Origin of the sequence: Thiocapsa sp. (genome assembly GCF_022340925.1) — a bacterium.
GTDB lineage: Bacteria > Pseudomonadota > Gammaproteobacteria > Chromatiales > Chromatiaceae > Thiocapsa.
Genome location: NZ_JAJDNA010000079.1, coordinates 1 through 47,971, shown reverse-complemented (window position 1 = coordinate 47,971; position 47,971 = coordinate 1). Strand labels below are relative to the sequence as shown.

At 66.4% G+C, this 47,971-nt stretch carries 39 protein-coding genes, 2 tRNA genes and 1 riboswitch; of the genes, 16 read left to right on the top strand and 25 right to left on the bottom strand.

What is annotated here, in order from left to right; genetic code table 11:
* The 3 genes from LJE61_RS09880 to LJE61_RS09870 form a co-directional block, all read left to right on the top strand.
* The coding region (locus LJE61_RS09880) for a (Fe-S)-binding protein (RefSeq protein WP_296918288.1) at nt 1-633 on the top strand (633 nt) is incomplete at its 5' end.
* 47 nt (nt 634-680) lie between these two features.
* Nucleotides 681-1,262 (top strand): DUF3501 family protein, encoded by a 582-nt coding sequence (locus LJE61_RS09875; protein WP_296914790.1) that lies wholly within the window; start codon nt 681-683, stop codon nt 1,260-1,262.
* A gap of 200 nt (nt 1,263-1,462) precedes the next feature.
* Nucleotides 1,463-2,338, top strand: a complete 876-nt coding sequence (locus LJE61_RS09870; RefSeq protein ID WP_296914793.1) for an HAD-IIA family hydrolase — start codon at nt 1,463-1,465, stop codon at nt 2,336-2,338.
* Nucleotides 2,339-2,354: 16 nt separating this feature from the next.
* Here the strand turns inward: LJE61_RS09870 and LJE61_RS09865 are convergent, their stop codons facing one another.
* Together LJE61_RS09865 and htpX are read right to left on the bottom strand one after the other, a co-directional pair.
* On the bottom strand, nt 2,355-2,954 hold the full coding sequence (locus LJE61_RS09865; protein ID WP_296914796.1) for a YceI family protein: 600 nt from the start codon (nt 2,952-2,954) through the stop codon (nt 2,355-2,357).
* A gap of 240 nt (nt 2,955-3,194) precedes the next feature.
* A complete protein-coding gene (gene htpX, locus LJE61_RS09860) occupies nt 3,195-4,082 on the bottom strand; it encodes a protease HtpX (RefSeq protein ID WP_296914799.1) in 888 nt (295 codons plus the stop codon).
* 193 nt (nt 4,083-4,275) lie between these two features.
* Between htpX and LJE61_RS09855 the strand changes: the two genes are divergently transcribed.
* The 3 genes from LJE61_RS09855 (at nt 4,276) to LJE61_RS09845 (ending at nt 5,845) form a co-directional block, all read left to right on the top strand.
* Nucleotides 4,276-4,351, top strand: a tRNA-Ala gene (locus tag LJE61_RS09855).
* 58 nt (nt 4,352-4,409) lie between these two features.
* A tRNA-Glu gene (locus LJE61_RS09850) sits at nt 4,410-4,485 on the top strand.
* A gap of 517 nt (nt 4,486-5,002) precedes the next feature.
* Complete coding sequence (locus tag LJE61_RS09845) at nt 5,003-5,845, top strand: metal-dependent hydrolase (protein WP_296918286.1); 843 nt, start codon at nt 5,003-5,005, stop codon at nt 5,843-5,845.
* Between the two features lie 122 nt (nt 5,846-5,967).
* Here LJE61_RS09845 and LJE61_RS09840 read toward each other — a convergent pair whose 3' ends face one another.
* The gene (locus LJE61_RS09840; RefSeq protein WP_296918284.1) at nt 5,968-6,591 is read right to left on the bottom strand and encodes a hypothetical protein; all 624 of its coding nucleotides are present in this window, start codon (nt 6,589-6,591) and stop codon (nt 5,968-5,970) included.
* A 595-nt stretch (nt 6,592-7,186) separates the two neighbouring features.
* Between LJE61_RS09840 and LJE61_RS09835 the strand changes: the two genes are divergently transcribed.
* On the top strand, nt 7,187-7,897 hold the full coding sequence (locus tag LJE61_RS09835) for a class I SAM-dependent methyltransferase (RefSeq protein ID WP_296918282.1): 711 nt from the start codon (nt 7,187-7,189) through the stop codon (nt 7,895-7,897).
* Nucleotides 7,898-8,163: 266 nt separating this feature from the next.
* On the opposite strand, the gene LJE61_RS09830 is transcribed toward LJE61_RS09835, so the two are convergent.
* From LJE61_RS09830 to LJE61_RS09780, 11 genes are all read right to left on the bottom strand, one after another.
* Nucleotides 8,164-8,913 (bottom strand): adenosylcobinamide-GDP ribazoletransferase, encoded by a 750-nt coding sequence (locus tag LJE61_RS09830; protein WP_296918280.1) that lies wholly within the window; start codon nt 8,911-8,913, stop codon nt 8,164-8,166.
* Nucleotides 8,914-9,495: a histidine phosphatase family protein gene (locus tag LJE61_RS09825; RefSeq protein ID WP_296913032.1), complete on the bottom strand. Its 582-nt coding sequence runs from the start codon at nt 9,493-9,495 to the stop codon at nt 8,914-8,916.
* Nucleotides 9,495-10,550 (bottom strand): nicotinate-nucleotide--dimethylbenzimidazole phosphoribosyltransferase, encoded by a 1,056-nt coding sequence (gene cobT / locus LJE61_RS09820; RefSeq protein WP_296913035.1) that lies wholly within the window; start codon nt 10,548-10,550, stop codon nt 9,495-9,497. The genes LJE61_RS09825 and cobT overlap by 1 nt, the downstream gene beginning before the upstream one ends.
* On the bottom strand, nt 10,547-11,083 hold the full coding sequence (gene cobU / locus LJE61_RS09815) for a bifunctional adenosylcobinamide kinase/adenosylcobinamide-phosphate guanylyltransferase (protein ID WP_296913037.1): 537 nt from the start codon (nt 11,081-11,083) through the stop codon (nt 10,547-10,549). Before cobU ends, cobT begins: the two co-directional genes overlap by 4 nt.
* A gap of 17 nt (nt 11,084-11,100) precedes the next feature.
* Nucleotides 11,101-11,706: a cob(I)yrinic acid a,c-diamide adenosyltransferase gene (cobO, locus tag LJE61_RS09810; RefSeq protein WP_296913040.1), complete on the bottom strand. Its 606-nt coding sequence runs from the start codon at nt 11,704-11,706 to the stop codon at nt 11,101-11,103.
* Nucleotides 11,703-12,290, bottom strand: coding sequence for a hypothetical protein (locus LJE61_RS09805; protein ID WP_296913043.1), 588 nt, complete (start codon nt 12,288-12,290; stop codon nt 11,703-11,705). Before LJE61_RS09805 ends, cobO begins: the two co-directional genes overlap by 4 nt.
* A 199-nt stretch (nt 12,291-12,489) precedes the next feature.
* On the bottom strand, nt 12,490-13,032 hold the full coding sequence (locus tag LJE61_RS09800; RefSeq protein WP_296913045.1) for a hypothetical protein: 543 nt from the start codon (nt 13,030-13,032) through the stop codon (nt 12,490-12,492).
* Nucleotides 13,033-13,319: 287 nt separating this feature from the next.
* The gene (gene btuB / locus LJE61_RS09795; protein WP_296913048.1) at nt 13,320-15,167 is read right to left on the bottom strand and encodes a TonB-dependent vitamin B12 receptor; all 1,848 of its coding nucleotides are present in this window, start codon (nt 15,165-15,167) and stop codon (nt 13,320-13,322) included.
* A gap of 218 nt (nt 15,168-15,385) precedes the next feature.
* Nucleotides 15,386-15,609, bottom strand: a riboswitch (cobalamin riboswitch).
* A gap of 100 nt (nt 15,610-15,709) precedes the next feature.
* The gene (locus tag LJE61_RS09790) at nt 15,710-16,681 is read right to left on the bottom strand and encodes a calcium/sodium antiporter (protein WP_296913051.1); all 972 of its coding nucleotides are present in this window, start codon (nt 16,679-16,681) and stop codon (nt 15,710-15,712) included.
* A gap of 524 nt (nt 16,682-17,205) precedes the next feature.
* On the bottom strand, nt 17,206-17,529 hold the full coding sequence (locus LJE61_RS09785; RefSeq protein ID WP_296913054.1) for a P-II family nitrogen regulator: 324 nt from the start codon (nt 17,527-17,529) through the stop codon (nt 17,206-17,208).
* 73 nt (nt 17,530-17,602) lie between these two features.
* Nucleotides 17,603-18,613 (bottom strand): sodium-dependent bicarbonate transport family permease, encoded by a 1,011-nt coding sequence (locus LJE61_RS09780; protein WP_296913057.1) that lies wholly within the window; start codon nt 18,611-18,613, stop codon nt 17,603-17,605.
* Nucleotides 18,614-18,894: 281 nt separating this feature from the next.
* On the opposite strand from LJE61_RS09780, the gene LJE61_RS09775 reads away from it, so the two are divergent.
* Nucleotides 18,895-19,494, top strand: a complete 600-nt coding sequence (locus LJE61_RS09775) for a MarC family protein (RefSeq protein WP_296913060.1) — start codon at nt 18,895-18,897, stop codon at nt 19,492-19,494.
* Nucleotides 19,495-19,605: 111 nt separating this feature from the next.
* Here the strand turns inward: LJE61_RS09775 and LJE61_RS09770 are convergent, their stop codons facing one another.
* From LJE61_RS09770 to amrS, 3 genes are all read right to left on the bottom strand, one after another.
* The gene (locus LJE61_RS09770; protein WP_296913063.1) at nt 19,606-20,982 is read right to left on the bottom strand and encodes an NAD(P)/FAD-dependent oxidoreductase; all 1,377 of its coding nucleotides are present in this window, start codon (nt 20,980-20,982) and stop codon (nt 19,606-19,608) included.
* 24 nt (nt 20,983-21,006) lie between these two features.
* The gene (locus LJE61_RS09765) at nt 21,007-22,206 is read right to left on the bottom strand and encodes a hypothetical protein (RefSeq protein ID WP_296918278.1); all 1,200 of its coding nucleotides are present in this window, start codon (nt 22,204-22,206) and stop codon (nt 21,007-21,009) included.
* 129 nt (nt 22,207-22,335) lie between these two features.
* Nucleotides 22,336-23,433, bottom strand: coding sequence for an AmmeMemoRadiSam system radical SAM enzyme (gene amrS / locus LJE61_RS09760; RefSeq protein WP_296913069.1), 1,098 nt, complete (start codon nt 23,431-23,433; stop codon nt 22,336-22,338).
* A gap of 216 nt (nt 23,434-23,649) precedes the next feature.
* Here amrS and amrB point away from each other — a divergent pair, with 216 nt between their 5' ends.
* From amrB to LJE61_RS09740, 4 genes are read left to right on the top strand one after another with little or no spacing between them, the layout of a single operon-like run.
* The gene (amrB, locus tag LJE61_RS09755; RefSeq protein ID WP_296913072.1) at nt 23,650-24,435 is read left to right on the top strand and encodes an AmmeMemoRadiSam system protein B; all 786 of its coding nucleotides are present in this window, start codon (nt 23,650-23,652) and stop codon (nt 24,433-24,435) included.
* A complete protein-coding gene (amrA, locus tag LJE61_RS09750) occupies nt 24,413-25,045 on the top strand; it encodes an AmmeMemoRadiSam system protein A (protein WP_296913075.1) in 633 nt (210 codons plus the stop codon). Before amrB ends, amrA begins: the two co-directional genes overlap by 23 nt.
* Nucleotides 25,046-25,083: 38 nt before the next feature.
* On the top strand, nt 25,084-27,519 hold the full coding sequence (locus tag LJE61_RS09745) for a Lon protease family protein (RefSeq protein WP_296918276.1): 2,436 nt from the start codon (nt 25,084-25,086) through the stop codon (nt 27,517-27,519).
* Nucleotides 27,516-28,319, top strand: coding sequence for a universal stress protein (locus LJE61_RS09740; RefSeq protein ID WP_296913080.1), 804 nt, complete (start codon nt 27,516-27,518; stop codon nt 28,317-28,319). The genes LJE61_RS09745 and LJE61_RS09740 overlap by 4 nt, the downstream gene beginning before the upstream one ends.
* 3 nt (nt 28,320-28,322) lie before the next feature.
* Here the strand turns inward: LJE61_RS09740 and LJE61_RS09735 are convergent, their stop codons facing one another.
* A complete protein-coding gene (locus tag LJE61_RS09735) occupies nt 28,323-31,103 on the bottom strand; it encodes an AMP-binding protein (protein ID WP_296913083.1) in 2,781 nt (926 codons plus the stop codon).
* Nucleotides 31,104-31,331: 228 nt separating this feature from the next.
* Here LJE61_RS09735 and LJE61_RS09730 point away from each other — a divergent pair, with 228 nt between their 5' ends.
* From LJE61_RS09730 to LJE61_RS09720, 3 genes are all read left to right on the top strand, one after another.
* On the top strand, nt 31,332-33,815 hold the full coding sequence (locus tag LJE61_RS09730; protein ID WP_296918274.1) for an EAL domain-containing protein: 2,484 nt from the start codon (nt 31,332-31,334) through the stop codon (nt 33,813-33,815).
* Nucleotides 33,816-34,075: 260 nt separating this feature from the next.
* Entirely contained in the window at nt 34,076-36,664 is a 2,589-nt protein-coding gene (locus LJE61_RS09725) for a circularly permuted type 2 ATP-grasp protein (protein WP_296913089.1), read from the top strand.
* Complete coding sequence (locus LJE61_RS09720; RefSeq protein WP_296913092.1) at nt 36,661-37,626, top strand: transglutaminase-like domain-containing protein; 966 nt, start codon at nt 36,661-36,663, stop codon at nt 37,624-37,626. Before LJE61_RS09725 ends, LJE61_RS09720 begins: the two co-directional genes overlap by 4 nt.
* A 245-nt stretch (nt 37,627-37,871) precedes the next feature.
* Here LJE61_RS09720 and LJE61_RS09715 read toward each other — a convergent pair whose 3' ends face one another.
* The 6 genes from LJE61_RS09715 to lexA form a co-directional block, all read right to left on the bottom strand.
* Entirely contained in the window at nt 37,872-38,420 is a 549-nt protein-coding gene (locus LJE61_RS09715) for a gamma carbonic anhydrase family protein (RefSeq protein WP_296913096.1), read from the bottom strand.
* 257 nt (nt 38,421-38,677) lie between these two features.
* Complete coding sequence (locus tag LJE61_RS09710; protein WP_363306677.1) at nt 38,678-39,271, bottom strand: transglycosylase SLT domain-containing protein; 594 nt, start codon at nt 39,269-39,271, stop codon at nt 38,678-38,680.
* A gap of 217 nt (nt 39,272-39,488) precedes the next feature.
* Nucleotides 39,489-40,607, bottom strand: a complete 1,119-nt coding sequence (locus LJE61_RS09705) for a glycosyltransferase family protein (RefSeq protein ID WP_296913102.1) — start codon at nt 40,605-40,607, stop codon at nt 39,489-39,491.
* Between the two features lie 109 nt (nt 40,608-40,716).
* A complete protein-coding gene (locus tag LJE61_RS09700) occupies nt 40,717-42,168 on the bottom strand; it encodes a Y-family DNA polymerase (protein ID WP_296913105.1) in 1,452 nt (483 codons plus the stop codon).
* Between the two features lie 24 nt (nt 42,169-42,192).
* Nucleotides 42,193-42,885 carry a translesion DNA synthesis-associated protein ImuA gene (imuA, locus tag LJE61_RS09695; protein WP_296913108.1) on the bottom strand — a complete coding sequence of 231 codons (693 nt, stop codon included), beginning with the start codon at nt 42,883-42,885 and terminating at the stop codon, nt 42,193-42,195.
* A gap of 31 nt (nt 42,886-42,916) precedes the next feature.
* Nucleotides 42,917-43,564, bottom strand: coding sequence for a transcriptional repressor LexA (lexA, locus tag LJE61_RS09690; RefSeq protein ID WP_296913110.1), 648 nt, complete (start codon nt 43,562-43,564; stop codon nt 42,917-42,919).
* A gap of 466 nt (nt 43,565-44,030) precedes the next feature.
* On the opposite strand from lexA, the gene nth reads away from it, so the two are divergent.
* Nucleotides 44,031-44,726 (top strand): endonuclease III, encoded by a 696-nt coding sequence (nth, locus tag LJE61_RS09685; RefSeq protein ID WP_296918272.1) that lies wholly within the window; start codon nt 44,031-44,033, stop codon nt 44,724-44,726.
* A gap of 100 nt (nt 44,727-44,826) precedes the next feature.
* Here the strand turns inward: nth and LJE61_RS09680 are convergent.
* On the bottom strand, nt 44,827-47,971 hold a 3,145-nt coding region (locus LJE61_RS09680), incomplete at its 5' end, for an ATP-binding protein (protein ID WP_296918270.1).

Sequence of the window (47,971 nt, the reverse complement as noted above, 5' to 3'; positions counted from 1 at the left end):
ATTCCGGTCACACTCCCGGACAAGGAGCAGTGCTGCGGAATGCCCAAGCTGGAGTTGGGTGATCTCGATGCTGTCAAGGCTGCGAAAGATGCCAACATCCCGGTGCTCAAACGACTCGTCGACGAGGGTTGGGACATCGTCGCCATGATCCCGTCCTGTGTCCTCATGTTCAAGCAGGAGCTTCCCTTGATGTTCCCCGAGGACGCCGACGTGCAGGCCGTGAAGGCGCACGTCTTCGACCCCTTCGAGTACCTGATGCTCCGACACAAGCACGGGAAGCTGAACACGGAGTTCCAAAAACCGCTTGGCAGCGTCATCTATCAGGCGTCCTGCCACCAGCGCGTGCAAAACATCGGGCAGAAGACCCGGGAGGTGCTGGCCCTGGTGCCCGACACGACAGTGGAGATCATCGAGCGCTGCTCTGGCCACGACGGAACCTATGCGGTGAAGAAGGAGTTCTACGACGCCGCCATGAAGATTGTGCGGCCGGTCGCGGGCCGAGTCGAGAAGGCCGCTCCGGATCATTTCGGAAGCGACTGCCCGATGGCCGGCGCCCACATCGCGCACGCCTTGGGCCGGGACGGCAAGCAGCAACACCCCTTGACCCTCTTGCGCATCGCCTACGGCATCTGAGCCGCAGGGCAACCGCGACGTCGCGACACCGCTATCCGGAGACAAGCATGCATCTGACACGAGACGACCTTTACAGCCTCGAGCAGTACGCCCAGGTGCGCGGCGACTTCCGTGCCCGGGTGATGGACCACAAGAAGCATCGCCAGGTCCAGATCGGGGCGCATGTCACACTCTATTTCGAAGACCGCCTGACCATGCAGTACCAGATTCAGGAGATGCTGCGTGTCGAGCGGATCTTTGAGGCCGAGGGCATCCAGGACGAGTTGGACGCCTACAATCCGCTGATCCCCGACGGGACCAACTGGAAGGCGACCTTCATGATCGAGTACGAGGACGTGGACGAGCGGCGCGATGCCTTGGCGCGTCTGCGGGGTATCGAGGACCAGGTGTGGGTCCAGGTGTCCGACTTCGAGCGGGTCTATGCAATTGCCGATGAGGACATGGAGCGCGAGGACGAAGCCAAGACATCCTCGGTGCATTTTCTGCGCTTCGAGATCGCGGCCCCGATGGCCGCGGCATTGAAACAGGGTGCGAAGCTCGCGATCGGGATCGATCACCCGGAGTATCGGTATCAGGTCGATGCGCCGCCTGCGGTGCGCGACTCGCTTACGCAAGACCTGGCGGACTGAAGCAACCGACCGGCTCGGGTGGCGGCAGGTCACCGGAGCATAGACTCTGTGGTGGCTGCCAACGTAAACGGCGAGGAGGCAGCGAAACCGGGTGGGCCTCTCCTGCTGGGTCGCGACGCGCCGGCGGAAACTCACCGTGCAATAAAATGCGGCGCAATCCGCGTCGCTCGTCTCGTCTTTGCGGTATGGATACCTTTAAGATGCCCTTCAAATGGAACAGTCTAGCGATTCGCCTTGACGCAAGATCCGATGACCTCTCGATGAAGGCACGCCGCCCCCGGGCCCTGCTGATCGACATGGACGGTCTTCTGTTCCACGGCGACCGGCCTTTGCCCGGGGCGCAGCGTCTGCTGACACGGGTAGCGGCGACTCCCCATGCCTTCGTCACCAACAACCCCGTTCGTGCGCCGGAGGAAGCCGCGGATGCACTCCTGGCGATGGGTCTACCGCGGCCCGACCCGGCTCGCATCCTCACGTCGGCCCTGGCCACGGCACGCTGGCTGGCCAAGGTTCGGCCCGGATTTCGCTATTTCGCGGTGGGCGCGCCCGGTCTGGACGCGGCCCTTCGGACCGTTGGTCGACCAGATCAGGAGCATGCCGACGTCGTCGTCGTCGGCGAAGGACCCGGGCTGGATTTCGATCACCTGACGACCGGCATCAATCTGATTCTGAGTCGAGGCGCCCGTCTGGTCGCCACCAATCCGGACCCGACCGTGGATGGGGTGCGCGACGGGCGACACCTGTTGCTGCCGGGCGGTGGCGCCCTGGTCGCGCCCTTTGCCGCCGCCACGGGGGTCACGCCGACGATCGTGGGCAAGCCCGAGCCCTTGCTCTACGAGATCGCCTTGGAGATTCTCGGCTGCGGCGCGGGCGAATGCATGATGATCGGTGATCGCCCGGACACCGACATCGTGGGTGCAGAGCGCCTCGGCATGTGGACCGCGCTGGTTCGCACCGGGCGGTTCGCGCCCGGGCGGCGATGGGTTGAAGGCATCCTGCCGCCGGACTATGACCTGACCAGCCTCGACGAGCTGATGGCCGCCCTGGACCGCGACTTCCCCGGGCTCCTCGGCTGAGAACGGCAAGATCGCACTACTGCCGGATCCCTTCGATGGAGAGGATCATCTCCACCTCTCGGGCCGCCGGGCCCAGGTCGTAGTCGATCCCGAAATCCTTCAGCGCGAGACGGGCCGACCCCTCGAAGCCGCGACGATATCCGCCCCAGGGATCAGGTCCGTGGCCGATCCGCTGGACCTCGATCCGCACCGGCTTGGTGATCCCCTTGAGCGTCAGCTCGCCCTCGAGCACCGATTTGTTGAAACCGGTTTCCTCGTAGGAGGTCGACCTGAAAGACGCCCGTGGGTAGTTATCGACGTCGAGGAAATCCCGCCCCCGCAGGTGCTTGTCCCGCTCGGCATGGTTTGAATCCAGGCTTGCCGTGTCGATGGTCAACTCGACCTGGGAATTGCTCGGGTCTTCCGGGTCGTAGGTGAAGGTCCCCGAGAAGTCGTTGAAGCGCCCATACAGCCAGCTGTAGGCGAGGTGCTTGATGCGGAACTGCACGAACGCATGCCCGCCCTCGGTGTCGATCACATAGCGCTCGACACCGGCGCTCGCGACGGCGGGAAATACGGAGGCCGCGGCGAGACACCAGACGAGGATCGGCACGGCCTTGATTCGCTTCGTTCTCATGCTCCCCTCCCGGGCGGTTTCGTTGACATTGACAGACGCGGGCGACGCCCAAGCATCCGCACCAGCGTGCGGTCGTGATCGATGAAATGATGCTTCAAGGCGGCGAGCGCATGGACCCCTGCCAGGGCGATGGCCAGCGCGAGAGGTGCACATCGCCGGCGATGTCGGCCTGGCCAGGCGCTCCGTCGGGCGGAAGGAGGGCCGGCTGCCCGCTCGATGCGGGCAACCGGCGAGGCCGGATCAGACGCGGGCTTGCTCGAGCGCCGCGATCCGTTTCTCCAGTGGCGGGTGGCTCGCGAACAGCGCCTTGAGCCCATCCCCGATCTTTCCGGAGATCCCGAACGCCGCGAACTCGCCGGCCGGGAGGTCATGTGGCTGATGGACGCGCTGCAGCGCGCGCAGGGCATTGGCCATCTGGGCGCGGCTGGTCAGGCGTGCACCCCCTGCGTCCGCGCGAAACTCGCGGAAGCGCGAGAACCACATGACGATCATGCTGGCAAGGATGGAGAGCATGATCTCGGCGATGATCGAAACGACGAAATAGGCCACGCCATAACCCTCTTCGGTCTTGAAGACGACCCGGTCGATGGTGTGACCGATGATCCTCGCCAGAAAGACGACGAAGGTGTTGACGACACCCTGGATCAAGGCGAGGGTCACCATATCGCCGTTCGCAACGTGGCTGATCTCGTGTCCGACAACCGCTTCGACCTCGTCCTTGGTCATGTTCTGCAGAAGCCCGGTGCTGACCGCGACCAAGGCGTCGTTGCGGTTCCAGCCTGTCGCGAAGGCGTTCGGCTCGGGCGAGTCGAAGATGCCCACCTCGGGCATGCTGATCCCGGCCTCCTGCGATTGGCGGGCGACCGTATCCACCAGCCAACGCTCGAACGGGGTCGCGGGCTGCTCGATGACCTGCACACCCATCGCCCGCTTGGCCATCATCTTGGAAAGGAACAGCGAGATCAGCGACCCGCTGAAGCCGATCACGGCGGCCATGACCAGCAAGGCCCCCATGTCGATCCCGCCGGATTCCAGCAACAGACTGTCGATCCCCAGGAGTCGGAAGACGACGCTGATGACGACGAGGACGGCGACATTGGTCGCGAGAAACAAGAAGATGCGCATCATGGATCAAAAGCTCCTCAAGTGTGAATCCGAAGGCGCTTGTAACATGCACCGGGCGGAGCACGCCGCACAAGTCCGCGTCAATGACGCGGTTGACTGGGAGGGGATATTGGGACGGATCGGCCGCAACAAAGCGGGAAATCCAGTCTGGACAAACGAAAATGCCGCCGGTAGACTTCCGCGTCTCGATCACACTGGGGCCATAGCTCAGCTGGGAGAGCGCAACACTGGCAGTGTTGAGGTCGGCGGTTCGATCCCGCCTGGCTCCACCAAAACCCCGGAGAATCCGGAACCGGCCATCAGAGCCGGATTTTTTTGGTAACGGTTTCCGTCCCCATCGTCTAGTGGCCTAGGACACCGCCCTTTCACGGCGGTAACCGGGGTTCGAACCCCCGTGGGGACGCCATTACAGACAGCGGGTCAGCCCCGCGACCGTTAGCGTTCACTGCCGTTCGACCAGCCCGCGACCGGTTCGTCCCAGCTACGGTCAGTCTGCTTAGCAGACGCGGCCGTCCGGAGTCGGCCACTCCCGCCGGCCGATCGTTCAAGGCCTTCCTCCGCTTAGGTTTCCATAGCGGACATTCCGATGCGGCCAGAGTCTCCATGCGTCAGTCGGCGTATCTCCGACTAATTTTATATACTTCCAACGTGCCCGGCCTGATGAAGGCCTGATCAGCGAAATGATGGCGCCGGCCTGGACGCCCCGTCCACCCCGGGTCCTGGCAGGCCCCGATTTGCGCTGGGGCGGCAATCGTCCATGACGACGGGCGTTGGCGGTGCAGGCCGCCGACAAGGGCACTCCGGCAGTTGCCGCAAGCACTGTCAGCACGGACCAAGGAACCGAGGACGAAAACTCTTTGGTCAGGCGAGCGGTCGATCATCGCTCCTGACACCAATCGTTCGTCAACCGCGAGGAGAAGACGATGGCGCGAATCATGCGGTGGGCCCTGAGGGCCACTCTGCTGGCGGTTGTCCTGGCGAGCCAGTCGACGCGCGCAGCCGAGGGAGAGACGAGGATCCACTGGTACGGGCAGTCCGCGTGGAAGATCGAAACGCCCTCGGGCGGCGTCATCCTGATCGACCCCTGGCTCACCGTGCCGACCAATCCCGACAAGCGCTCGATCACCGCGCTGCGCCGGGTGGACTACATCATGGTGACGCATGGGCACTCTGACCACGTCGGTGACGCGGTGGAAATCGCGAAGCAGACCGGGGCGGTGCTGGTCGCGCCCTATGGGCTGCAGCTCACCATGAAGTCGATGCTGGGCTACCCCGAGGAGCAGGCGACTCTGGCGACCGGCGGGAACGTCGGCGGCACCATCGAGCTGCCCAGGGCCGGCGCGCGGGTGACGATCGTGAACGCCGTCCACGGCTCGGAGCTGACACCACCCCACATCCCGGATCCCGGTTCGGGCCAGCCCGGATCCGTCGCCAGCGGCAATCCCGTCGGCTATGTGCTGCACATCGACGGCGGCCCGACGATCTACCACACGGGCGACACCGATGTGTTCGAGGACATGAAGCTGATTCCGATGTTCCAGCACATTGACCTGATGCTGGCCTGCATCGGCGGGCACTTCACCATGGACCCGGCGCGCGCCGCGCTGGCCGTGGACTGGGTCGAGCCAACGCACGTGATCCCGATGCACTTCGGCACTTTCGGGTTGCTGGCCGGCACGCCTGACCAGTTCCGCGCGGCGCTGGCCAAATACAATCGGGCCGACCGGCTCGTCGTGATGAAACCGGGCGAAGACCGCGCCTTCTGATGGAGCCAAAGGAAAGGATGGGGAAGAACGTGTTGGATCTCCTGGCTCAGAAAGGCTCCTAGGCGATCGCGCCTCCACCCATCACCGGGGACCGGCGCCGCAGGGACGCCCGTGCCCGGGACCTATTCCGCTTTCAGCACGCAGATCGAGCCACCGTCGATCTTGAACTGCTCCATCACCGGGTACGCGCAGCCGTCCCGTTCGCCGACGACCGTGAACCACGAGCCTCGCAGGATGGTGAATACGCCATCGTGCCGAGTGAACAGGGACTCCGGGGCGAGCTCCACGTCGATCCGTAACTGCTGTGAGCAGGCCGCTTTCTCCGACTCCCACCGCCCCTCGAGGTCCGGCGCAGGCAGAGACACAGACCCCACCGCCTCGATCACCGCCGGCGCCTGGCGATCGGTCGCACTGTAATAGATCTCGTATGGTATGGGGAAACCCATCGGGTCGAAGATCATCTCCCCATACTGACCTGTCTGGAAGCTTATCACCTGCCCGTGGATCGATCCCCGCAGCGTGTCGAACAATCGAGTGCCGTCCAGGAGATTGAGATGGTATTCCCCCAGGGACTGGCTGGGCCTGCCCTTGGGATCATTGGTTTCTTGGACCTTCACCACGCCTCGGGGCCATAGGCACACGGCCCCGTCCGGGAGCGCACCCACGCTACTACTCTCGGCGCTCAGTGCTGCGAACGGAACCAGAAGTCCGACCAGGCCAGTCGCAAGCGCTACCCTTCTTCTCATGGCCACCCCTCCTCGCCAGACACGCACCGAGCCAAAGGATAGGGGATCCAACCGAGGGACAAAAAACCCCCACCGGAGGGATAGGACATCCCGTCGGCCCACGGTGACTTGGATCGGCACCCTAGACGCGGGCCGGGCACCAGTCAAGGCTCGTTGCCGGGGCACTGCGAGGGTTCGTCAGGGGTCACTCGCGCTCGGGCAGCCGGTGCCAAAAGGCAGCGTTCCATGTTGCGCGAAATACCAGCAACAACCGCGGCGCCCTGATTGTGTCAGACGCGGCATGACGCGACCGCACCGAGCTCGGCCGAAACAGTGTCGTACGGCGCCTCGTGCGGGCTGCCAACCGGCGAGCAGGGGTCGGGGGCGAAGACGCCCTTGAACACTGCTTTCTCTTGCAGACGATCTCATGAACGGGCGGTTCGGATGGCTTGGGGGCGGCGTCCTAAGGCAAGATCTCGAAACAATGACGGGACGGACGTTGGTGCCCAACCATGATCCCAGTTCGCCGGCCGGCCGCACGCCCGCATCCGTCCGGGGCGGCATAACTGGCATTCGACACGATCGCCGAGTCTTTCAAACGGAGTCACACCGAACCATGCAGATCAACGACCCGAACGCCTACCATCGATGCGAGGAGATCGATCTCATCGCGGAGCTGGTCCAGGTTCAAGGCCGCCGTGTCCTGGAATTGGGCTGTGGCGCAGCCCACATGACCCGCGCGCTGGCCACCTGCCTCGATGCGAGCCGGATCACCGCGACCGAGGTCGACCGCGTCCAGCACCGGCGCAACCTCGAGATCCCGGACCTTCCACAGGTGTCCTTTGAATACGGCGGCGCAGAGTCGATCACGGCGCCCGATGCGAGCTACGACCTCGTCTTCATGCTCAAGTCGCTCCACCATGTTCCGGTTCCGGCGATGGATCAAGCCCTCCGGGAGATCCATCGTGTGCTGGTCCCCGGCGGTCTGCTCTATGTCTCCGAGCCAGTCTATTGGGGCGCCTTCAACGAGATCATGCGGCTGATTGAGGACGAGCAGCGGGTCCGCGCTGCCGCATTCGACGCACTGCGCCGTGCGATCGACGCGGGGCGGTTCGAGCTAGTGGACGAGGTCTTTTTCGAGTCCGAGGGCATCTACCCCGACTGGCGGAGCTTCGCAGCACGGTTCATCGACGTGACCCACAGCGACCGTCGCCTCGACGAGGCCCGCCTGGCGGATATCCGCGCGGCCTTCGAGCGAAATCGAACGCCCGAAGGCGTGCGCCTGTGGAAACCGCATCGGATCGATTTGCTGCGTCGTGTCGATTGAGCTGATCAATGTGAGTATCCGGACCAGCATCAGATTAGGCAGGAACATGCGCTCGACGCCACGTGGGTCGCGGCGTTGGAAGGGCATCGAAAACGTCTTTAGAGGAGACGGTTCCGGGCCATCTGCATGAGAGACGCGGTGACAACTCCGGTTCCGATCTTGGCCTTTCTTGAGGTACCGGCACAGACCGCGCTGCCGCACAGCGCGCGGAGATGTACCCGTCACATATGGATTTTCCGCCGTCGCAAACAGGCGATTAACGGGAGTCATGCCCTGCCGGTGAGGATGACGGCGGCGAGCAGGAGAGCTGTCTCGGTGATCTCCACCATGGCACCGGCGGTGTCCCCGGTGAAGCCGCCAAGGCGCTTGAGCACGACGCGTCTGCCCAGCCAGAACACCAAGAGCGCTGTGAGCACCAGGCAGAGCCCGGCCCAGCCGCCGATCAGGACCCCACCGAGCCAGGCCGCCGCGGTCGCCGCCCAGGCGGCGCGGCGCGGGAGGTGGGCGACCTGGTCGGACCCCATGCCGACGACGCGGGCATAGGGGGTGGTCAATAGGAGCAGAGGCAGCTGGGCGCGTGCCAGGAGGGGTGGCAGGGCCAGGAGCCAGCCGGACCCACTCCCGATCAGGGCCTGAAGCGCCGCCCATTTGCCGATCAGAACGAGCACGATCGCGGTCACGCCGGCGGGTCCGCTGCGCGGGTCCTTCATGATCTCCAGCGTGCGCTCACGACTCGCGAGCCCGCCGACCCAGGCGTCGGCGCTGTCGGCCAGACCGTCCAGATGCAGTGCCCCCGTGGACCAGACCCAGAGGATCAGCACCAGCGCGGCGCCCGCCCCAGGCTCGAGGGCCCTGAGGCCGGTCGCGGCGAGCGTGACCAGGACACCGAGGACCAGACCGATCAGCGGATACCAGGGCACTGCCCGGCCGAAGAGCGCGGGACCGATCTCGGGCGGGGGCGGAAACGGCAGTCGCGTCAGGAAGCGCCCGGCGAGCCACAGCGGGCGCAGATCCACTCAGCGGCACCCGTGGCGCATCAGGCTGGCGCGGCCGGGGGGCGCCGGCATGCGCACCCGCGTCAGACAGGCCGGCGGCACCTCGATGAGGATCGTGGCCTCGGGCGGCATGCGAAGCAGCTCGGCCAGGACGACACGGATTACACCGCCGTGGGTCAAGATCAGGGTAAAGTGCCCGGCCTCGCCGCACACCCGACCCCAGGCCGCCAGGACGCGCTGCCGGAAGGCCGGGAAAGGCTCGGCGCCGGGCGGGGTGTAGCCCACGGGGTCGTCCCAGAACCGCGTCAGCTCGCCGAGGGGGATCTGATCCACGGCCAGGCCCTCCCAGCCGCCGAAGGCACGCTCACGGAGGGCGGGGACGATCGAGACCGGCAGGTCCAGGCCCGCCGCCAGGTGCTGCGCGGGCTCGCGGCAGCGCCGCGCCGGTGAGCAGACCACCCGCGTCCAACCGGGATCCCTGGCGGTGGCGCGCCGCATCTGCTCCCAGCCATCGGCGCTGAGGGGATCATCATGCCCGCCCCGAAAGCGCGCCCCACGCTGGGCCTCGCCGTGGCGGAGGAGGTCCAGGAAGCGGTCCGACATCAGCCCCCGCTCACACCGGCCTCATCGAACGTGGCCATCTCCCGTTGCAGAGCGCAGGCCAGCCGCAACAAGGGGACGACCGCGGCGGCACCGGTCCCCTCGCCGAGGCGCAGAGCCAGATCGAGCAAGGGGTCGGCGTCCAGGGCCTCCAGCATCCGGCGATGACCCGGCTCGGCGGATTCATGTGAGAAGAGCATCCAATGGCGCACCTCAGGCTGCAGACGGACCGCCGCCAGGGCGGCAGCGGTCACGACGAAGCCGTCGACGAGAATCGGCAGACCCCGTTGAGCGGCCGTGATGAAGGCGCCGGTGAGTGCAGCGAGCTCGAAACCGCCGAGCCGACGCAGCAGCTCCAGCGGGGTCTGGTTCGGCGCGGCGTGCAGGGCCACTGCCTGCGCGATGACCTGCGCCTTATGGGCCACCCCGTCCGGCTCCAGGCCGGTCCCGGGTCCCGCCAGCTCGGTCGCCGGCACGCCCAGCAGGGCGCAGGCCAAGGCGGTCGCCACGGTGGTATTGGCGATCCCCATCTCGCCGCCGATCAGGAGCCGCGCCCCGCTGTCGACGGCACGCTCGGCGGCGGCCCGCCCAAGGTTCATGGCGGCAACGACCTGGCCATCGCGCATGGCGGGCTCGTGCAGGATATTGCCGGTGCCCGGACCGAGACGCTCGGACCGGACACCCGCCAGCGGACCCGGGTCCGCGACCGTCCCCAGATCCAGGATCTCGATGCGCGCATCCAGGGCGCGCGCCAACACCGAGATGGCGGAGCCGCCTGCGGCAATATTGCGCACCATCTGATTGGTCACTGCCTGCGGGAAGGCCGAGACGCCCTCGGCCGCGACCCCATGGTCGGCGGCGAACAGGAGGATCTGCACCGGATCGGGCGACGGACTCGCGGTCCCCTGCAGACCGGCGAGGCGGATCGCGACCTCTTCGAGCCGCCCCAGGGAGCCGGGCGGCTTGGTAAGTTGATCTTGCCGCCGCCGCGCCGTGTCAGCCGCCATGGCGTCGATGGGCAGGCAGGGATCGGCGAGCCAGCCGGGCCGGTCCGTCACGGCGCCGGCCCCTTGAGCGCGAGGGGCAGACCGGCCACGCTCAGGATGACCTGGTCGCAGCGGGCCGCCAGGTCCTGATGCAGCCCCCCGGCCAGATCGCAGAAGCGACGCGAGAGCTCACCGAGCGGCACCACACCCATGTTGGTCTCGTTGCCGACCAGGATCAGGCGTCCGGGCGCGTGCGCGGCCGCCGCGAGCAGCCCCTGCATCTGATCGTGCAGACCCGACTCATCCGTTCGCATGAGCCAGTTCGTCAACCAGAGCGTGAGACACTCGACGAGGACACAACGATCCGGGGCACACGCTTGCGCGAGGGCCTCGGCCAACTCCAGCGGCTCTTCCACCAGGTGCCAATCGGCGCGCCGACGGCGCTGATGCTCGGCGATGCGCCGACGCATCTCCGCGTCGTCTGCACGGGCGGTTGCCACATAGACCACTGGCAGGCCGCTCTCCAGGGCGAGGCGCTCGGCCAGCCGGCTCTTGCCGGATCGGACGCCGCCAACGATGAGGGTCCGCTTGGCGCCGCCGGCCACGGGAGCGGCAACGGGGGTCAGAGCTCGACCCCCTTCTGCGCCATGATGCCGGCATCGAAGGCGTGCTTGACCGGCCGCATCTCGGTGACCGTGTCGGCGATCTCGATCAGCTCGTCCGGTGCCCCGCGGCCGGTGATCACGGCGTGCTGGTGGACAGGCCGGTTCTGCAAGGCGTCCAGGACGAGGTCGAGCGGGACCAGGCGCAGCTTCAGGGCGATGTTGAGCTCATCGAGCACCACCATGTCGAAGGAGGGGTCGGCGAGAAAGGCCGCGGCCTTGTCCCAGGCCGCCATGGCCGCCCGGCGGTCGAGGTCCGCGTCCTGGGTCTCCCAGGTGAACCCCTCGCCCATGACGTGATACTCCAGCTCGGGGAAACGCCGGAAGAAGGCCTCCTCGCCGGTGGCGAAGCCGCCCTTGATGAACTGGACCACAGCGACCTTCATGCCGTGGCCCAGTGCACGTGCGACCATCCCGAAGGCGGAGGAGCTCTTCCCCTTACCGTTGCCGGTGTTGACGACCAGGACACCGCAGTCCTGAGTGGCCCGCGCGATGCGCGCGTCGACGATCTCCTTCTGACGCCGCATGCGTCGGCGATGGCGCTCCGCCGTGCCCTCCTCGGTCATTGCAGGCCTGTGCGCGCCGAGCGGGGGCTGGGCAGCAGCCGGACGAGGGTGAGATGGACGACGGCGGCCAGACCCACATAGAGCATCAGATGCAGGAGGGTCGCTGGCATATAGGTTGCGAAGCGGCCTAGTAGCTCGACGAGGGCGAGGTCGGCGAAGCGCCCGGACAGGAGATAGAAACCGCCGCTGGCGAAGACCTCCGCCAAGGCCCCGCCAATCAGCAGAACACCGACCAACAGGGGCAAGGTCGCCCTGGACTCCAGATGCCGGACCGCAAACCAGCGGCCGAGACCCCAGACGACCCCGTAGGCCGGCACCAGCATCCAATAGGCCGGGGTCAGGCAGTACCCGCTTACCCCGCCCCAACCGATGGCCATGAGGTCGATCAGGGTGGCCAGGCCGAACAGGGCCGGGAAGACCCAAAGCGAGCGCAGATAGAAGCCGGCGAGGAAGAAGACCGCCAACGAGGCATCCGGCAGGTGATGCGCCAGAGGGGCGAATTGTTGGCCGCGGGTCGCCGCCATGAGCGCGGCCAGGGCCAGGCCGATCAGGGTGCGGGAGCGAGATTCAGCGATAGGGGTCATGAGGTCAGGATCTCCTGGTCGGGTCGACAGGTCGACGGTTGTGTACTGGTCTCACACTGATCCATTCTAGGCGCTCGGGCGGAGGGCCGAAAGCGGCCGGACGGCCATGGCCGACGGGCTGCCGGCATATTCCGCGCCCAAGCCCGGGAGTGTGTAGCCGTCCGATCGCTCCCGGTTGGCCGGACTCAGGGTTAGGGCCTCATCGGCTTCCGGCCCTGCGCAGGAGCAGCGTGATTGCAATTGCCAGGATGGCGACCCCGATCAGCGTCAACAGCATCGCGTTCTGATCGAGGAAGCCGATTCCGACCGCGCTGCCGACCAGGAAGAGGCCGAATACGGCCATCCTCCAATCCAGATAGATCCCCGACAGGATCGCTGCCAGGCCCAGCATATAGGCGATGACGAAGCCGTGGCTCTCCGCGTTCAGGAATCGCTCCATCGAGGGCAGAAACAGCAGATAGATGACGGCCATCACCGCCCCCCAGTGCAGGACCTGCTCCGTCAGGTATTTCGCTTTGCTCCCGCCGGCCTTGCTCCAGCCACCAATGACCGAGACCAGGCCGACGATGGGGACGAAATACTGCCAGTAGGTCGCAGCCTTGGCCGACTCACTGTCGGTCATGGCCACGAGCCAGATGGTCGCGATGTAGATCAGGATGTAGGGAGAGCTCGCGAGCAGGACATAGAGCCAACTCGGTTTTGCGTCGGCGGTAACCTCTGTGGCCGTGGTAGCGTCGGACACTGTCTAGACTCCTCTCGGTTTTGAACTGTCATGAAAGGGAGCGCGGCTCGGCACCTCTGTTCGGCGCCTTTCGAGCAACGGCGCCGTCGGTGCGGCCGCTTACAAGCATAGCGTCTGTGCGGGTTTTGGGGCGCTGCTCAAGCTTCGGCGTGGTCGGCCTCGACGGCGTCCCGCAAGTCGGGATAGATCTGCGGGAAGGTGTAGACGACCATGCGGTGCAAGCCCTCGCCGCAACGCCTCGAGCTCAACCCCGCAGAATCTCACCCACTCTGCCGGCAACCACGCGCTCAGGGCTCGTACCGCAGGGTGAGATAGAACGCCCTGCCCGGCTCGTCATACAGATACGCGGTCTGGTACTCCTCGTCGAGGGCGTTCTGCAGCCGCCCCTGAATCCTGACCGACGGGCTGACCGCATATTCCGCGCGCAGGTCCAGGAGTGTGTAGCCGTCCAATCGCTCCTGGTTGGCCAGATCGTCGAAACTCCGCCCGGCGAGATAGAGGCTCGCCCCGGCTGACCAACGCTCGAGGTGGCGGTCGATGTCCAGCCCGACCGTCTGCTCGGGCCGCCGGGGCAGCAGGTTGCCCTGATCGGGGCCGTCCGATCTGTTCTCCGGCTCCAGGAGTGTGAGGCTCGCTCCCAGGTCCCACCCCATCACCTCGAGTACAGCCGACGCCTCGAATCCACGAATCCGGGCCGAGGCGATGTTCGCCGCCGCGAAGGTCTGCGCATCGAAGGCGATCAGGTCATCGATGTCGTTCTGATAGAGGCTCAGCTCCCAGCGGCCCATCGGCAGGGACCCGGTCAAACCCAGCTCCAGGCTGCCGGATTTCTCGGGTGACAGATCCGGGTTGCCGAAAACCGGGTAATAGAGGTCGTTGAAGGTCGGAGCCTTGAAGGCCGTCCCGTATGAGAGCGAGATCCGGACGCCCCGCTCGAACAGATAGCCCCAGGCCGCGTTGCCCGTCGCATGGCCGCCGAACTGCTCGTTGTCGTCATAACGCAGGCTGGCGGCGATCTCATTGGCCCCGAAGGAGCCGAGATACTGCCCGAAGACCCCGGTGTTGCGCCTGGAATCCTCCGTGTAGTCCACCGTGCCGCCGACCCGATCGACGAGGTAGTCGAGACCCAGGGTGGCGACCTGCCCCGGGGTCCATTCAAGGTTGCTCTGGAGTCCGAGGGTGTCACGCTCGGTGTCGAAGCGGTCGACGAACCGCGTCGGGGCGATGGCGTCATCGTAGAATGACCGGTACTTGTCCGAGCTGCGCCCGGCGGAGAGGATCAGGGTCCATGGCTCCAGTGGACGCAGGGTTCCCTCGATGCCGAGCACCTGCTGCTCCGAGCGTGAGACGTTACCCGAGAAGACCGATCCGTCGAAATCGGCGCGGTTGTCGGAGCGCAACAGATGCAGGTCAACCTTCCCGGCCTCGCTGAATTCATAGCCGGCCCGCGCGCTCAACCCCAGGTTGCGAAAACCGTCGCGATCCGGCTCATTCACGCCGCATCCCGCAAAGGGAAATACGCGACCCGCGCAGGCATCGAATCCCTCCGTCTGCTCGACGTTGCCGCCCAGGTCGAACCAGGCACGCTCGCCGCCACCGGAGATGCCGCCGGATACACTGGCGGAGTCGAAGCTCCCCGCACCCAGGCTGACGCGCGGCCGCAAGGGCCCGCCGCCGCGCCGAGTGAAGATCTGGATGACCCCGCCGATCGCCTCGGATCCATAGAGGCTCGAGCGTGGTCCGCGGACCACCTCGATACGCTCCACCTGAGCGATCGGGAGATCCTGAAAGGGGACCGTCCCGAGAGTCGCCGAGCCGACTTTAACCCCGTCGATCAGAACCAGGACCTGCCCGGCATTGGTCCCGCGCAGGAACACCGTTGTCGGCTGACCCCGCCCGCCGCTTCCCGAGACGACGACGCCGGGCAGCCCGCGCAGTGCGTCCGGCACCGAACGGAGCTGGCGGCGCTCGATCTCGGCCCGATCGACGACGGTCACCGAAGCGAGGGTCGCCTCTTCTGGCTCCGGCGTCCGCGTCGCCGTGACGACTAGGGGGTCGAGGATCAGGGTCGTCTCGGCCTGGACTGGGAGACCAAGGGGCAACAGCAAGCCCGCGGCAAACACGTGAGAGTTCATCGACACACTCCAACGGTGACCCGAGCGCACCCGCACAGGCCGACGAAAGAAGGGGTCGGGAGAGAATGATCGGACGAGAGCGAGGCAGTGGACGATCCACTCGGCAAGCATCCCGGCCAGTCGCGCCCCGCGACCCCGGCTCGGGACCCCTCCCGGGTGTTCGATCCGGCGACGGCCGAACGCCGCGACCTCCTCGCCGAGACGCACTCCCGCAGGAAAGGATCCCCGATCCTCTGGCCGGTCTCCGGGCTCACGAGCGGGGTCGAACCCCGACGCGGCGCCTTCCCATGATGACTCACAGTGGCACGGATGCCGCGTCTTGACTCGTCTACCGTTGCGGGGGCAGCGCCGGCGTTGCAGACCCGCGAGGGACCCGCGCACCGGCTTCCCGTTTAACCCCTCGGGCGAACACCCTTGAGGCACCGGAAGATCAAGCCCGAACGTTATGGTTATTTCGATGGTCCGGTCAATGCCCCGAGGGCAGGCTCGACGCAGATGCCTGACACGGATCAATCCGATGAGCGGCGCCTATGCGCCGCGTTTCACGGCCCGAAAACGGTGCTGACCAGATAACCCGTGTAACCGACATAGGCGATGGAGAGCAGCAATCCCTCGAGCCTGTTGATCCGACCCGGCCCGCGAAACCCGTACCCGAACACGAACAAGGACAGGGTGAGCAGCCCCATCACCAGCATGTCACGGGAGACCACCTCCGGGGGCACCGGCATGGGATGGATCGCCCCGGCGATGCCGACGACCGCGAGTGTGTTGAACATGTTCGACCCGATCACATTCCCGAGTGCCAGGTCGTGCTCGCCCTTGCGGGCGGCAATGATCGCCGAGGCGAGCTCAGGCAGAGAGGTGCCCACCGCGACGATCGTCAGTCCGATGATGAGATCGCTCACGCCTGCGGCATGCGCGATCTCGACCGCACCCCACACCAACAGGCGCGAGCTGAGGATCAGGAAGACCAGGCCCACGGCCAGCCAGAGTAAGGCGCGGGACAGCGGCATCCGGTGGGCCTGCAACTCCTGCGTCACCTCGACCCCAAAGGCGTCGAAGCGTTCGCGAAGGCCTTCCCAAATGCTCCAGCCGATCAGCGTGCAAAAGACCAGCAGATAGACCCAGGCGTCGAGTCTGGTGAGCTCGCCGTCCAGGAGCATGATCAGGGCGAAGGCGGTGACAGCGGTGAGGATCGGCAGCTCCTTACGGAGGACACCAGAATGCACCGCGATCGGGCTGATGATGGCCGTCAGACCCAGGATCAATGCGATGTTGGTGATGTTGGATCCATAGGCATTCCCGAGTGCGAGCCCGGGGTTGCCCTGCAGGGCCGCAAACGCGGAGACGACCATCTCGGGAGCCGAGGTCCCGAAGCCGATGATCACCATGCCGATCAGCAGGGGCGGCATGCCCAGATGCTGGGCCGTCGCGGCGGCGCCTTCGACGAAGCGATCGGCGCTCCAGACCAACAGCGCCAGACCAAAAACGACTGCGAGTGAAGGCAAGACCATCGGGAAGACAACACCAGATCGAGGTGGACAGGAAAGCGCCAGACTTGATCAGGTTCCCGTCCGGCCCCCCGCGGGGGCACCCCAGAGGCCCTCGCAACGGCGCCAAATCGCGAACGACCCGGAAAGACCTCAGGCGACGTGCCGCCCCGGCAGGCCGGCGTACCTTGTGCCGCGCTTGAGAGGCCCGACCTTTTCAGACGCTGAGCACCGCTCCCTGTTGGGACGCGTCCCTCGGCCCTCCCTAAACGGAACGCTTGTCCGCCGGGGGGGCGGCGAGCGGGGTGGCCGACACGATGATCCGGGCCGCATCCGACAGAGCGCGGAGTTTAGCAGCCCGAACAGAGCGTGTGAAAGTCTCGACCTTGCGTCTTCAAGCGCATCGGGGGGCGAGCCGGATCATCTGAGCGGCTGATCAGGCTCCCGGCAATGCCTGCGTTGCGGCCCGAAACCGCCGGGGCACCTCCCCTCACACCTGACCCGAGGATGCCGCTGCCGAAACGCTCGCCCGGACGCGAGCGTTTGTCTCACGCAAGCATCGGTCGCTCGAACTTCTCATGGCCGAGCACCGCGACATCGGCGACGAACACGGTCAGGTGGTAGCCTGTACCGATGAGCGCGTCCAGCTCATCGAGCAGGCCGGTCAGGCGCTCTGTCGGAAGGATGACCTTCAGGAGCAGATTGGTGTCGACATCCAGGTTTCCGGACTGCAGCCCCTCGGCGCCGGCACCACGGGCACGCAGCAGGGTATAGCCGCTGGCGCCGCAGCGGCGCATCAGCGCGACCAGGCGATCCTCAAGCACATCCGTGGTGATGACGGTGACGAGTTTTTGGGGGTAGAGTCGGTGCATGTTTGTTGGCTCCTACGACTCGCTCTGAACAAGGCCAATGGCAGTCTGGGCGGCGCCCAGCGGCGTCTGTTGGTCAGGTCCCGCCCGCCATCAACAGGGCCAGATGGTAATAGACCGGGATGCCGACGACGACATTGAAGGGAAAGGTCACACCAAGCGACAGGGTGAGATAGAAAGACGGATTGGCCTCGGGCACCGCGAGCCGCATCGCAGGCGGTACCGCGATGTAGGAGGCGCTGGCGCCCAGCACGGCGACCAGTGTCGTACCGCCGACCCCGAAGCCGAGGATGGAATGCCCGATCATCACGCCGATCAGACCACCGAGCAGCGGCATCACCACTCCAAACCCGCCGAGGACAAGCCCGACCCGCCGGAAGTCGCCGAATCGCCGCGCTGCCTCCATCCCCATCTCCAGCAGGAACAGGCATAACATGCCCATGAAGATGTCGGTCGTGAAGGGGTGCAGCGACTCCATTGCCTTGGGATTCGCGATAGCGCCGATCAGCATCGAGCCGACCAGGAGCACGACACTTCCGTTGGTGAACGCCTCGCGCAGGATCTCCGCCATACCGCCGTTGCCACGCTCTGTCCGCGCCGCGACGCGCTCGGGGTCCGCCGCAGCCAAGCGACCCCGGCTCCAGGTGGCGAGCAACAACCCGACGACGATGGCCGGGGACTCCATGACCGCGAGCATGATCAGCGGATAGCGCTCGTAGTCCACCCCTTGGCTGCCGAGGAAGGCGATGGCGGTGAGGAAGGTCCCGGCACTGACCGAGCCATAGTGCGCCGCGATCGCGGCAGCGTCGAGCGAGTCGACGCGCCGAGTCGCAAGCAGCAACCCATAACCGATCACCGGAAGCAGCAGACCGAGTGCGAACGCCCAGAACACCGCCGCCAAGGCCTCGCCGAGGTCCGCCCGCGCCAATTCCACGCCGCCGTGCAGGCCGATCGAGACCAGCAGATAGATGGATAGGATCTTCGCGAGATCCGGAGGGAAGCGCAGATCCGACTTGATCAGGCGTGCGATGAAGCCGAGTGCGAAGAACAATACGGCCGGGATCAACAGGTTGGAAAACGCGGACATCGAGCCTCCGTGGTCCCGAGCAAGGATGCGAATCGTCGGGACGTGACCGGAGGCTACCGCCGCGCCTCGCTCGCGACTAATCGATATTGTTGATTGCTCGGATCAGCGAAGGTCGATCGCTGCCGACGCCGACCGGCATCCAAACCCAGATGTCGGCCAAGCGCCCCGCGATGCCACAAGGACACGCCGCCGATCGCGCGACAGGCTCCTAGGAGCCTGTCGGACTTGGGGCGAGCGCGGTTTGTGCCGCGACTGGCGGGCTGCGGGGCTAGACTTATTGGATGGATCTGCTTTCCGCCGCCATCCTGCTCGCGATCATCATGGACCCGCTGGGGAACATCCCGGTGTTCCATTCGCTGCTCGGCCGTTACCCGCGCGCCCGGCGGATCCGCATCATCGGGCGGGAGCTGGTCATTGCCTACCTGGTGTTGGTGGGATTTCTGGCGGGCGGCGATGTCGTCCTGCGGTACCTGGGACTCGAGCAGCCGGCGCTCGGGGTTGCCGGTGGGGTGGTGCTCTTCATCATCGCGCTGCGGATGGTCTTCCCGGATCAGGAGGTCATCGAGCGCCGGGAGCTCCACGACGAGCCCTTCATCGTCCCGCTCGCGATCCCCATGATCGCCGGCCCCTCTGCGCTCGCGGCGGTGCTGCTGCTGGTGAGTCGTGAGCCGGCTCGCTTCTGGACCTGGCTCGCTTCCCTGACGGCCGCCTGGTGCGTCAGCGCCGCCATCTTGGTGGGCTCCGGGCTGCTGATGGAGAAGCTGGGCCCCCGCACCCTGAGGGCGCTGGTCCGGCTCACCGGGATGCTCCTGATCATGATGGCGGTGCAGATGCTGATGGACGGCGTGGCGGGGTACGTCCTTGAGCTGATGGAACGCTGAGCGCAGCCCAACGCCCGCGATCGCGCCCCCACGCGCCCTGCGCCGCGCCAGCTGGATCCGCCCCCGGGTGCAGGGGCGCGCGCCGCTGCAGAGCGGGCTGGCTCGACGCGATCATTGCGCTGCCTGTGCGCGAACCCGATCCAGGATGCCCTCCGCCGCCATCAGACCGTTGACCGCCGCTCCCACGATGCCGCGCGACTTCCCGGCCCCGTCGCCCGCGACGAAGAGGCCGGGGACGTCGGTCTCCAGATCGCGGCGGGTGGGGTAACGCACGTCGTAGAACTTGATCTCCGGCACATAGACGGCGGTCGATGGGTGGGCGACCCCGGGGATCACCCGCGCGAGCAGCTCCAGGCTCTCCTGGAGGTTGCGGACGATCCGCCCCGGGTACGCGAAGGAGATGTCACCCGGCGTGACACCCGGCCCGGGAGGCAGCGTCGGCAGCAGCTTGTCGAAACCCAGCTCAGCCGAATAGAAGGTCTGCGCCTTGGATCGCCTGCCGGCGATCAGATCACCCCAGCGCTGCACGATGAGACTGTTGCCGCCGCCCCAGAAGTTGGCGAATCGGGCCACCTGATGCCCCATCTCGGTGGTGTCCTGCACCGGCTCCGTCATACTGACCGTGTTCAGGATCGCGAAGTTCGTGTTCGCCGTCTTGGCCGCCTTGAGCGCGTCCCCGTTGACCAGACGAAAGCCGCGGTGCTCCTCGACCCGGACGTGTCCGCCGGGGTTGGTGCAGAAGGTGCGCGTGCGGTCCTGATGCGTCGGGGTGCAAAAGATGAGCTTGGGGTCATAGAGGACATCGGTGATCTCCTCGTACACGGCCGACGCAATTTCCACCCTGCAGCCGATGTCGATCGCGCCATAGCCGGTGCGCACCCCGAGCGCACGCGCCTTCTCCCTGAACCAGTAGGCACCCTCGCGGCCCGGCGAGCAGACCACGTATGGTGCGCGGAAGGCACCTCGACTGGTCTCGACCAGGAAACGGCCGTCGGGCGACCTCTGGAGGTCAGTGACCTCGGTCTCGAACAGGAAGGTCCCGCCGCGCTGTCTGACGGTGCCGGCCATGGCGCCCGTGACCCGGTGTGCGAAGTCGGTCCCCATGTGCCGCTGCACCACCGGGACCAGCTGAATGTCCCATCCCCCCTTGAGCGTGCGCCGACGGACCCAGGAGACCCGCTCCAGCCACCATTGGACGCGTGCCTCGTCCAGGCCATGGAGGGTCGGATCGGCGCCGTGATCCAGAAAGATCCGATCCACTTCCTCGATACGACGGGTCGCCTCCTCCTCGGACAGACCAAGCTCCGCCAGATCGAGGCCGATGTGCGGCGAGAGGTTGAGCTTGCCGTCGGTGGCGCCCCCGGCGCCGCCCGGCCGCGGCCTGCGGTCCAGCAGCAGAACCTCGAGGTGGCCCGCGAGCCGCAAGCCGGCGAAGAGGCCCGCCGGCCCGGCCCCGATGATGACGACGTCGACGTGCTTGGCTGACATGAAGGTGACCCCCGACGCAGGCATTCAATCCGGGTTCAGCTCGACCGATGGGAGGCGAAAGAGCGTCCGCTTGACCTCATCGAAGTAATCCGGAAGGTAGCGGTCCCAGAGCCGAACCGGCAGCCGCTCGAGACGGGCGTCGGGCGCGGCCGGAAGCGTAAAGATCAGCTCGAGCAGGAACTCGACATTCTGTGCGAGCTGACTCTGGTAGGCGTGCAGCCGTCGCTGGCGAATGATGCGGTCCTCGTGCATGCAGCGACCGATCTCGCCCTCGAGCGTCTCTTCGTAGTCCGAGTAGATGATCTCGACCCGGGCGCTGGGCTCTCCGCCAGCGATGAAGGCATCGAACCACCGGTTGGCGGTCTCGGCCCCGATGCCATGGTCCCGAAAGACCCGGAGGACCTTCGCCGGGAGCGCCTGGGCAAGGATCCGCCCCCTGTCCGGCGAATAGTCGACGAGCAGATTCACCGCCTGATAGTCGCCCCGATGGATCTCCCGCTCCACCAGTCGACATCCCAGCTCCTGCAGGACGCCGAGCAGACGCCCCTCGTCGCCCGGCTCGACGATGACCTTGATGCCGGCAACGTCGTTGACCTCGAGGTCATCGGACAAGCGGTCCGGTCCCGCCGCTCGGAGGCGACGCAGCAGCTCGCGCTCGGACCTTCGAAGCATCAACACGGGCGCTCTCTGCCCCTCACCGGTCTCATCGACCGGGCGGCCAAAACAGGCCTCCGGATCGACCGGTCCGAGCGGCGCCCGGCGCCTGATCTCCCCGTAGAGCCAGTCCACGACGCGCCGCGCCGATTTCTCGGCGAGCCGCCGGATGCGCTTGATGCGGCTGGAGCCGGCATAGATCCTCCTGCCGTCCCCCTCGACGAAATAGAGCCTGCCACAATAAGGGGTCTCTCGATAATACAGCCCCGGCTCGGCCCGATAGGCGGCAATCAGCCGATCTGCCCGCTCGGACGCACGCGGCAGGTGGGCGACCAGCTGGTCCTTGAGGTCACCCTTCGTGAATGAAGCTCGACTCGAGAGCCGGCTGCCGCGCAGCCGACGCAGGATGCCCTCGGCGAGGATCGGCAGATAGCGGCCCACGTAGACCGAGTTGAAGTGAACCAGCTGCAGCAGCTCGGTGGTGTCGGAAGGCTCGAGCTGATCGAGCATCCAGCGCCGGATCAGATCCCGGAGCGCATCGCGGTGGGTGAAGCCGGTGATGCTGATCATCGGGGTGCCGGCTCAGCTGGGAATGCCTGGCGAATGTCGCGATCCCCTGTACTCGTGTCGGAAGCCCGCCGAGGGCACCCTCACGGGGCGCCTGCACGCTCCGGGCTTTCCTTGCGGGTGTACCGCGACTCAGGCGGCGAAGTCGCGCAGACGCACCGGCTGGCGCCGATCACCCCAGTCGCCCGGCCTCTCCTCGAAGACGCCGGCACAGACCGTCCCGCAGCGATTGCAGCGGCCATCCGCCGTCAGGTTCCAATCGTAAAGCCGATACCAATTCCTCCCGATCAGCTTCTGTCCGCAGCCGTGGCAGTAAGTGCTTTCGCCGGCCTCGTCATGGACGTTGCCGGTATACGCATAGCGAACGCCGCTCCTCGACGCGATGGCACGCGCGCGCGTCAAGGTAGAGGCCGGGGTCGGCGGATGATCGAGCATCTTGTAGTCCGGGTGGAAGGCGGTGAAATGCATCGGGACCTCCGGCCCCAGGTGCTCGACAACCCATTCGGTCATGGCTTCCAGCTCCGCGTCGGAGTCGTTCTCTCCCGGGATCAGGAGGGTCGTGAGCTCCACCCACACTCGGGTCTCGTGGACCAGGTACTCAAGGGTCTCCAGAACAGGCTGCAGATGACCGCCGCAGAGCTTGTGGTAGAAGTCCTCCGTGAAGGCCTTGAGGTCGACATTGGCCGCATCCATCCAGTGAAAAAACTCGACACGCGGCTCGGGGCAGATATAGCCGGCGGTCACGGCGACGGACTTGATGCCGTGATCACGGCAGATCTTGGCCACATCGATCGCGTACTCATGGAAGATGACCGGATCGTTATAGGTGTAGGCCACGCTGCGACAACCCCAGGATTCGGCGGCCCGCGCGATGGTATCGGGGGATGCGGCGTCGGCGAGCGTGTCCATCTCACGCGACTTGCTCATGTCCCAATTCTGGCAGAACTTGCAGGCCAGGTTGCAGCCGGCCGTCCCGAACGAGAGGACGGGTGTGCCCGGCAGGAAGTGGTTGAGCGGTTTCTTCTCGATGGGATCGATACAGAATCCGGACGAGCGGCCATAGGTCGTCAGGACGATCTCGCCGCCCTCACAAGCGCGAATGAAGCACATGCCGCGCTGCCCCTCTTTGATCCGGCAGAAGCGCGGGCAGAGGTCACACTGGACCCGGCCATCGTCCAAGCGATGCCAATAGCGCGTCGGCACGACGCTGTTGGTCTGCTTGCCATTCATCGCCACCCCCCGCCCGGGCATTCCCGAGCCATGCTCATCATCGGATGCTTCGGCGAAACGCGCGTCGAGCCCGTCTCACCTTCAGTGTGGATGAGCTTGCGTCGATTGCAACTCGAACGAATGAGCCCCCTGAGGGATCTATACTTTTTGTGAAGACTGACGACCGGCGGGCGCCGGTGCTGAGCTCGCTGGCACAAGCTGAAGGAGGAACCACCCATGTTAGTGTCTCGACGACCCGCGGTGGCCGGGAGCTTCTACCCCGGCGATCCGCGCGAGCTCAAACGCATGGTGGACGGGTATCTGGCCGAGGTGAGCGCAGAGGACGCGCCCCCGAAAGCCCTGATCGCGCCCCATGCCGGCTATGTCTATTCCGGACCCATTGCCGCCAGCGCTTATGCCACGCTGGCCCCGTCTCACGCGACCATTTCGCGCGTCGTCCTGTTGGGGCCGGCGCATCGCGTACCCTTGCGCGGGCTCGCGGCGAGCAGCGCCGAACGTTTCGACACCCCACTCGGCTCGGTCGCTCTGGACCGCGCGGCGATCGACCTGGCGCTGACCCTGCCGCAGGTGAAGCTGATGGACGAGGCGCATCTGCTGGAGCATAGCCTGGAGGTCCAGCTGCCCTTCCTGCAGGAGGTGCTGGACCGGTTCCAGCTGGCGCCCTTCGTCGTGGGGGACGCCTCACCCGCAGAGGTGGCGGAGGTGCTCGAGCTACTCTGGGGCGGACCCGAGACCCTGATCGTGATCAGCTCAGACCTCAGTCACTACTATGACTACCGGACCGCGAAGCGGCTCGACGCCACCACCTCGGCGGCCATCGAGGCACTCCGCCCGGAGGATATCGGTTACGAGCAGGCCTGCGGACGCAACCCCGTGAACGGCCTCCTCGAGCTGGCGAAGCGCCGCGGCTTGCGGGCGCGGACCTTGGACCTGCGCAACTCCGGCGACACTGCGGGCCCGCGCGACCAGGTGGTGGGATATGGAGCCTATGCCTTCAACTGAGGCGCAGGGGACCTACAGCGCGGAGGAGCGGCGGATCCTCCTGGGTGTGGCGGCGCGGTCGATCGAGCATGGATTGGATCAGGGCGCGCCCCTGGCACCAGACCCGGGCGAGTATCCACCGGCCCTGCGAGCGTTGCGCGCGACCTTCGTCACGCTGGAGATCGATCACGCCCTCCGCGGCTGCATCGGCGTCTTGGAGGCCATCCGCCCACTGGTCGTCGATGTCGCCCGCAACGCGTTCGCGGCGGCCTTCGAGGACCCCCGTTTCACGCCGTTGACCCGCGAGGAGCTTCCGCGGCTGGAGATCCATCTCTCGATCCTGAGTCCGCCGGCAGCGATGCGCTTCAACTCCGAGGCCGATCTGCTCGAGCAGATCCGACCGGGGGTCGACGGCCTGATCTTGGAGGACCGCGGGCGGCGCGGGACCTTTCTGCCGTCGGTTTGGGAGCAGCTGCCGAGTCAGGCGCAATTCTTCGAGCACTTGAGGCTCAAGTCCGGCCTGCCGGCCGGCCACTGGTCGGACAGCCTGCGGGTCTCCCGCTACACCACCGAATCGTTCGGCGCCTCCATCCAAGAGGCCTTCCAAGACAGACCGGCAGAAACCGGCTAGCCTTCAATCACCCCGTCCTGTCCGCTCTGACCTCAATCATGGCCGTTGCACCCCTCAAACCGGACGATCTCTTCCGACGCTGCGATCCGGCGCAGTTCGCCTTCGAAACCACGGCCGAGTTGGAAGCGGGTGACGCCCTGATTACGCAGGACCGCGCCATGCATGCCGTTCGTTTTGGTATCGGCATCCGGCATGCGGGCTACAACCTGTTCGCTCTGGGACCTTCAGGGACCGGCAAGTACGCCTTGATCCGAAACGCGCTCGAGAAGCGCGCCAAAGGCGAGGCGGTCCCGCCCGACTGGTGCTACGTCTTCAACTTCGAAGACGCCCATCGCCCGCGCGCCATGCGTCTGCCTCCCGGCAAGGGCGCGGAGCTCAAGCGCGATATGGGGCAGCTGGTCGAGGACCTGCATCGCGCGATCCGGGGTGTGTTCGAGAGCGACGAATATCGCACCCGAACCCAGGCCGTCGAGGAAGAGCTGGAGGAGCGCCAGGAACGCACCATGGGCGAGATTCGGGAGTTGGCCAAGGAGAAGGACGTCATCCTGCTCCAGACGCCGACCGGGTTCACCCTCGCGCCGGTGCGCAACGGCAAGCCGCTCGGCCCAAATGAGTTTCAGGCCCTGCCCGAAAAGGAACGGGCACGGATCGAGGAGGACATCAACAGTCTGCAAACCGAGATGCGCAAGGCCTTGCACCAGATGCCGCTCTGGAAGAAGCATTCGGATGAGCAGATCGAGGAGTTGAATCGGGAGATGGCGGCCGCCGCGATCCAGAGCCTGGTGGAAGCACTGTGCGAGAAATACGGTGAGCTCCCGGCGGTGGTCGACTACCTGCGACAGGTTGAGCGGGACGTGGTCGACAACTTTCGCCAGTTTCTGCCTGAACAGGACAAGCGCCCACCGCTGCTCGGCATGTGGATGCCACCCAGCGGCGACGGACAACCTTGGAACCACCGCTATCGGATCAACGTGCTGCTGGGGCACGACAAGAACGGCGGCGCCCCGGTGGTCTACGCCGACCTGCCCGCCCATCATCAGCTGGTTGGGCGAATCGAGCACCGCGCGCACCTCGGAGCGTTGGAGACGGACTTCACCATGATCCGGGCCGGCGCCCTGCATCAGGCAAACGGCGGTTATCTCATCGTCGACGCCCTCAAGCTGCTGCTCCAACCCTTCGCGTGGGAGACATTGAAACGTCTCCTGCAGGCGCGCGAGATCCGCATCGAGTCGCTCGCCCAGATCACCAGCCTGATCAGCACCCTGTCCCTGGAGCCCGAGCCCATCCCGCTGGATGTCAAGGTCGTCATGCTCGGCGAGCGCCACATCTACTACCTGCTGTATCAGCTGGACCCCGAGTTCAGCGAGCTCTTCAAGGTCGCGGTTGATTTCGACGAGGAGGTCGAGCGGGGGCCCGAGAACGACCTGGTCTATGCCCGTTTCGTGGCCTCCGAGGTGCGGCGCGCTGGGCTGCGTCACTTCGATCGCGCGGCCGTCGCCCGTGTGATCGAGCAGAGCGCCCGCCTGGCTGACGACAACGAGCGCCTCACCAGCCACATGCGCTCCATCGGGGACCTGGTGCGCGAGGCGGACTACTGGGCCGGGACGGCCGGCCGAGAGACGATCACCGCCGCGGATGTCCAGCGCGCCGTCGACGCCCAGATCGAACGTGCCGATCGGATCAGCCGGCGCCTGCGCGAGGAGACGACGCGCGGGACGATCCTGATCGAGACCGCCGGGGAGCGTGTCGGTCAGGTCAATGGGCTCGCCGTCATGACGCTGGGTGGGTTTTCATTCGGACATCCCACGCGGATCACCGCGCGGGTGCGTCTCGGCGAGGGCGAGGTGATCGACATCGAGCGCGAGGTCAAGCTGGGAGGCCCCCTGCATTCCAAGGGCGTCCTGATCCTCCAGGGGTTCATCGCCGGGCGCTACGCGCTCGACTACCCACTGTCTCTCTCGGCGAGTCTGGTCTTCGAGCAGTCCTATGGCGGTATCGAGGGCGACAGCGCCTCGGCGGCAGAGCTCTTCGCCCTGCTCTCCGCGCTCGCAGATCGGCCGATCCGCCAGTCACTCGCGGTCACCGGCTCGGTGAATCAGCTTGGCGAGATCCAGGCGATCGGCGGGGTCAACGAGAAGATCGAGGGCTTCTACGACACCTGTGCGGCACGCGGACCGCTGGACGGACAAGGGGTCCTGATTCCCGCCTCGAACGTCAAGCATCTGATGCTGCGTGCCGATATCCGCGAGGCGGTCGAGCAAGGCCGCTTTGGGATCTACCCGATCGAGACCGTGGACGAGGGGATCGAGATCCTGACCGGGACACAGGCCGGCGCGCGCGGCTCGGATGGCTGCTTCCCGGATCGCAGCGTCAACCAGCGTGTCGATGACCGTCTGATCGGTTTCTCCAAGCGGCTGACCGAGCTGCAGTCGCGCGAGGGCAAGGGCGAGTCGAACGAGGGAGCCGGCGAATGAGCACCGAAGGCAGCGGAAGGCGTGTCCGCCGCATCGCCGTCGCCCTGGACGCCTCCCCGCACAGCCTGGGGGGTCTGGAGCTGGCCGCCGGGATCGCGGTTGCTCTCGATGCCGAGCTCGAGGGCGTGTTCGTGGAGGACACCGATCTGCTTCGCACGGCCGGGCTGCCCTTTTTGCGCGAGTTCCGCACGGCGACACTCTGCGAGAGCGCATTGGATGCCGAACGGCTCCAGCGCGAGCTGCGGGCGGCCGCCAGGCGCGTGCGCGAGCATCTGGAGCACTCCGCCGCCGAGTTGGGGCTCGCCTGGTCGTTTCGGGTCTGGCGCGGCGATCTCGAGGCCGAGATCCTCGGGGCGGCCCGCGGTGCCGAGCTCTTCGCCCTCGGCCGCATCGGGCGCTTCGCCCCCTTGCGACGCTCTCGGTCGCCGGCGGCGAAATCGCGCACCGATGTCCTCGTCGTGGGCGTCCTCTTCAACCGGAGCGCGGCGGCGGCGCGCGCCCTCTCGATCGCGGGGGAGGTGGGGATTCGACACCCCGTGAGCCTCGTCGTCGTCCTTCAGCCGGAGGCGCCCTCCGAGACGGCGATGCTGCGCACCAAGGCGCTCGAGCAGCTCGGCCCGATGCGCGATCAGGCGCGGATCGTCACCCTCGGCGGCGCGGACGCGGCGCGTCTCGCGGCGCTGGTCAAGGACTTCGGCATCGACATGCTCATCCTCGACGACACCAACCCCATCCTCACCCAAACCCCGCTCTGGACCAGTCTCGAGAGACTCGGGTGCCCGGTGGTGATCGGCCGTTGAGAATCAGGTCGCCGATGGCTCGTCCAACTGATCCGCGATGAAGGCACGGGCCTGATCGCGCAAACGGATCGCGGCCTCCCAGTCGCTGCCGACGGGCTGAATGGGGGGCCCGATGATCACCTCGGCGCGGCCTGGACGCGGCGAGAAGCTGTCTCCCCGCATCAGTTCGCGGGTCCCGCGCAGGGCGGCCGGCACGATCGGAGCACCGGCCGCAGCGGCAGCGGCAAAGGCGCCCATCCGGAACGGCAGCAGCCCGGGCTGCTCGCGGAAGGTCCCCTCCGGAAAGAAGCCCAGGGTTGCCCCGCCAGCGAGCACCTCGGTCAGACGTGTGGACTCGTCACTGCCGGCCTGGGGATCGAAGCGATCCACGAAATGGGCATCCATGTTGCGCAGGAATGCGGCCACGAACGGATTGGCGACCAACTCGCGTTTGGCGACGAAGCCGATCGGTCGCTCCACGGCCTCGACCAGGGCGAGCGCATCCAGGTAGCTCTCATGATTCGCGACCAGGACGAACGGGACTCCCGCAGCCGGAAGATGCTCTCGACCCTCGACGCTGAGTCCCACGAAGGCCAGCCGCCGCAGCAGGCGAATCCCCGCGCGGACCATAGGCCAACGCCAGACCGCACGTGGGCTGATCATCACCCCAATCCAAAACCAGGGTGCGATCAGCCAGAAGAGCACCCAAGCATAGCCGGCGTAGAGGACTTCAGGCAGACGCCCCAGGCGTGAACGCACTCCCGACCCCGCGACCCGAAGCAACTGCCAGAGCGGACGCCGCGGCTGCTCCGACAGCCGGCCGGCGAGATAGCGGTCGCGGGTGGCGGCGCGTCTGAGCTTGCCGCTCGAGGTCTTGAGCACCGCGCGCGGGGGCACCAACATGAGCTCGTCCGGAGGCAGGCCGAGGACGTCGGTGGCGCGCCGCCGTAACTGATGGGCCAGCGCGGTGCGACGTGCCGGGTCACGCTCCTTGCTCTCCGCCAGAATGACGAGCCGCTCGCTTCCAAGGACCGGGTCCGTGGCGGCAAAGGCGACGACACAGCCCTTACGCACCCCATCGACCTCGCCGAGTGCCTGCTCGACCTCATAGGGGTAGATATTGCGCCCGCCCCGGATGATCACGTCCTTGACCCGCCCGGTCAGATGGACATCCCCCGCGGCCAAGTAGGCGCGGTCACCGGTCGAGAGCCAACCGTCTCGGATCAGTGCCTGTGTGGCTTTCGGGTTGCGATAGTAACCCTGCGTCGCGGATGGACCTTGGAACTCGAGCAGCCCCTCATGGCGCTCCGGCCGCTCCCGCCCGGCCTCATCGACGATCCGCACCCGATAACCGGGCAGTGGACGCCCGCAGGCGACGACCTCCATGGCCTGCGGGTCGTCGCAGCTCACCGCGAGGGCATGCCCCGAGCGTGCGAACCGCTCGCGATCGATGCAGTCGATCCGCGGCCCACGGTTGGGCGGCGGAAACGCGAGTCCGACCGCCGCTTCTGCCAGGCCGTAGACCGGGGCGAGTGCTTCAGGCCGCAGACCGTAAGGGGCAAAGCGCACGGCAAAACGGCGCAAGGTCTCGGGGCTCACGGGTTCTGCGCCATTCAAGGCCCATCGCCAATGACTGAGGTCCAGGCCCTCGAGCTGAGCGTCGGCGATGCGGGTCAAGCAGAGCTCATAGCCGAAGTTCGGCGCCGCGGAGAGTGTGCCTCGATGACGGTGGATCGCTTGGAGCCACCGGATCGGACGCGCCAGGAAGGCCAAGGGCGAGATCGAAATCAGGGGCAGTCCGTAGTAGAGACTCCCGAGCCAGGCGCCGATGAGGCCCATGTCGTGATAGAGCGGCAACCAGCTCACGAAGACGTCCTCCGGTGCGACCTGCACCACCTCACCCATGGCGCGGATGTTGGCGAGGAGGTCGGCGTGGGTGAGGATGACGCCCTTCGGGTCACCCGTGCTGCCGGATGTGTACTGCAGAAAGGCGATGTCGTCGGCCCTGGGAAGAGCGGGTGTCTGGCTCGGGACCTCCTCCTCGAGCCCGTCCAGTGTCAGGATCCCGCGCAGCGAGCGGACCTGAACCCGCAGGAGTCGCCCGATGGCGCGCGCCTCCGGAACCGTGATCAGAAACGCCGCACCGGCGTTCTCCAGGATCCCCGCGTGACGGCGAAGGTGCTCTTCGATCTGCTGGGGGCGGGTCGGCGGGTAAATGGGCACGGGAATCCCGCCCGCCATGAGGGCGCCGAAGAAGCTGCAGAAATAACCGGAGCCCGTCGGAAGCATCAGCGCCACCGTGCCGCCCGGCTGCAGACCGGCGCGCTGAAGGCGGGCCGCGACCCTCGTGGCGCCGTCGGCGAGTCCTCGGTAGCTGATGGGCTGCTGCTCCCCCTCCGTGCCCTCAAGGAGGATATGCGTGCGATCCTGATGGCGATCCAAGTGCCACTGGAGGGCATCCAGGAGCGTCGTGGCGGAGGCCGGATTGCCCTCGGCGGCCTGCTGAGGCGAGATGGTGGCTTGCACAAACCGGCCACTGCTGCCGCGCCCCGCGCGCACCAACTCGAGCAGGTCCCGGACGGTGGCCGCCAGCAATGCCTGGTCCGACAAGGTGATCCCAAGCCCCCTCTCGATGCGGGAGATCAGCTCCGAGCGACTCAGGCTATCGAGTCCCAGGTCAGCCTCCATGCGGGTGTCCGGCCCGATGCCCCCCGGCGGCTCAGGAATCCGCGACTCGCGTGCGAAGCCCTCGAGGATCGACAGCACTGTCTGGGCCTGCCGGCCCTCGTCCCTCGTCGTGTTCATAGCTGATTCCGAGCAGGTGGAGCAGGATGCTGAGCGGTTTGATCAGGCCGGGCAGATGCGCTGCACCGGTCGTCGGCCAGCTGACCCGACTATGCCCCCGGCCTTCTCCGGCGGCAAGCCGAACCCTGCGGCAAAGGCGCAGCAACGCCCGCATCCTTTGCCCTTTCGAGCGCCGATCCTGTCTATAATCCGAGACCATTGCCAGTCGACGAGGAGGTTCACCGCCGCATGCGCCGGAATCAGGGCTCTCAGGAAAACGCCGCTGCCTCCAACCCTGCCGCGCAAGAGGGTGCCGATGAGGCACAGGCCGTCGTCCGGGTCGGCGATTGGGAATTGGACGTTGCCACCGGACGGATCCAAGGTTCCCGCACCTGGTATGACATCTGGGGATTCAATCCGGACGAGGACATCACCCTGGATGTCGTGCTCCGACATATCCCGCCGAAGGATCGCGAGCAGACCGCCAAGGCGCTGCAACGCGCGAGCGAGGCGGGTACTCCATTCCGTCTGCGCCATCGCATCATGCGCCCCGACGGTTCCCTGCGCTGGGCTGAGAGCGCCGGACGTCTGGACCCGGCCTGCCCTGCGTCCACCCGCACGATGTCGGGGTTCCTACTGGACATCACGCAGCGGCGCGAGGCTGAGCAGACCCTCGCCCGCTATGTCGATATCCTTTCTGCACTGCCCGATCGACTCGCCTTCCTGGATCGCAAATGCTGCCTGCAGGCCGCCAACCCGGCCTTTATGCAGGCCCTTGGCCGGACCCCGGAGCAGGCCGTTGGACGGCCTTTCCACGCGATCTGCGGGCCAGGGGCGCTCAGCGACCTCGTCTATCGCCATCTCGGGCGATGTCTGGAAGATGGCCAGCCGGTCGTCGACGACATCCAGGAGGCCGATCCGGACGGCGAAGACCTCGAGTCCGAGGTGAAACTGCTCCCGAGCCGAGATGATCAGGGCACGATCAAGGGCATCGTCGTCTATGTTCGCGACGTGACACGCGCGCGGGAATCCGAGCGCCGCCTGCGCCAGGCCGCGGCTGTCTATGCCGCGACCTCCGACGGCGTCTTGATCACCGATGCCTCGTGGCGGATCGTCGCGGCCAACGACGCATTCACCCGAATCACCGGCTATTCCGAGGCCGAGCTGCTCGGACGCAAGCCAACGTTGCTCAACTCGCAATGGCATTCCAGGGGTTTCTTCAGCAGCATGTTGCGGGTGCTGCGGGATAAGGGATCCTGGCAGGGCGAGATCTGGAATCGCCGCAAAGACGGCGAGATCGCACTGCAAAAGCTGACGGTGCATCGTCTCCCGGATGCCCGTGGGAAGGTCATGAGCTTCGTCGGCGTCTTCGCCGAGCGCGCTGCCGCCGGGACAGGTCTTCAGCGGGCCGAATACGTCGCGCATTACGATCCACTGACCAAGCTCCCGAACCGAATCCTCTTCCAATCCCGGGTGGCGCACGCTATCGATCCAGGGCGACGCAATCGGATCCCGGCCGCCTTATTTCTCTGCGACATCGACCGGTTCGCCCACATTAACGCCAGCCTGGGTCATCAGATCGGCGATGAGATCCTGCGCGCGGTGGGGTTGAGATTGCGCGAGACCATCCGCCCGGCCGATACCCTGGCAAGGCTGAGCGGAAACCAGTTCGGGCTGCTTTTCGAAGGGGTTCGCGATCCTGCCGAGGCCGAAGAGATCGCTCGGCGTCTTCGTGCGGCATTGCGCATGCCGATCTCCTTGCGCGGACATGAGTTGTTTGTCACGGTCAGCATGGGCATCGCCCTCGACGCCGGCGCGGGCAGTGACTCGGAGATCATGATCGCCAACGCGGAATCGGCATTGCACCTCGCGAAGCACGGGGGCAGAGACGGTTTCCGAATTCATGCCGGCCAACCCGGCGACCCAGCAACGGAGCGCCAACACCTCATCGGACTACTGCGTGATGCGCTCCGCAAGGGTGAGCTCCAGCTGCGTTTCCGGCCGCGGGTCAACCTCGACACCGGCCGCCTGGTCGGTGCCGAGGCACTCGTGCATTGGCATCAGCCCCGGCTCGGGAATATACCGCCCGAGCGCTTCCTGCCGCTGGCCGATGCCGGCGGCATGCGCGTCGATATCGGTCAGTGGGTCCTTGGCGAGGCCTGCCGCCAGTTCAAGGAGTGGCTGGTGCGTGGACTTCAGGTGCCGACCCTATCCGTGAGTATCTCCGAGCCTGAGCTGACGCGGATCGACCTGGTCCCCGGAGTGGCGCGCCTGCTCCGCACGACTGGCCTGGATCCGAAACACCTCGAGCTGGAGCTCGGCGAGTCGCTCCTGTTCAAGCATCGCGAGCAGGCTCGCGAGGCGTTCAACGGGTTGCATCGGCTTGGAGTGCGTCTGACCCTCAGCGAGGTCGGCACCAGCTGGCTCGCACCGGCCGTGCTCCGCCGTCTCCCTGTCAACCGGCTCAAGATCCATCGCGCGTTTGTCGAGGCCATGACCGATTCCGACGACGATCTTGCGGTCGTTCAGGCACTGATCTCGATGGCACAGGCACTGGATCTCGACATCGTGGCCGACGGCGTGCGCAACGATCAGCAGCGACTGACCCTCCTCAACATGGGCTGCCAACAAGCACAAGGCGACCTCTTCGCCCCCCTGCTCTCGCCGCCGCAGCTCGAACGCTGCTTCGTGCCGACAATCGAGCTCCAATCGTCCGATCCCGTGGAGGACTAGGCGGGGTGTGTGGGGCAATCCAGATCGCCGGAGCGCGCCTTGCGACGCACTCGCATGACGTGTCTAATCGCTGAGAAAGCGCTGAAGAGCTCAGCGCTTGCTTTTCGGGGCAGGAAGTCCCGGCGGTTTTCAATCGCGTAAGCAGCTGAACATGAAGGAAAGCTGAAACTGCGTTTTCGCTCTCCATACTGATTGTTGGCCAGGATGGCCGATCAATCAGCGTCTCTCTGAGTTGGAACTCCCGGAACGAGCGCTGCACCATGTCTGTCCCCGACCCGATACACACACTCGATCCGTCGGGTCTGGTCGATGCCTACTCGCCGTTGTCCGACTGCTACGACGAGATGCGGACCGCCGAAGGCGAGGTGCGCCCGCATTGGCAGTACGTCCTCGATGCCTTGCGTCTGCTCGGACCGAGCGGGATCGAGGCACGCTGGCGTGAGGCGTCGCGCCTGATCCGCGACAACGGAGTGACCTATAACCTCAACGGGGATCCCCAGGGCATGTCACGCCCTTGGGAGTTGGACCTGCTCCCGCTGCTGATCCGCAGCGAGGAGTGGGCCGACCTCGAGCGTGGACTGATCCAACGCGCCGAGCTGTTCAATCAGATCCTGCTCGATCTCTATGGCCGGCGCCGACTCATCCGCACCGGCCTGCTGCCGGCCGAGCTCATCGACTCCAACGCCGATTACCTTCTCGCCTGCCACGGTATCGAGGTCGCCGGACAGGTTCCCCTGATCCATTACGCGGCCGATCTGACGCGGATGCCGGACGGGCGATGGCGCGTCATCAGCGACCGCACCCAGAGTCCCCTCGGCGTCGGTTACGCCCTGGAGAACCGCGTTGTCCTGTCGCGTGTCCTGCCCAGCATGTTCAGAGACTCGCACGTGCACCGACTTGCCGGATTCTTCCGCTCGATGCGCCGAACCCTGACGGGGCTCGCGCCCAGACGGGCCGAGCATCAGCGGGTGGTCGTGCTGACGCCGGGTCCGGCGAACGAGGCCTACTTCGAGCACGCCTATCTCGCCAACTATCTCGGCTACACCTTGGTCCAGGGGGGCGACCTGTCGGTGCGAGACGGTGCGCTCTGGCTCCGCACCCTGGGCCGGCTGGAGCGGATCGACGCGGTCTTGCGGCGGGTGGATGACGGGTGGTGCGACCCCCTCGAGCTACGCGAGGATTCGATGCTCGGCGTCCCGGGCCTGGTGCAGGCCGTGCGGGCCGGCAATCTGGTCGTCGCCAACGCCCTCGGCAGCGGGATCTTGGAGCATCCAGCACTGATGGCATTCCTTCCAAACCTCTGTCGAGAGCTCCTCGGCGAGGACCTCCTGCTCCCCGACATCGAGACCTGGTGGTGCGGCGACCCGCAGTCCCGCGCTCATGTCCTGGAGCATCTCGACCGACTCATCATCAAATGTCTCGCCAAGCCCCAGGGGCAGCGCTGCCTCTTCCCCGCAGCGATGGAGCCGCCCGCCCGCGACGCGCTGATCCAGGGGATCAAGGCCCATCCGGGGAGCTATGTCGCGCAGGAACGCGTGCATCCCTCGACGGCCCCAGCGCTCATCGGACAGCATCTCGAGCCGCGGCCGAGTGTCCTGCGCACCTTCCTGATCGCCGAAGAGGATGGCTATACGGTCATGCCGGGCGGACTCGGGCGAATCACCCTGACCCATGACGCCGCGCTCGTATCCAACCAACTTGGGGGGCTGGCAAAGGATGCCTGGGTCTTGGCGTCGGAGCCTGAGCGCCAGGAAAGCCTGCTGGCGACGGGCGAGCTGCAGACCCCCGCGGTCACGCAGGAAAGCGAGGTCTCCAGTCGGGTCGCCGACAATCTCTTTTGGATCGGGCGTTATGCCGAGCGCGCCGAGGGGCTGGTACGGCTGTTGCGGATCACCATCTTCAAGCTGTACGAGCGGAGCACCATCGATGCATCGAACGCGCACTTCTGCTGTCTGCGGTCCTTATTGGAAGCCCTCACCAATCAGACCCAGTCGTTCCCGGGATTCGTCGGCACCGATGCCGACGAACGCCTCCGCGACCCGATCCCGGAGATGCTCTCCTTGATCTCGGATTCCTCACGCCTCGGCGGCTTGCCGCAGACCCTCGAGGCGCTGGGTCAGGCTGCGTACTCGGTGCGCGACCGACTCTCCGCAGACACCTGGCGGATCGTGAGCGACATCGAAGGGCATCTGGCGAACCTCACCCAACGGCCGCCCAACCAGCTCTCGCTGGCGCTCGATGAGCTCGATCCCCTGGTGACCTCCCTCGTCGCCTTTTCCGCGCTGACCCAGGAGAACATGACCCACAACGAGGGCTGGCACTTCCTCGAGATCGGCCGGCGCTTGGAGCGCGGCGCATCCACTGCCAGCCTCTTGCGATCCATGCTGGTTCCGATCGCGGGAGAGCAGGACGAGAACATGGTGATCGAGGCGGTGCTGGGCGTGACCGACAGCCTCATCACCTATCGGCGCCGCTATCGCGCCGGCACCCGGATCGGCGCCCTGCTCGATCTCGTGTTCCAGGACGAAGGCAACCCCCGTGCACTCGCCTATCAGCTGGTCATGCTCGAGCACCTGGTCTCAGAGCTTCCGCGAGGCGAATTGACGGTCGGACGCGCGCCGGTCGAAAAACTCGTGCTGAAAGGTCTCACCGGTATCCGTCTAGCCGAGATCGATACCCTCGTCCAATCGGACAAGGCGGGTACGCGCCGCACCACCCTGGCAACCGTGCTGGGTGAGCTAGATCAGCAGCTCGCGGCGATCTCGGACGCCATCACGGCCCAGTACTTCCGTCACGAAGAGCAGCCACACAGCCTCTTGCGGCGATCCGTCGGGCGAGGCGCAGCATGAGATTCCGCATCAGTCACGTGACTCGCTACGAGTATGCAGAGCCGGTCTCGCTCTGTCACAGCATCGCCCATCTGAAGCCGCCGAAGACGCCGCGCCAGGATTGTCTGGCAACCCAGATCCGCGTGGATCCCTGGCCCGCCGTGCACCGCGAGCACGAGGATTTTTTCGGCAACCGGGTGAGCTATTTCTCCATCCAGCAGTCGCACGATGCCCTGGAAGTGCGCGCAAGCAGCGAAGTCGAGGTGATGGCGCCGACCGCACCGGATCCGGCCTCGACACCGGCCTGGGAACGGGTCGTGGCCCGACTTGCTGACCGCTATGACGAACCCATGACGGACCTGCGCATCTTCACCCTGCCTTCGCCCCTGGTCCCGCCGGACCCGGACGCGCGCGCCTACGCGGCCGCGTCTTTTCAACCGGAGCGCCCGCTGCTCGAGGCGACGATGGACCTCATGGGACGGATCTACCAGGATTTCGTCTATGACCCGGCATCCACGACCGTTGCCACGCCGGTTACCGAGGTCATGGAGCAGCGCAAAGGAGTCTGTCAGGACTTTGCTCATGTCGCCATCGCCGGGCTGCGCGGACTCGGGCTCGCCGCTCGCTACGTCAGCGGCTATCTCGAGACGCTGCCGCCGCCGGGGCAGCCCAAGCTCCAGGGCGCCGATGCCTCGCACGCCTGGGTGTCGGTGTTCCTCCCCAACCTCGGCTGGATCGATCTAGACCCGACCAACAACCAGGTCCCGGGCGAGCAGCACATCACGACGGCGGTCGGTCGCGACTTCCAGGACGTCACGCCGTTTCGCGGCATCTTCTACGGGGGCGGACACCACGAATTGCACGTTGCGGTGGATGTGGATCGGGTGACATCCCCGGAGCCGCTGACCCCGGACGCCCGCGAAATGGAGCTCGCCGGCGCCAGCCTTCCACCACAGGCTGCGCGCCCCCCGAGCCAAACCTGAACGCGCCCGTTGAGCACGTCTCAGGCCATGCAACCGGTCGATTTGAATCCGTATCCCGGATCGCCGACCGCCAGTTGCCAGGCTCCTAGGGAAACGCTGACGTATTGCCGTGTGACCGTGCGGGGCAAGGAGGCCCCCGGCCTGTTCAGGCACCTCGGTGCCTGACAATGGCGCCTTCCGAGCGTCGCGCCGATCGAAAGGCGAGCTGATGACTGCCAGGATGTTTGTTTACTCAGCGTCTTAGGCTATTGCGTTCGCCCCGACGCCGCCCGATGCCGCGCAGCGAGCCGGACGTAGTTGGCTGCCGCGTACTCCAGATACTCGAGCTCTCGATCGGTCAGCTTCCGCACGCGCCGCGCGGGCGCGCCCAACCACAGATGGCCACCCGCCAGGACCTGCCCGGGCGCCACCAATGAGCCGGCACCCAGCAGAGTCCGCGGCTGCAGCACCGCACGATCGAGGACGCGCGCGCCAATTCCGACCAAGCAGCCTTCGTAGATCTCGCAACCATGCAGGACGACCTGATGACCCACCGTCACGCCTTCGTGGATGATGAGAGGAGCGCCGCCGGGCATGAAACCGCTGTCGTGCGAGACGTGTAGGATTGAGCCGTCCTGGATGTTGGTGCGCGCACCGATCTCGATCCGGTGGATATCAGCCCGGATGACGCAGGCAGGCCAGACGGAGGCACCCGGCCCCAAGGTCACGTCGCCGATGATCAGCGCAGTCGCGTCTACCCACGCGGACGCATCGATACTCGGCTGTTTGCCTTCAAACGAGCGGATCTGCGACATCCTGGTCAGTGCTCGCATCGAGCGGGGAACAGACGACCGGTACCAAACCTGTGCAGCGGTCCCGCACAGTGCAACGGATGCGGCAACGACGCGGCGGCACGGGTGGGTCCATGCATCCGACGACGCCGGACAAGATCGACGCAGGCATTCATGACGACCCTCCGTTGCGATTCTCGACGTCCCGACCAGTGCCGGCTCGGCGACACCCTGCCTCACGGATGCATCAGGAGGCGCCGCCTCCAGGAACAGCCCAAGACTCAAGGTCGACCACTGGAGCCGAGCTCGAACATCGGCTTGCTCTCCGGTCCGGCCTCGTGCAGGCGCGGATTGAGTCGTCGCAGATCGAGTGTCGGCTTGACCTTCAGCGACAGCAGGGAGGGATCCAGATACTTCTTCATGAGGCGTCGCGCATTGCCCAGGTTGCGCGTCCCGCGCAGAGCGCGCACCTGGCTCAGCGCGGCCTGTGTCGGCTGGGTCCCGCCGTTGCGGCGATAGTGATTGATGACGGCCTCGGTGTAGTTGAGCGTCTCCAGATAGGTGACCTGACTGTCGGTCCGGTCGACCACGCCCTCGCCGGCGTTGTATGCCATGATCACGCGCCCGTAATCGTTGTCGTACTTGCGCAGGAGACGCTTCAGATGGCGGGTCCCGGCGTTGAGATTGGTCCGGGCATCGAAGAGGTCATCGACTGAGCCCACCCCGTAGTCCGCCGCGGTCGGTGGCATCAGCTGCATCAACCCGATCGCGCCGGCATGTGAAACGGCATGGGCGTTGTAGTTGGACTCGGCGGCCACCACGGCCCGGACCAATGCCTCCTCGACACCATATCGGCTGGCCACCGGTGGAATCATCCCCTCGACTTCGGTGCGACTCGGAGGGGGGCGCTTCGGAGGGGCGGGTTTGACAGCCTGGTTTTCATCGGCCCGGCTTGCGGCGGACGGCGCCGCAGCTGGATCGGCGTGCGGGGCCGCGCCGGGCAGGGTACCCCAGCACATCAACGGCCACCACGCCAGCACCATGAGGAGCAGGGCGCCACTCGGACGGAGGCGGAGCGCTGTGATCATGCGTTCAACAGACCTCTGATCTGGGCATGCGTTCGAGGACGGGATCCGAGGATCGGAGCCAGGGCTCCAGGAGTCTCGCCACCTCATCGATCCCGCTGGGCTCCACGGCGGGGGGTCGCTCAGCCGCGCACAGCTCGGCGATCGCCTCGGAGAGACGTCCGGCCAAGAGATCGACGGCGGTGATCTCACGCGTCGGCATTCGCTCGGTCAGCCAGGGTATCAAGGCCGCTTCCTCCGGCCAATCGCCGCGCCTGACATAGAGGACAGGAACCCCATTCACGGCGGCCTCGGAATAGGTCCCGTAGCCGGGTTTGCAGAGCATCAGATCACAGGCGGGGAGGACCTCCGGGACCCTCAGCCCAAGCGAGGAGAGGCTGGTGGCATCGCGGCGCGCCCCGGCCCCGAGATCCTGGACCAGCCAATGGACCTGGTCCTGCTCCGGCCAGGCCTCCAGGGGATCGAAACCAAGAAAGCCCCCGAACTGCATGAGGGCGAACGGTCGACCGGCCGGCACGCCGCAGCGCGAGCGCAGCTCATCGCGGCGATCCAGATAGCGGTTGGCGATGGGTCCCACGTCGAGGGCGTTCGGCAACCAGCCCATCGGCATGGAAGGGGCTGGACGGATGAACAGATCGGCCTCGGCATAGACCGCTCGCATCCGTTCCATCACGGGCGCCGGGACCTGCTCGGCCACCGGGCTCGACACCAGGATGTCATACCAGTTGAGCGAGCACAGACCCACCGCGGGGATGCCGAGCCGTCGCGCCGCGTCCAACGGGAGCCAGGGCACGTCGGCGAGCACGAGATCCGGGGCCGCTCGGCGCAGGACGGCGATCTCGTGCGCGAGCCGACGGCCATAGGAGGCCTCGAAGTCGGCGTAGTGCGCGACGCTCTCCGACCAGCGGGTGCAGAGCGGACCGTCCATCAGCAGTCCGACATCGGTCGCCTCCCGCAGGTGCGTAAACCCCCGCGGTAGACGGCTGCGCGCAAAGCCCGGATCGATGTCGCTCTGCAAGGTGATCCTCAGACCGGGCAGCCGCCGCGCGAGGGCTGTCACGACCGGGGCGGCCTGCGCCAGATGGCCATAGCCGTGGGCGGTGACGGCGAGGAAAAGATGGGCCATTAAACCGCGTCCAGGGTGACAACGAATCGGGCTGAGCGAGAGGGCCCGTCAAGCGTGGGAGGATATTAGCATCATCCTGCAGGTGGCTATGTGTCGCATCGCACTCGGATCAAAACAAACCGTGCAGAAACCACCCTTGGCGACCTTCGAGCTCGCGATAGATCCAGAGCCGCTCACCACGCTGGGTGGTGGCGACGAAGTAGTCACGTCTCACCTCGCAGTCGTCCCACCAGCCGGTATCGATACGCTCGCGCTCCTCGCCCAGGCCCAGTGGTCCATCCAGCCAGGGGCGCCCTCTCCGGGTCTGGAGGGGTTGCGGCTTCGGCAAAAGCCACAGTGGACGATCGGCGCGTAGGATGCCCGTCCCGGACTCACCGGGATCACACCGTCGCCAGGAACGCTCCGGGCGATGATCGGCCACCAGCGCGATCCCCTGCACCGCTTCGGGGCCGAGACGCGCACGCAGCCGGTCGAGCAAGTCGGGGGCCGGCACCTGGATCAGGGCGGTCGGCTCGGGAAAGAGTGCCCCTGTCTCCGGGATGAGGGGGCGGAAACGCGAGACCAGAAGCCGGATCTCACGCACCGGCGCCGGGAGCTCGAGCCAACCGAGTCGCTCGCGTAGCAGATCCAACCAGCGACCGGCTTCACGCAAGGGACGTGCGGCGCCCAGCTCGAAGCAGGTCGCATCCCGCCCGGCGTGCTCAAGCCGCCAGTCGAGGCGATCCACTCCGCCCTGACAGCCACGGAGCACACCCTCCAACTCATCGAGTAGACGTCGGCACGGAAAGATCAGGCCCGCGACCCGATCCATCTCGGCAGGCAGCTCAAGCCGGCCACTGTAACACGCAGGTGGCTTGAACCAGGGGCGTGGATCGGCGACCTCGCCAAGCAGGCGTTCAAGCAGAATGAGGCGCCTCCTGCCCAGACGCTCGGCGAGCCCCGTGCGCGGCAGCCTTAAGAGGTCGGAGATCTGTCGCAGACCCATGCGGGCCAGGTCGCCGAGCTCCCGGTCGTTCAACCCGAGTGCCTGTAGCGGAAGTGGGGCGAGCGCCGAGCGCAAGGCGTGAAGTTCAACAATGACATTCGCTCGATCAGGTTGCCCGACAGGTCCCCAAGCCGCCAAGACCAGCGCACCGAGCGGCGTGGGCGCCAGTGCAAGACGTCGATGGTAACCGAGGGCCGATACCCCCTCGGCTACCTGCCTGATCAGGGCCTCGGCACCGCCGAATAGGCGCAGGCTCGCGGCCACGTCGAGCAACAAGGAGTGGGGCAACGAGAGACTGACATGGGGCGTGAAGCACAGACTCCAGGCGGCGAGGCGCTCCAAGGCCTCGCGCTCGGCCGCCGGCCGCCGCGGCAGCACACGCAGCGCACGGCTGAGCGCACGTGCCGTCGCGACACCGAGACCGGGCCGCACACCCTCGGCGATCGCCGCCGGATTGGCACGGAGGATCCGCTCACCGCGACCGGCTTCACTGACAGCAAGCGGCAGGGGTGCCGCGAGCGCGCGCTCAAAGACCTCCAGGGGCAAGTCGGGTAGGTGAACGGCGAGCCAGCGCATGAGTCCAGTGAGAGGAGTCAGCGCTTAGCTTTGATGCAAGCGATCATTTGGATCACCCGGCTCATCCGGCCCCACACAGGAAGCGTTGCAATGGTCGAGTCGCCGACCAGCGGAATCGAGCGGCAGCATCAAGAGGGCGCCGGGACGTCCCCCTCGCTGCTTGAGCAGGGTCAGCTCGCGGCCGAGCGGCGATGGACGGATCCGCAGGCGCAGCACTGCCGGAGAAGGCGAGCGGGCAGCAACCTCTTCGCGGAACAAGATCCCCAATGCACCGCCCGTCTCGGCAGCCAACTGCAATCGACGCAGGCTACCCCTCTCCCAACGCCCACCCCATATCAGCACGGCCCCGCATGCACCCGAGCGCAGCCCCTGCTCCGCGACCCAGGCCCGATCGGCTCCAGCCGTGACCACGACCAATCGCCCCAGACACAGACCATGGGCTGCAAGCGCAGGCGCGAAGGGCTGAAACGGCGGCTCGACCAGAAGCAGCCAGCGAGGGTCGAGGCTCAGGCGCGCCAAGGCCGGCACGGTCAAGGCGAACCCTTCGCCGGGCCGGTCGCTCAAGATCTCGCTGAGGCTGCCCGCCGGCCAACCGCCCCAGACCAATTGGGCATCGAGTGCCTGTATCCCGGTCGGTATACCGGCCGGCAGCGAATATCTTGACGCCTGCCCCCGCCAGAGATCAGGGCGTTGATCGAGGATCTGTTGAACACGCATTGCAATCGACCATGATCCAGACAGCGCTTCCCTAAAACCGTTGCGGCTCGGCCGCCAGTCCGAGCCGCAGCACGCCGACGCCCAACCCCTCGATGACCAGCTCCTGCTCGCGCAGATCGACCTGGATCGGCTCGAAGCTTGGATTTTCGGCCAAAAGATGCACCCGATAGGTCCAGCGCGCGTGCCGACGCAAGCGCTTGACCGTGACCTCGTCGCCCAGACGCGCCACCACGATCTGGCCGTTCCGGGCCTCGGAGGTAGCATGCACCGCTAGCAAATCGCCATCGAGGATGCCGGCATCGCGCATGCTGCTGCCGCGTACCCGCAACAGGTAGTCTGCACTGGGGCGAAATAGATGGGGGTCAACCGGACAATAGTCCTCAACATGCGGTGCAGCCAGGATGGGGCTGCCGGCAGCAACCCGTCCGATCACCGGGAGCCCAGCTTCCTTCGCCACGGTGGTGTGACCGATCAGGCGGATGCCGCGCGAGCGACCCCTGGTCAGCTCGATCACGCCGTGCCGCGCCAAAGCACGCAGATGATCCTCCGCCGCATTGGCGGAACGAAAACCAAAGGTTCGAGCGATCTCGGCACGGGTGGGCGGCACCCCCGTCTCCAGGATATGACTCTCGATGAGATCCAGGATCTGCTGCTGGCGCGGGGTCAGGTCATCGCTCATGTTTAGAGGGTGGGTCGGCCAGAGAAATGAACTGTTATTTTATACAGCTTCCCAGCGATTTCAATCCCGATCCGAAGCCCGCACAATAGGGGTGGAACCGCCCGGCCACGGGGCTATTCGCCGATGACACCGGACAACACCTTTGCGCTGGCAGGCGCGCAACACTCTGTGCTTCCGGGATGACTCGGCTCGTCGTTGAGTCATCCTGAAAAGAGCTGTCATCCGTTATCCACCGGCTAGAAACCGTTCCGAGTCGTGTCGGAGACGCTGACGCCTTGGCCATTCTGGCCAACCATCAGCACGGAACAGCCAAACGTGGTTTCGCTGTTCATTACACATACAGCCAGCTCGGCGACTCAACCTGGCGGCACCTCCGTGGGCAGCGCCGAATGCTTCGCCGCGTCCCTTGCGTCTTGGCGGTTCAAAACGACGCCTCCAGCTCAGTCGAACACCCCGGGTCCAGCAGATGAACAAGGACAAGCGCAGTCGAATCTTCGAGCGGCTGCGCGCCGCCAATCCATCGCCCACCACCGAGCTCGTTTATCGCACGCCCTTCGAGCTCCTGGTGGCGGTCATCCTCTCCGCCCAAGCCACCGACAAGGGCGTCAACAAGGCCACGGCGCGCTTGTTCGAGGTCGCGAACACACCCGAAGCGATACTGGCGCTCGGTGAGGAGGGGCTCAAGGAGCACATCAGGACCATCGGTCTGCTCAACACCAAGGCCAAGAACATCCTCAAGACGTGCGCGCTCCTGATGGCGGAGCATGGTGGGCAGGTGCCGCACGAGCGCAAGGCGCTGGAGGCACTTCCCGGGGTCGGGCGCAAGACCGCCAATGTGGTCCTCAACACCGCGTTCGGTGAACCAACCATGGCGGTGGACACCCATATCTTCCGCGTCGCCAATCGAACCGGTATCGCGACCGGCAAGACGCCGCTCGCTGTTGAGCAGGCTTTGCTGCGCCATGTCCCCAAGGCCTTCCTGAAAGACGCACACCATTGGCTGATCCTGCATGGCCGCTATGTCTGTCTCGCACGCAAGCCGAGATGTCCCGAATGTCCCATCGCCGATCTCTGCGACTACCGCCACAAGACGCCGGCGACGCACCCGGCTCCGGTTGCGGGGCATCGGCCCCATCGGGAAAACCCCGAAAAGGCCATTTGACCCCACGAGCGCCATAGCTCTACGAACGATGTCTATCCGTTGCGCTGGATTGTGGTGGGGCCGAGGCGTGCCGAGGGACGGTCGGGTTGGTCCCCGTTGCCTAGAGGGGGTTGGCGACAATGCACGCTCCCACCCTGCGCAGGGTTTCCAAGGCCGCCGGGAAGTCCAACGCCTCGATCTGCCGCAGCAGCTCTGCGCCCTCCGCGGGGGCCTCGGCGGCGAGACGACGCTCCAGCCAGGGCAGGTGGTCCAGGGCGCGCGTATTGCCTGCCTCCAGCAGCGCCTCCAGCTCGCGCATGCGCTGGCTCCGGTCCCCGCACCCTGGCTCGGCGCACTCCACGGATGCCGCTTCCGCCGCCGGGGGCTCCAGCCCCGCAAGCAATGCCAGCGTGGCCTCTGCGGTGGCGAAGAAGTCGGCACGCAGGCCGGCATCGACGGGGCCGTCGTTCGCCAAGGCCAGCTCCAGCCGCCCTGCCGACTCGCTCAGCTCCTCCGCCCCCAGCGACCCGGCGGTCCCGCGCAGGCGATGCAGCATGTCGCCCGCCCGAGCCCGGTCCCCGGCGTCCAGGGCGGTACGGATGGCGGTTGTCCCCGCCGGATACCCGGCGACGAACGCACGCACCATGCGGCGCCAGGTGTCCGGAAACTCGTCCTGCCAGCGCCGCACCTTGACCGCATCGAAGCCGGGCATTGCGCGTTCCGCGGCGAGCGGGGCGGATGCCCGCCGCCGGACGCCGATCTCCCCGGCGGGTAACCGCAGCCAGCGGCACAGCTCGGCGCAGAGTGCCTCGGGCTCCAGCGGCTTGGTGAGGTAGCTGTTCATGCCCGCCGCCAGACAACGCTCGCGCTCTCCGGCCAGGGCGTTGGCAGTCAGTGCGACGATGGGCAGCGTCTCCCCGCCCGGCAGGGCGCGGATGCGCCGGCAGGCCGTCAGGCCGTCCATCTCCGGCATGCGGACGTCCATGAGCACGATATCGAAGCCGCCCTGGGCCGCCGCGGCGACCGCCTCGGTTCCGGTGGCGGCCAGGGTGACCACGGCGCCGCGGTTTCTCAGGAGGTCGCGCGCCAGTAACTGGCTCACCGGGTCGTCCTCGGCCACCAGCACGCGGATACCGCGCAGGGCTTCCAGCGCCAGTGCCGACGATTCCTCCGCCGCAGCCACCTGGGTCGCGCGGGGGAACACCAGGTTGAACCAGAAGCGGCTGCCCTTGCCCTCGACGGACTCCAACTCCAGACGACCACCCATCAGGGCGACCAGGCGCGCGCTGATGGCGAGTCCCAGGCCGCTGCCGCCGTGACCGCGGTTGCTTGCGGTGTCGAGCTGGGTGAAGGCATCGAACAGGTCGGAACGGCGCTCCTCTGGGATGCCGATGCCGGTGTCGGTGACCGTGAAGCCCAACGTCAGGTCCCGCGCGTTCGCGTCCTCCACCCGCACGGCCAGCGTCACCCGGCCCCGGACGGTGAACTTGACCGCGTTGCCGACCAGATTCAACAGCACCTGGGTTAGGCGGAGCTCATCGCCGAGCAGCATGTCGACCGGCTCCGGCGGCCCCTCGATGCGCAGCTCAAGCCCCTTGTCGGCGGCCTGTTGCTCCACCATCACCCGCACCCGCTCCAGAGCCGCCGCCAGCTCCAGCGGCTCCTGCCGCTGCTGCAGCTTGCCCGCCTCGATGCGGGCGAGGTCGAGAACGTCGTTGATCAGTCCCAGCAGGGTTCGCGCCGAGAGATCGATCTTACCCAGGTACTCGCGCAGCGCCGGCGCGGGATCGGTCTCCAGCGACAGGCGGGTGAGGCCGATGACGGCGTTCAGCGGGGTACGGATCTCATGGCTCATGTTGGCCAGGAAGTCGCCCTTGGCGCGGCTGGCCCGGTCCGCCCTGTCCTTGGCGTGCAGCAGCTCGGTCTCCGCCTGCTTGCGGCGCGCCACCTCCCGATGCAACCGATGGTTCCAGACCAGGATGGTCGCCAGGATCACCAGGGCCGCCACAAGCACCTGCCACAACAGGCTGTAGTCGGGGGCGGTGACCACCTGGCGCAGCAGCCACTTGTTGTGGATCGCGGCGCGCTCCTCCGGGGTGATGGCGGAGATGGCGCGGTTGATCAGCGGGATCAGCGCGGCGTGCTGCCGCCCCACCATCACCTGCAGCGGGAACTGCACGTCCGTGACCCCGACGAGCTTGACCCGCCCCGGCGGAAATTGCTCGATCTGCTGGTGCAGCACCGGCAGGATGTCGACCGCGGCATCCGCCCGGCCGTCCGCGACCGCCTCCAGGGCCGCGCGCGTGTCGTCCACCAGCACGAAGTCGATCCCCGGGGAGCGGGCCTTGAGCAAATGGTAGGCGCTGTAGTCCCGGCCCACGGCGACGCGCCGCCCGTCCAGGGACGCGGTACCGGCGTAGAGGCCCGCATCGGCCGCGCCGGCGATGGCGATGGGATAGCGCTCGTAAGGGTCGGAGAACAGGGCGAAGCGCTCGCGGTCGGCGGTACGCGTGGTGGCGGTATAGAGGTCGATGTCGCCTCGTTCCATGGCCGCCAGGATGTCGCTGAATGGCCGGCGATCGGCACCGGTCTCGCGCAGGCCGAGCTTGTCGCGGATCAGCCGCCAGTAGTCCTCGGCGACGCCCGTCGGCGCCCCGTCGCCATCGGTAAAGTCGAAGGGCATCCAAGCCGCGGCATGGGCACGGCGAACCACCGCAGCGCCCAGGTAGGCTCGCTCCTCGGCGTTGAGATCGACCTTGCCGGCAGCGGTCTCCTGAATGAACCAACGGTTCCAGATGCGCTGCTTCTCGGCTTCCGGCATCTGCGCGAAGGACTTGTCCAGGATCGACGCCAGCAAGGGCAGGCGCCTGCTCACCCCGAAATAGTGCCCGCGGCGGCTGCGTTGGCCGTCGAACACCACATCGGCCTTGGGCTCGACATTGGTGAGGAGCGCACGGCGCAGCAGGACCTTGCCGGACTCGGTCTCGTTGATGGCCGCATCCGCTTGACCGGCCGCGACCATGCGGAACATCCCTTCGACATCCGCCGCGGTGACGATGCGCGTTTCCGGCAGCTCGTCGGGATACCGCGCGTTCCAGGAATACCCGGGGTAGGTGGCCAGTGTCTTGCCGGCCAGGGATTCCAGGCCCTTGATATCTCTTGCCTCTTTGCGTGCGAAGATGCTCAGGGTGAAATCGACGGTCCCTTGCGAGAACAACAGCACTCGCGCGCGCTCCGGGGTCGGATTCACCGCCAGGGTGACATCG

Excerpts from the sequence above, each read along its gene's own strand:
- cobO (WP_296913040.1), bottom strand. The coding sequence starts at position 11,706 with ATGACCGAGGAGGGCACGGCGGAGCGCCATCGCCGACGCATGCGGCGT.
- LJE61_RS09825 (WP_296913032.1), bottom strand. The coding sequence starts at position 9,495 with ATGTCGGACCGCTTCCTGGACCTCCTCCGCCACGGCGAGGCCCAGCGT.
- LJE61_RS09865 (WP_296914796.1), bottom strand. The coding sequence starts at position 2,954 with ATGAGAACGAAGCGAATCAAGGCCGTGCCGATCCTCGTCTGGTGTCTC.
- LJE61_RS09725 (WP_296913089.1), top strand. The coding sequence starts at position 34,076 with ATGTCTGTCCCCGACCCGATACACACACTCGATCCGTCGGGTCTGGTC.
- LJE61_RS09835 (WP_296918282.1), top strand. The coding sequence starts at position 7,187 with ATGCAGATCAACGACCCGAACGCCTACCATCGATGCGAGGAGATCGAT.
- LJE61_RS09720 (WP_296913092.1), top strand. The coding sequence starts at position 36,661 with ATGAGATTCCGCATCAGTCACGTGACTCGCTACGAGTATGCAGAGCCG.
- lexA (WP_296913110.1), bottom strand. The coding sequence starts at position 43,564 with ATGAGCGATGACCTGACCCCGCGCCAGCAGCAGATCCTGGATCTCATC.
- LJE61_RS09740 (WP_296913080.1), top strand. The coding sequence starts at position 27,516 with ATGAGCACCGAAGGCAGCGGAAGGCGTGTCCGCCGCATCGCCGTCGCC.
- LJE61_RS09735 (WP_296913083.1), bottom strand. The coding sequence starts at position 31,103 with ATGAACACGACGAGGGACGAGGGCCGGCAGGCCCAGACAGTGCTGTCG.
- LJE61_RS09785 (WP_296913054.1), bottom strand. The coding sequence starts at position 17,529 with ATGCACCGACTCTACCCCCAAAAACTCGTCACCGTCATCACCACGGAT.
- LJE61_RS09780 (WP_296913057.1), bottom strand. The coding sequence starts at position 18,613 with ATGTCCGCGTTTTCCAACCTGTTGATCCCGGCCGTATTGTTCTTCGCA.
- LJE61_RS09710 (WP_363306677.1), bottom strand. The coding sequence starts at position 39,271 with ATGATTCCACCGGTGGCCAGCCGATATGGTGTCGAGGAGGCATTGGTC.
- htpX (WP_296914799.1), bottom strand. The coding sequence starts at position 4,082 with ATGATGCGCATCTTCTTGTTTCTCGCGACCAATGTCGCCGTCCTCGTC.
- imuA (WP_296913108.1), bottom strand. The coding sequence starts at position 42,885 with ATGCGTGTTCAACAGATCCTCGATCAACGCCCTGATCTCTGGCGGGGG.
- LJE61_RS09730 (WP_296918274.1), top strand. The coding sequence starts at position 31,332 with ATGCGCCGGAATCAGGGCTCTCAGGAAAACGCCGCTGCCTCCAACCCT.
- LJE61_RS09870 (WP_296914793.1), top strand. The coding sequence starts at position 1,463 with ATGCCCTTCAAATGGAACAGTCTAGCGATTCGCCTTGACGCAAGATCC.
- LJE61_RS09775 (WP_296913060.1), top strand. The coding sequence starts at position 18,895 with ATGGATCTGCTTTCCGCCGCCATCCTGCTCGCGATCATCATGGACCCG.
- LJE61_RS09715 (WP_296913096.1), bottom strand. The coding sequence starts at position 38,420 with ATGTCGCAGATCCGCTCGTTTGAAGGCAAACAGCCGAGTATCGATGCG.
- LJE61_RS09700 (WP_296913105.1), bottom strand. The coding sequence starts at position 42,168 with ATGCGCTGGCTCGCCGTTCACCTACCCGACTTGCCCCTGGAGGTCTTT.
- LJE61_RS09770 (WP_296913063.1), bottom strand. The coding sequence starts at position 20,982 with ATGTCAGCCAAGCACGTCGACGTCGTCATCATCGGGGCCGGGCCGGCG.
- LJE61_RS09705 (WP_296913102.1), bottom strand. The coding sequence starts at position 40,607 with ATGGCCCATCTTTTCCTCGCCGTCACCGCCCACGGCTATGGCCATCTG.
- btuB (WP_296913048.1), bottom strand. The coding sequence starts at position 15,167 with ATGAACTCTCACGTGTTTGCCGCGGGCTTGCTGTTGCCCCTTGGTCTC.
- amrB (WP_296913072.1), top strand. The coding sequence starts at position 23,650 with ATGTTAGTGTCTCGACGACCCGCGGTGGCCGGGAGCTTCTACCCCGGC.
- nth (WP_296918272.1), top strand. The coding sequence starts at position 44,031 with ATGAACAAGGACAAGCGCAGTCGAATCTTCGAGCGGCTGCGCGCCGCC.
- LJE61_RS09840 (WP_296918284.1), bottom strand. The coding sequence starts at position 6,591 with ATGAGAAGAAGGGTAGCGCTTGCGACTGGCCTGGTCGGACTTCTGGTT.
- LJE61_RS09875 (WP_296914790.1), top strand. The coding sequence starts at position 681 with ATGCATCTGACACGAGACGACCTTTACAGCCTCGAGCAGTACGCCCAG.
- LJE61_RS09790 (WP_296913051.1), bottom strand. The coding sequence starts at position 16,681 with ATGGTCTTGCCTTCACTCGCAGTCGTTTTTGGTCTGGCGCTGTTGGTC.
- amrS (WP_296913069.1), bottom strand. The coding sequence starts at position 23,433 with ATGAATGGCAAGCAGACCAACAGCGTCGTGCCGACGCGCTATTGGCAT.
- LJE61_RS09745 (WP_296918276.1), top strand. The coding sequence starts at position 25,084 with ATGGCCGTTGCACCCCTCAAACCGGACGATCTCTTCCGACGCTGCGAT.
- amrA (WP_296913075.1), top strand. The coding sequence starts at position 24,413 with ATGGAGCCTATGCCTTCAACTGAGGCGCAGGGGACCTACAGCGCGGAG.
- LJE61_RS09765 (WP_296918278.1), bottom strand. The coding sequence starts at position 22,206 with ATGATCAGCATCACCGGCTTCACCCACCGCGATGCGCTCCGGGATCTG.
- LJE61_RS09845 (WP_296918286.1), top strand. The coding sequence starts at position 5,003 with ATGGCGCGAATCATGCGGTGGGCCCTGAGGGCCACTCTGCTGGCGGTT.
- LJE61_RS09805 (WP_296913043.1), bottom strand. The coding sequence starts at position 12,290 with ATGACCCCTATCGCTGAATCTCGCTCCCGCACCCTGATCGGCCTGGCC.